We start from the raw sequence: 56,851 nt of genomic DNA on the forward strand, positions 1-56,851 counted from the left end.
GTTGCTGACCGTCTCCAGGTCCGCGGCGCCCTGATCATGCAGGGCATCGATCAGCGCGACGGGAATTCCGCAGAGCCCAAAGCCGCCCACTGCCAGCGAAGCGCCGTCGGCGATGTCCGCCACCGCTTCGGCGGCTGTGCCTACCACCTTGTCAATCATGACTGTGTCCGTTCGTTAATCGTCCTTGACCAACCTGCCGCCGGCCTGAGCCGCCGCTTCTCACCGGAGTGTTCCGCTTATCCTAGAGCCCCAGCTCGCGGGCGATGAGCATCAGCTGGACCTCCGTGGTCCCCTCGCCCACCTCCAGGATTTTGGAGTCGCGGTAATGCCGGGCCACGCGGTACTCGTTGATGAAGCCGTAGCCGCCGAAGATCTGGGTGGCGTCGCGGGCGTTGTCCATGGCTGCTTCCCCGGCCACCAGCTTGGCCATGGCGGCCTGGGTCTTGAACGGCTTGCCGGCCAACATCCGCGCCGCGGCATCATAATAGGCCAGGCGGGCGGTGTGGGCACGGGTCTGCATGCGGGCGATTCGGAAGGAAATGGCCTGGTTGGTGCCGATTGGGGCACCGAATTGTTCCCGTTCCTTGGCGTAGCGCAGAGCTTCCTCCACGCAGCCCTGCGCCGCTCCGGTGGCCAGTGCGGCAATGGCGATGCGTCCTTCATCCAGAATCTGCAGGAAGTTGGCATAGCCGCGGCCTTCGGCGCCCAGCAGGTTGGCCTCCGGAACGCGGACGTTGTCCAGGGTCAGCGGATGCGTGTCCGAGGCGTTCCAGCCCACCTTGTTGTACGCCTTTTCCGCGGTGAACCCCGGGGTTTCGGCGGGCACCAAGATGGTGGAGATCTGCTTTTTGACCTTGGTTCCGCCCTGCCCGTCAGGCACCTCGGAGGTGCCGGTGACCGCGGTGACGGTGACCAGGCGGGTGATGTCGGTGCCGGAGTTGGTGATGAACTGCTTGGTTCCGTTGATCACCCACTGCCCGTTCTCGCGGTATGCCTTAGTGCGGGTGCCGCCGGCGTCGGATCCGGCCTCGGACTCGGTCAGTCCGAAGCCCGCGAGCGCCTCGCCGGAGGCCAGCATCGGCAGCCACTGCTGCTTCTGCTCCTCGGTGCCGAACTTGTAGATGGGCATGGCACCCAGGGACACGCCGGCCTCGAGCGTGATGGCCACCGACTGGTCCACCCGGGCCAGCTGCTCCAGCGCCAGCGCCAGGGCAAAGTAGTCTCCGCCCATGCCGCCGAACTCTTCCGGGAACGGCAGCCCGAACAGGCCCATCTCGCCCATCTGCGCCACCACCTTGTACGGGAAGCTGTGCTCCTCGTCATGCTGGGCGGACACCGGTGCCACCACGTTGTCCGCGAAATCGCGCACCATGTCCACCAGGTCCTGGTGGTCCTCGCTCAGTTCAAAGTCCGGCATGTCCTGCTCCTTCAAGCGGTTCGGTTGTTCCGGCGGCGGGCTCCGCTGCCGGACGTGGTTGGGGTGCTGCGGGTGCTTCGGTTTCGGGATCCGGCGTCACCACGGCCAGCACCTGGTCCGCCTTCACCAGGTCACCGGGGCGCAGGTTCAGGGAGACAATGCCGTCCGCCGGAGCAACCAGCTGGTGCTCCATCTTCATGGCCTCCACGCTCAGCAGCGGCGCTCCGGCGGTGACCCGGTCGCCGTCGGCCACTGCCACGGCCACCACGGTGCCGGGCATCGGCGAGCGCAGCACCGGATCGGTGGCTCCCTCCGCCCGACCGGCAGCGGCACGCTCGGCGGCGAGCAGCTCGGTCCGGGTCCGCAGACGCAGGGGCGCGGCGTAACCTGCACCTGCAGTCCACAGAGTGGGTGCGGCAGTTCCCTCCCCCGGCACTGAAGCCAAAGTGAGCGGATGCACGACGCCGTCCAGCGTCACCAGGGCGCGGTTCCCCTCGCGCAGCAGCGAGGCCTGCCACTCGGACCCGCCATTGACGGTGACTGCGGCGCCGGAGACGGTGCCGCGGAGGACGACGACGTCGTCCGGCAGCTGGGAATCGGCTGCGGCGAACACGAAGGTCAGCGGCGCCCGTGCCCCCAGCCGCCAGCCGTCGGCCCGGCCCCAGGGGGACGGTCCGGCTGCCAGGTCAGCCGCTGTTGCCAGGGCAGCGGCCGCCAGTTCCGGCTCACCGGGACGGCGGAAGGCCAGGTCCGGCAGCTTGCGTTCAATCAGCGTGGTGTCCAGGCGTCCGGCGCGCACCTCGGGATCGTTGATCAGCAGGCGCAGATACTCGATGTTGGTGCCGATGCCCAGGATGACGGTGTCCGCCAGCGCCGCATCCAGCCGGCTCAGCGCGGTGTCCCGGTCAGGACCCCAGGCGATGATTTTCGCCAGCATCGGATCGTAGCTGGAGGAAACCGGCAGGCCCGGCAGCAGGGAGGAGTCCACCCGGATGCCTTCCCCCGCCGGCTCCTGCAGGAAATGCACGGTTCCGGTGGTGGGCAGGAAGCCGGAGGCAGGGTTTTCCGCATAGACGCGCGCCTCAACGGCGTGTCCGTTCAGGCGGACATCGCCCTGGTCCAGCTGCAGCTTTTCGCCGGCGGCAATGCGTACCTGTTCCTCCACCAGGTCCAGGCCGGTGACCATTTCGGTGACCGGATGCTCCACCTGCAGACGGGTGTTCATCTCCATGAAGAAGAATTCGCCCGGTGCGGCGTCGGAGACCAGGAACTCCACGGTGCCGGCGCCGGTGTAGTCCACGGAACGGGCCGCATCGCACGCGGCCTGGCCGATCCGTTCCCGGGTCACCTCGTCCAGCAGCACGGACGGGGCTTCCTCGATGACTTTCTGGTGCCGGCGCTGCAGGGAGCACTCCCGCTCCCCCAGATGAATGACGTTGCCGTGGGTGTCCGCCAGGACCTGGACCTCGATGTGCCGGGGCACCGCGATGAGCCGCTCCAGGAAAAGGGTGTCATCGCCGAAGGCGGACGCCGCGACCCGGCGTGCGGTGGGCAGGATCTCCGGCAGCTGGCCCGCGCGTTCCACCACGTGCATGCCCTTGCCGCCGCCGCCGGCCGACGGCTTGATCAGCAGCGGATACCCCACCTCCGCCGCGGCAGCAATGAGCTGCTCATCGCTGAGCCCGGGTTCGGCGATGCCGGGAACCACGGGCACGCCGTGCGAGGAGACGTGGTTCTTGGACCGGATCTTGTCCCCCATCAGGTCCAGTGCGCGTACTCCGGGGCCGATGAACACAATCCCGGCAGCTTCCAGCGCCCGGGCGAAATCGGCGTTTTCGCTGAGGAAGCCGTAGCCGGGGTGGACGGCCTGGGCGCCGACGCTCGCGCAGGCGGCCAGGACGGCGTCCACGTTGAGGTAGCTTTCCCGGGGTGCGGCCGGACCCAGCCGCACCGCAACGTCGGCCTCACGCACGTGCCGGGCGCCCGCGTCGTCGTCGCTGTACACGGCGGCGGAACGGATGCCCAGCCGCCGCAGCGTGGCGATGATGCGGCAGGCAATCTCGCCGCGGTTGGCCACCAGGACGGTGTCAAAGAGCTTCTCGGTCATTTCTGCCTCACATCCGGAACAGGCCGAAGGAGGTCTCCGGCAGCGGGGCGTTGGCGCAGACGTCCAGGGCCAGGCCCAGGACGGTGCGCGTGTCCGCCGGGTCGATGACGCCGTCGTCCCACAGCCGCGCCGTGGAGTAGTACGGGCTGCCCTGGGCTTCATAGGTCTCGCGGATGGGTGCCTTGAATGCTTCTTCGTCCTCCGCGGCCCATTCCTCGCCGCGGGCTTCGAACTGATCGCGCTTGACGGTGGCCAGGACGGAGGAGGCCTGGGCGCCGCCCATTACGGAAATCCGGGCCGCCGGCCACATCCAGAGGAAGCGCGGGCTGTAGGCGCGGCCGCACATGGAATAGTTCCCGGCGCCGAAGGAGCCGCCCACAATGACCGTGAGCTTGGGAACCCGGCAGGTGGCGACGGCGGTGACCATCTTGGCGCCGTTCTTGGCGATGCCGCCGGCCTCGTAGTCCCGGCCAACCATGAAGCCGGAAATGTTCTGCAGGAAGATCAGCGGAATGCCGCGCTGGTCGCACAGTTCAATGAAGTGCGCGCCCTTGAGCGCTGATTCGGAGAACAGGACGCCGTTGTTGGCCACGATGCCCACGCGGTGCCCATGGAGCCTGGCGAATCCGGTGACCAGGGTGGCACCGTATTCCTTCTTGAATTCGGAGAATTCACTGCCGTCCACCAGCCGGGCAATGAGCTCCCGAACGTCGTAGGGGGTCTGGAGGTCCGCGGGCACGGCCCCGTAGATTTCGGCTTCGGAGTGCGACGGCGGCCGGGTCGGCAGAATCTCCCAGGCCGGGGGATGCACGGGCAGGGTTTCCACGATGGTGCGCACGATCTCCAGGGCGTGGGCGTCATTGTCCGCCAGATGGTCGGTGACGCCGCTGATGCGCGAGTGCAAATCCCCGCCGCCGAGTTCTTCGGCCGTGACAATCTCGCCGATGGCGGCCTTCACCAGCGGCGGTCCGCCCAGGAAGATGGTCCCCTGGTTGCGCACGATGACGGTTTCATCGCTCATGGCCGGCACGTAGGCGCCGCCGGCGGTGCAGGATCCCAGCACGGCGGAAATCTGCGGGATCTTCCGTGCGGACATCTGGGCCTGGTTGTAGAAGATCCGGCCAAAGTGGTCCCGGTCCGGAAAAACATCATCCTGCTTGGGCAGGAACGCGCCGCCGGAATCCACCAGGTAAATGCACGGCAGACGGTTTTCCAACGCAATTTCCTGGGCGCGCAGGTGCTTCTTCACGGTCATCGGATAATAGGTGCCGCCCTTGACGGTGGCGTCGTTGGACAGCACCATCACGTGCCGGCCCTGCACCAGGCCGATGCCGGCGATCAGGCCGGCGCCGGGGCACTCGTCGTCGTACATGCCGTCCGCGGCCAGCGGGGAGATCTCCAGGAACGGGCTGCCCGGGTCCAGCAGCCGGTCCACGCGCTCGCGCGGCAGCAGTTTTCCGCGGGCCGCGTGGCGTTCCCGGGAACGCTCCGGTCCCCCGAGCGCGGCCTGCTCCAGCCGCTTGCGCAGGTCCTGCACCAATTCAGCCTGCGCGACGGCGTTGCGGGCGTAATCCGGTGAGGCGGGGTCGAGCCGGGTTGCAAGGGTCTCCATTGACGTCTCTCTGCTCAGTGCGGACAGCTGCTCGGCACATTTGCCGGAAGCTCCAGCGCCGGTTAATGACGGCTAACTCAAATCAGGTTATTGGTTATTAACCCAGCTGTCCACCACAATGGAAACAGTTCCTCAACCGAAGCGGCCGGAAAGGCGGGCATGGACGCAGTTCCAGAAGAAGCGCTTCCCGCGGCCCCGGCTAACGGGACGAGCCGGCCGAACCGGGAAACGCCCGCAGCGCCCGCCAGTCCCGCCGGGCGCTCCGCCGGCGCCCCCACCGGGCGCACCCTGGCCAAGGCCTCCCGCCGGACGGCCATACTCAACGCCGCCGCAGCACTCTTCGCCGAACGCGGCTACAACGGCGTGTCCATTGAAGAGCTCGGGGCAGCCGCCGGCGTCAGCGGCCCTGCCGTGTACCGCCACTTCAGCGGCAAGCCCGGGGTACTGACGGCCCTGTTGGTTGGCGTGAGCGAGGACCTGCTCGACGGCGGAAAAGCCGTAGCCGCCGAGTCTTGCACCCCCGAGGAATCGCTGCGCAGGCTGGTGGAATTCCAGGTGGACTTCGCCCTGCGCCAGGCGAACGTGATCCGGGTCCAGGACCGGGATTTGAACAGCCTGCCGGCGCCGGACAAACGCACCGTACGGCAGCTCCAGCGCCAGTACGTGGAAGTATGGGTTGATGCCCTCTCCGCTTTGCATCCCGGTTCGGCTCCGCCCCTGCTGCGGGACCGCGCCCAGGCCGTCTTCGGATTGATCAATTCGACCTCGCATACGCTGAACGGAAAAATGTTGGCCCGGGACACGGCACGGCTGCGGTCGCTGCTCGAAACCATGGCATGGGCCGCCCTGAATGCCTAGTACCCTGAATCAAACCCCTCGAGCAGAAAGACCTGCTGTGATTGAGCTTCGTGCCGTAGTTCCCGCCGACCTGGATGAATTCTTTTCCCATCAGTTGGATCCAAGCGCCAACCATATGGTTGGCTTTGCCGCCAAGAATCCCTCTGACCGCGGTGTCTTCGATCACCATTGGCAGAACATCCTCAACGATCCCACCGTCACTGTCCGCACCATTGTGGCCGACGGTGACGTGGTTGGCGGCATCATGGCCTACCGTGAAGGCGGCATCCCGGAGATCAGCTACTGGATCGACACCGAGCGGTGGGGCCAGGGCATCACCACGGCCGCCGTTGGCCAGTTCCTGCAGGAGTTCGACGAGCGCCCCATCCGCGCCCGGGCCGTCGCGGACAACGCCGGTTCCATCGCCATCCTGGAGAAGTACGGCTTCAAGGTGGTGGGTGAGGCGCAGGGCTTCGCCAACGCCCGCGGCGCCGTTGTGCGGGAACTTGAACTTGAACTGAACTAATCCGGCGCTTCCCTGCGCCGAGTGTCGAGATACGGCCGCTTACCCGCATCCAGTGTCGAGACGATGCCGCTTGGTGGCGGGGATAGCGGCATCACTGCGTCATTCGACGGCGGTGACGGGCACCAACCCGACACCGCACCTCCGACACTGCACCTCAACGTGAGCTGAACTGGTTCGGCACGCACAGAACCCGCCGTCCCGAAGTTGGGGCGGCGGGTTCTGTCGTCAGGAACTGCTACATCAGGGTCAGGGCCATGGCGGGATCCGCCAGCACCGTCCCCACGTCGTTGAGGAAACGTGCACCCTGCTCGCCGTCGACCAGCCGGTGGTCGAAGGACAGGCTGAGGGTCATGACCGACCGCACCGCGAGCGCCCCTTCATGGACCCACGGCTGTTCCCGCACCGCGCCGAGTGCCAGGATGCCGGCCTCTCCCGGATTGAGGATGGGCGTTCCGGCATCGATGCCGAACACCCCCACGTTGGAGATTGAGAAGGTTCCGCCGGACAGGTCCGCCGGGGTGGTCTTGCCGGCACGGGCGGTCTGCGCCAGATTGCCCACGGCGTCGGCCAGGGCACGCAGGCCCAGGGACTGCGCGTCCTTCACATTGGGAACCATGAGGCCCCGCGGTGTCGCTGCGGCAATGCCCAGGTTCACATAGCGGTACTGCACGATTTCCCGTGCGGCCTCGTCCCAGCGCGAATTCAGCGACGGATGCCGTCCCAGCGCCAGGCAGACAGCCTTGGCGGCCAGCGTCAGCGGCGTCAGCTTCACGCCGTCGTACGCCTTGTGGCCGCGAAGGCGCGCCAGCAGTTCCATCGAAGCCGTGACGTCCACAGTCAGGAAAACGGTCACGTGCGGTGCCGTGAAGGCACTGGCAACCATGGCCGCGGCGGTGTGCTTGCGCATTCCGGCGATCGGGATCCGTTCCTCCCGGACACCCGGGGAAACGGCGGGCGACGGCGGCGGCGAGGACGGGGTGCCGGCCTCCGGCGGCTGCTGCACAGCTGCCTCGCCCGTGCCATCTGCCAGGTTTTCGGCGGCCCGGGACACATCGGAACGGACAATCAGGCCGTCCGGTCCCGTTCCGTCCAGGTTTGCCAAATCCACCCCGAGATCCCGGGCGAGCTTGCGCACCGGCGGAGACGAACGGGGGCGCTCCCGCCGCGGCGCAGCGGCTTCCTGCGGAAGGACCGGTTCGACGGGCCGAACCGGCGCTGCGGGGGCAGGCGGCGCCGGGGCAGCCGGTTCCACCGCCGTGGCGGCAGCCTGCGGTGACACCCCGGTCAGCCAACGGCGCCGCGCCGGCCGGCCGGTCTTCTCGGGAACTGCCCCGTAGCCGACAAGGTTGGGGGTGCGCTTCAGCGGTTCCGAACCGGACAGATCTGCCCGCACAACGCCCTCGGCCAGTCCTCCCTCATCCCCGCCGCCGATGTCGAAGGACACGATGGGAGCGCCGACTTCCACCACGGATCCGGCCTGCTCATGCAGCAGCGCCACGGTTCCTGCGTAGGGTGAGGGCAGTTCCACCACGGCCTTGGCCGTTTCCACGTCGGCAATGACCTGGTTCAGGGTGACCTTGTCCCCTACTGCCACATGCCAGCTGACGATCTCGGACTCGGTGAGTCCTTCGCCCAGGTCCGGGAGGCGGAATTCCTTGATCACAGACCGGCTCCTTCCAGGATGGCGCGCGCTTCGCCGGCGGCATCCCGGGCACTGAGCGAGTTGGGGCGGCGCAGGGCCCGGTCCACGCCGTCGAGGATCCGGTCCAGATCCGGCAGGTGGTGGTGCTCGAGCTTGGAAGACGGGTACGGAACATCAAAGCCGGTGACCCGAACGGGTGCATGCTCGAGGAAGTCGAAGCAACGCTCGGTGATGCTGGCGGAGATTTCGGCGCCCACGCCGCCGGATTTTCCGGCCTCATGGGTGATGACGAGCCGGCCCGTCTTCCGGACGGAGGCTTCCACCGTGGCGAAATCCACCGGTGACAGGGACCGCAGGTCAATGACTTCCACGGAAACGCCCTCATCCGAGGCGGCCACGGCCGCGTCAACGGCGGTCATGACCAGCGGACCGTAGGTCACAAGGGTCACGTCGGTGCCTTCGGTGACCACGCGTGCGGAGCCCAGCGGCAGCGCGCCGTCAAGGTCCTCATTAACTTCGCCCTTGACGTGATAGCGGCGCTTGGGCTCAAAGAACAGCACCGGGTCGTTGCTGCTGATGGCCTGCTGGATCATGGTGTACGCATCCTGCGGGTTGGATACGCTGACCACGCGCAGTCCGGAGGTGTGGGTGAAATATGCTTCCGGAGACTCCGAGTGGTGCTCAGGTGAACCGATGCCGCCGCCGAAGGGCACGCGGATGGTCAGCGGCATGTTGACGGCACCGCGGGTGCGGTAGTGCATCTTGGCCACCTGGCAGACAATCTGGTCAAAGGCCGGGTAGATGAACCCGTCGAACTGGATTTCCACCACCGGACGGTAACCGCGGAAGGCCAGCCCGACTGCGGTGCCCATGATGCCGGATTCGGCCAGCGGGGTATCGATGACCCGGTGTCCGCCGAAATCCTTCTTCAGCCCGTCGGTGATGCGGAAGACGCCGCCGAGGGTGCCGATGTCCTCCCCCATCAGGACGACCTTGGGGTCGGCGTCCATGGCGGCGCGGAGCCCGGCGTTGATGGCACGGCCAAAAGTCATGGTGCTCATGCGCGCTCTCCCTTCGTGTGGGCCGCAGCCTGGTCAGTGCCGCCGTCGTCTTCCGTGCCGTACACGGCGAGGTAGCGGGCGTATTCCTCCTGCTGGTTCTCCAGCCAGGAGTTGGGTTCGGCGTAGACGTGCGCAAAGAGTTCCATTGCCACGGGCGGTGCCATGCCGATGCAGGCCTGGCGCAGTTCAGCGGCCACAGCGTTGGCGTGGGCGGCCACCGATTCCGCAAACCCATCGGTGAACAGCCCCTCGGACCGCAGCAGGGCTTCCACCCGGCTGATCGGATCCTTGGCCCGCCATTCCTCCAGTTCCGCGGCGTCGCGGTAGCGGGTGGGATCATCCGCGGTGGTGTGCGGACCCATCCGGTAGGTCACGGCCTCGATGAAGCTGGGCCCTCCCCCGCTGCGTGCCCGTTCCAGGGCCTCGCGGGTGACGGCCATGACGGCGAGGACGTCGTTGCCGTCCACCCGGACGGAGGGAATGCCGAAGCCCGGGGCGCGGTTGGCGATGGGCACCTGTGCCTGCAGGCCCACCGGCTCTGAAATGGCCCACTGGTTGTTGGAGCAGAAGAAGACAACGGGCGCATGGAAGCTGGCCGCGAAGACCATCGCCTCATTCACGTCGCCCTGGCTGGTGGCACCGTCGCCGAAGTAGGTGATGACGGCGTCGTCCGTTCCGTCGGCAACCACACCCATGCCGTAACCTGCCGCGTGCAGCGCCTGGGCGCCGATGATGACTTGGGTGGGGGCCATGTTGACGGTGAACGGATCCCAGCCGGCGGCGGCGTTGCCCCGCCACATGCGCATCAGGGACTCCGGGTCCACGCCGCGGCACCAGGCAACCCCGTTTTCACGGTAGCTGCCGAACACGAAGTCGCTGGCCCGCAGGGTGCGGGCGGAGCCGATCTGGGCGGCTTCCTGGCCCAGGAGCGGCGGCCAGAGGCCCAGCTCACCCTGGCGCTGCAGTGCGGTGGCCTCGGTGTCGATCCGGCGGATGACCACCATGTCTTCGTAGAGGGCACGCAGCTGGTCTGCATCAACATCGGAGACCCAGTGGTCGTAGTCGGAGGATGCCCGGGAACCGTCGGGACGGATCAGCTGGACGTAGGGGCCGGCAGCGGTAGCGCCGTCATGGGAAATTCGAACAGGAGTATGCAGAGACACGTCGGTACGCATCCTTCCGTGTTGGGCCCCAGGGGTGGCGGGACCGAACCGATGCCCGGGCGACGTTGCCCGGATAACTGTGACACTACTCACACTTATCAGGCGGCACAACCGTTTCCGGATTCGCTGCGCATTATGCTCTACGGGTCGCCTTTCGGCCGTGCTAATCTTTCGCACTATGCCTCTGGACAGTACCGACACCCGCCTGCTCCTTGCCATGGCCCGGGATCCGCGGCGCACGGTCGTAGCTCTGGCCACCGCCCTGGGAATCTCCCGCAACACGGTCCAGGCCAGGTTGGCGCAGCTGGAAAAGAAGGCAGTGTTCTTGTCCTTCGAACGCAGGATCAGCCCGGCCGCGCTGGGTTATCCGCTGATGGCTTTTGTCCATGTGCACGTGCAGCAGCAACAGCTGGCCGCCATCACCGCCCAGCTGGCCGGCATCCCGGAAGTAGTGGAGGCCCACGGCCTGACCGGCGACGCGGACATCCTCCTGCGCGTGGCCGCCGTTGACGCCGAGGACCTGTTTCGGATCAACAAGGCTATTCTCGCGGTGCCCGGCGTCGAACGCTGCGATACCAATCTGGCCATGGGCGAGCTCATTCCGTTCCGGGTCACTCCCCTGCTCGAACGCGGCGACGCCGAAGACTGACTCCCAGGACGCCGCCTCGCCGGCGCCAAAGGCTTCCGCCCCGCCCGCAAAAGCCCCGCCAACGCAAACACCCGGCCCCCTGCCGAAGCGGGGAACCGGGTGTTGGTCCGGGAAGATGCGCGGAAGGCTAGTGGTCCACAGCCTTTTCCGCGCCGACACCGGTCAGGGACCGGACTTCCATCTCCGCCTGCTTCTGCGGGGACTCGTCGTCCTTGCCCAGGACGGTGCCGAGCCAGCCCAGCAGGAAGGCCAGCGGGATGGAGACCAGGCCCGGGTTGTTCAGCGGGAAGACCGAGATGTCGATCCCCGAGACCATGGACGTCTCGGCCCCGGAGAACACCGGCGAGAGGATGATCAGCAGAATCGCCGAGATCAGGCCGCCGTACATGCTCCAGATGGCGCCCTGGGTGTTGAAGCGGCGCCAGTACAGCGAGTACAGGATGGTGGGCAGGTTGGCACTGGCGGCAACCGCGAAGGCCAGGGCCACCAGGAAGGCCACGTTCTGACCCTGCGCACCGATGCCGCCGAGAATGGAAATCACGCCGATTACCAGCACCGTGCGGCGGGCGACCTTGACCTCGCCGTCGGGGTCCACCTTGCCCTTGCGGATCACGTTGGCATAGATGTCATGCGCAAAGGATGCCGCAGCCGTGATGGTCAGACCGGCCACCACAGCCAGGATGGTTGCGAATGCCACCGCGGATATCAGGCCCAGCAGCACCGGCCCGCCCAGCGCAAAGGCCAGCAGCGGAGCTGCCGAGTTCACGCCGCCGGGGGCGGATGTGATGGTCTCCGCGGGGATCAGCGCGGCAGCGCCGTAGCCCAGAACCAGGGTGAAGAGGTAGAAGATGCCGATCAGCCAGATGGCCCAGACCACGGAGCGGCGGGCTTCCTTGGCCGTAGGCACCGTGTAGAAGCGCATCAGCACGTGCGGCAGGGCTGCGGTGCCCAGCACCAGGGCCATGCCCAGGGATACGAAGTCCAGGCGGGTGGTTCCGGTCTTGCCGTAGGCCAGGCCGGGGTTCAGGATATCCGGGTTGCCGGAGGTTTCCACCGCCGCACCGAGCAGTTCGGAGAGGTTGAAGCCGTTCTGGGCCAGGACCCAGACGGTCATGACTCCGGCACCGGCAATGAGCAGGCAGGCCTTGATGATCTGCACCCAGGTGGTGCCCTTCATGCCGCCGATCAGTACGTAAATGATCATCAGGGCGCCGACGACGGTGATCACCAGGGATTGGCCGATCTTCGAGTCGATGCCCATCAGCAGGGAGACGAGTCCGCCGGCTCCGGCCATCTGGGCCAGCAGGTAGAAAAAGCAGACGGCCAGGGTGGTGATGGCCGCGGCGATGCGGACCGGGCGCTGCTTCAGGCGGAAGGACAGCACATCGGCCATGGTGAACTTGCCCGTGTTGCGCAGCATTTCCGCCACCAGCAGCAGTGCCACCAGCCAGGCCACGAGGAAGCCGATGGAGTACAGGAAGCCGTCATATCCGTTGATGGCGATGGCGCCCACGATGCCCAGGAACGACGCCGCCGAGAGGTAGTCACCGGCAATGGCCGTTCCGTTCTGCGGTCCGGTGAAGGACCGGCCGGCGGCGTAGTAGTCAGCCGCGGTCTTATTGTTGCGGCTGGCCCGCAGCACAACGATCAGCGTCACGGCCACGAAGAGGCCGAAAATGAGCATGTTCAGCCAGCCGGTTTCCCGGACGGCGTCGGCGGAAACGGGGGTATCCGCCGATGTGAGGTTCGCCGTAATGTTCAGGGGATTCATTTGGCCTCCTCCGGACGCCGGACGCCCTTGGCTTCAAGTTTTTCGCGCAGGTCCGCGGCAATGGGATCCATCCGGCGGTTGGCGTAGCTGACGTACCCCATGGTGATGGCGAAGGTGGTGACAAACTGCAGCAACCCCAGGATGAGGCCAACGTTGATGTTCCCCCAGACCGGGGTGGACATGAACTCGTGGGCGTAGTCGGCCAGCAGGACGTACGCGAAGTACCAGAGCAGGAAAAGTACTGCCATCGGGAAAATGAAGCTGCGCTGCCGCTTTCGCAGCTCCTGCAGCTCGGGAGATTTCTGGACCTGCGTGAAATCGACCGCCGCCGCGTGGGCGCCTGATCGCGGGACTTGTTTTCTTGCCATCGCTCCTCCTTGAGTTGGGCACATCGGCCGCGGGCTCTCCCGAACCGGCAGCGATCAGCAGCGGGTCCGGGCATTATGCACAAATAGTGATCCCCATCACTGTCCCCTGCCAGGCACCGCCGAACCAGTTTCACCGCCCGTGCCTCGATGAGCGGTCATTCCCCTGCGGTGAACGGTCCCGCCCCCCCCGTTCGCCGGGCCTGCCTGCGCAGTGTCGGAACGGGTGCTGCCCCGGCGGCGGCTAGGGTGGGGGCATGTTCAGCCCCGCCGTCGATGTTGCCGTGGTGTGCTCTGTCGCGCTCCTGACCGTGGCGGTCATCGGTTTCCTGGGCTACCGGCTCAGCAGGTCCCAGCGGGACCTCGGCTCGGATTCGGAGCGCGCCGCCTACGCCGCACTGCATACGGCCACCCTTGCGTCCCGGCACCTGCGCACCGGGCTGACCGTTTCGGGTGCGGGCAAGGCATCCCGCCATCTGCGCGCACTGCTGGGCTGCGACACCCTGGTGCTGGCGGACGCGGCAGCCGTCCTGGCCTGGGAAGGTTCGCTCCCGGACACAGCAGCGTCCCGGGCCAGGCTGCTGGCGGCTGCGCGCACGGTGCTCAACAGCGGCCGGACCCGGGTTTTCCGCGGTGCCTCACTGCGGTCCCTGGGGTTCGACGACGACGGCGGCCGGCACCTGCTGGTGTGCCCGCTGCAGGTGAACCGCAAAACGGTGGGGACGCTCGCCGTCTTTACTCCCTCCGTCAGTGCCGGTCTGGTGCGTGCCGTCAACGACGTTGCCGGCTGGGTGTCCGGCCAGATGGAACTGGCAGAGCTGGACACCTCGCGGACGCTGTTGATGGAGGCTGAGGTCCGTGCACTGCGGGCCCAAATCAGCCCGCACTTCATCTACAACTCGCTCAACGCGATCGCCTCCTACATCACCACGGATCCGGTGCGGGCCCGCGAGCTGGTGGTGGAATTCGCCGATTTCACCCGCTATTCCTTCCGCCGCAGCGGCAACTTCACCACCGTGGCCGAGGAGCTGGAAGCGATCAACCGCTATCTGCTGCTGGAACGGGCACGCTTTGGGGACCGCCTCAAGATCAGCCTGCAGATCGGCCCGGAAGTCCTGGGAACCGTCATCCCGTTCCTGTCCCTGCAGCCGCTGGTGGAAAACTCGGTGCGTCACGGCCTGGAAGCGGACGACGGCGAGGGCCACATCACAATCACGGCCGCCGACGCAGGTTCTTCCGCGGTGATCACCATCGAGGACAACGGGGTGGGGATGGATCCCGATTACCTCCGGTCGGTTTTGGCCGGACACGCCGACGGCGATCACGTGGGCCTGCGGAACGTGGATGTCCGGCTGCGCCAGGTCTACGGCGAGGACCACGGCCTGGTGATTGACACCGCTCCGGGAGCCGGAACCCTCATCACCATGCGCATACCCAAGTCGCAGCCGGGCCACCGGGCCTGAGTCTTGTAGCGTGTTGCACATGTCCGTACCCGGAAAATCCGTTCCCCGGCACCTGAGCGTGGTGGTGGCTGATGACGAGCTGCCCGCCGTCAATGAGCTGGCGTTCCTGCTCGGCCGGGATGCCCGGATCGGCGAGATCCACCGGGCCTCCAGCGGGGCGCAGGCGCTGGCACTGGTGCGCGACCACCCGGTGGATGCCGTCTTCCTGGACATCCATATGCCGGGGATGTCCGGCTTGGAGCTCGCTGGTGCCCTGGGCAGTGGAGACCGTCCCCCGGTCCTGGTGTTCGTGACTGCGGACGAGGAGCAGGCACTGGCGGCGTTCGACCTTGCCGCCGTGGACTACCTGCTCAAACCGGTCCGGCCGGAGCGCCTGGCTGAATCCGTGCGGCGGATCTGCGATCAGGCGGCGGAGGCGGCGACCGGGGATGACGACGTCGTTACTGTGGTCCAGGGCGGCACCACGCGCATCATCCGCCGCGAGGATATCCGCTACGTGCAGGCACAGGGCGACTATGCCCGCCTGCACACGCAGGACGCTTCCTACCTGATCCGTGTGCCGCTGGCCGAGCTGGAAGAGCAGTGGGCTGAAGCGGGTTTTATCCGCATCCACCGCTCCTACCTGGTGTCCCGGGCCCATATCCGTCAGGTGCGGATGGTGGGCGGCCGCGCAAGCATCAGCGTCGGTGCGGCGGAACTGCCGGTCAGCAGGCGCCACCTGCCCCGGGTCCGGAGCACCCTTTCAGCCAGCCGGGTCCGGACCCGCACATGAGCAGCGATGCTCCCGCGGGGGCCGGGCAGCCGCGGCGCGTGCGGGTCACCGCCCCGCGCAGCGTGCCCGTACCTTCCGCCCCCTACACGGTGTCGCGGGAACTTGATGAACAGACCGAAGTGGGTGAACTGTTCATCGGTTCGCTGATCCGCTCCCAGCTGCGGCTGGCCCTGGTGGTTGCCGGCGGTTTCCTGCTGATTCTGCTGGGCGTGCCGGTACTCCTGGCATTCCTGCCGGTGATCGCCGATCTGACGCTGTTCAGCATTCCGATGCCCTGGTTCCTGCTGGGCGCCGGGGTATATCCGCTGGTGATCGTCTGCGGGGCGCTGTATATCCGCAGCGCTGCCCGCAATGAACAGCGGTTCCTGGACCTGGTCGATGATGCCTGAGCAGACCGGGGTGCACAGATGAATCCGGCCGCCGGCTTCGCCGCCCTTGCAGCGGTCAGTGCGGCCACGTTGCTGATCGGTGTGTACGGGCTGCGCATTTCCCGGACCACCGGGGACTTCTATGTGGCGTCCCGGACGGTCCGGCCCTGGTGGAACGCCTCGGCCATCGGCGGAGAATACCTGTCCGCCGCGAGCTTCCTGGGAGTGGCCGGACTGATTCTGGTGTCCGGTGTCGATGCCCTGTGGTTTCCGATCGGCTACACGGCCGGTTATTTGATGCTCCTGCTCTTCGTGGCTGCTCCGCTGCGCCGGTCCGGGGCGTACACCATTCCGGATTTTGCCCAGGCCCGGCTGGAGTCACTGCTGGCCCGCCGGGTCACGAGCCTGCTGGTTATCGCCGTCGGCTGGCTGTACATAGTGCCGCAGCTGCACGGCGCCGCGCTGACCATCCGCACCACCACCGGACTTCCCGGCTGGACCGGTTCCGTGGCGGTGGTGGTGATTGTCTGCCTCAGCGTCATGACCGGAGGCATGCGCTCCATCACTTTTGTGCAGGCGTTCCAGTACTGGCTGAAACTGGCGGCCATCGCCGTGCCCGTGCTGTTTGTCCTTTTCCGGATCTCCGACGCCGGGCTGCCCTGGAGCAGCGGCGGATCAGCGCTTGCCGCGGCCCTGGATCCCCAGGCTCACGCTTCCCTGTACCGGAACATTTCGCTGACCATTGCGCTGCTGTTCGGCACCCTGGGCCTGCCCCATGTACTCGTGCGCTTCTACACGAACCCGGACGGAGCCTCGGCCCGGCGGACCACCCTGATTGTGCTCGGTCTGCTCTCCCTGTTTTACATTTTTCCCACTATTTACGGGGTGCTGGGGCGTATTTACACACCGGAGCTGGCGGCGGGAGGCGCGGATACCACCGTATTGCTGCTGCCGGGACGGGTGTTCGACGGCGCTGCCGGGGACCTGCTTTCGGCGCTCGTGACGGCCGGTGCTTTTGCCGCGTTCCTGTCCACCACCTGCGGCCTGGTGGTGTCCCTGGCCGGCGTGCTGAGCCAGGAATTGTTCCGCGGCAGTGTCCGGGGGTTCCGGTTCTGTGCCGTGCTGGCCGCCGTCGTGCCGCTGGGGCTGGCGCTGCTGACCAGCTCGCAGGCCCTGGCCGGAAGCGTGGGCATGGTGTTTGCCTTTACGGCCTCCACTCTGTGCCCGCTGCTGTTGCTGGGAATCTGGTGGCGGGGGCTGACTTCTCCGGGCGCGGTGGCCGGGATGGTGACCGGGGCTGTGCTGTGCGGAGGCTCAATGGTGGCCGGCGGCACGCTGGCGGCGGCCGGACGGGCGATTCCCGTGTGGCTGGAACAGCCGGCCGCGTGGACCGTGCCGGCTGCGTTTGCGGTGACCGTGGGGCTTTCCCTGCTGCGGCCCGGCCTCGCTCCGGCCGGAGCTGCCAAGACCCTGGCCCGGCTGCACACGCCCGAACGGCGGCGCTAAAGGCCGGCCTTAATCGACCGAAGCCATCACTTCCACCACGCGGTCCAGGAACGCGTCCACCTGTGTTTCCTCGTATCCCTCCTGGCCCTTGGCCTCCCGGAAGACGGCCCGGCGAACCGCATCCACGCTCAGCGGCTGGTCATTTTCAAAGTAGCCCAGCAGCTCGGTACACAGCGCATCAACATCATCAACGTTGTAGCTGGGCACGTTGCGCTTGCCGGGACGGCGGAACCGCTCCCCGGGCTTGCGGTGCAAACGGCCGCGGAGAACCGAGGAGATTCGCCCGATCTGCAGCAACCATGATTCCTCGCCCTTGACCTGGACCAGCTGGTCCCGCTCACGCTGGGTGAATTCATCTTCAAGCCGGTCCAGCGCTGCGTCCACGGCCTGGGGCTCGTATCCGCCCTTGGCCGGATCGAACGCTACGGACCGGATGTCCCGGCTGGAAATGATCTCGGCATCCGCGCCCCCCGCGTCGTAGCCGCTCCGGGCCCGGGTCAGGAATTCATCAACCTGCCGGGTGTTGTACCCGTACTCCCTGCGCCCCACGCGCTCAAAAGGGGCATCGGCCTGCCGGGCTTCGTCCATGTTCTGCTGTTCCTCCGAAGGTCATGCCGCTTGCCGAGACTGATGAAAAACCTGTGGTCATCTTACGTTGGTGCCCGTCCGGTTCCGGCTAGGCGCCGGGGACCAGCAGAACCGAGATCATGAAGACCACGGGAGAGGCAAAGACTATCGAGTCCAGCCTGTCCATGATGCCGCCGTGGCCGGGCAGCAGGTTGGACATATCCTTGACGCCAAGCTCGCGCTTGATCATGGATTCGGAGAAGTCTCCGGCAGTGGCTGCGGAGACCGTGGCAACAGCCAGGACAAGACCAAACCACCACGGCTGGTCCAGGAAGACCAAGGACGCAACAATGCCGACAACCGTGGCTCCCGCCGCCGAACCCGCAAATCCCTCCCAGGATTTCTTGGGGCTGATCTTGGGTGCCATTGGATGTTTGCCGAAGAGTGCGCCCACCAGATAACCGAAGGTGTCATTTGAAACCACCAGAAGCAGCAGGACGGCCACGCGGACCTGGCCGCCCGGCTCCCCCAGCAGGAGCATGGCAAAGCTGAGCAGGAAGGGAACCCACAGCACCACAAAGATGCCGGCCATGATGCTGCGCACGGCGTCCTCCGCCGAGTCGATGGTTCTCCACAGGAGGACCGCCACCACCGTCGCCACCAGTGCGAAAGCCAGCGACTCGCTGCCGCCGAAATACGCGGCCAGCGGCAGGGCCACGGTTCCCGCCAGCACCGGCGCCATCGGCACCTTGATGCCGCGCACCGCCAATGCGCGGCTGACTTCCCAGACGCCGACGCCGGCAAACACCGTGGCAATGGCCACGATGGCGAACGGGAAGAACAGCAGTCCTGCCAGGAGCGCACCGAGCAGGATGACCCCGACGGCGATGGCGGCCGGCAGGTTGCGGCCTGCTTTGGAGGGTTTGGCCGGGGGCTTCGGCGGTTTCGCAGCTGCCCCCGTCAGCGCGGTTGCACGCTTGGAGGCCTTCGCCCGTTTGGGAGATCCGGTTCCGTCGGTAGCACTCATGTCCATGGCCTTTGCTGCCGGGTAAGTCTCAAGGGACGCACCGCCAGCCCTGTTTGGAGGCTGGTCGTTGCTCATCAGACCTCGAGCAGCTCGGCTTCCTTGCGCTTGAGCAGATCATCGATGGAGTCGGTGTGGGCCTTGGTCAGGGCATCCAGGTCCTTTTCGGCCCGGTTGCCGTCGTCCTCACCAATCTCGCCGTCCTTGACCAGGCGGTCCAGGGCATCCTTGGCCTTGCGGCGGATGTTGCGGACCGAGACCTTGGCGTCTTCGCCCTTGGTCTTGACGATCTTGACGTACTCCTTGCGGCGGTCCTGCGTCAGCTCGGGCATGACAACCCGGATGACCTTGCCGTCGTTGGAGGGGTTTGCTCCCACCTCGGAGTCGCTCAGCGCACGCTCAATGGCGCGAAGGGCTGAAACGTCGTACGGGGTGATCAGCAGGGTGCGGGCATCCGGCGTCGCAAAGGAAGCCAGCTGCTGCAGCTGCGTGGGAGAACCGTAGTAGTCCACCAGGACCTTGGAGAACAAAGCGGGCGTGGCACGGCCGGTGCGGATCGTTGAAAAATCCTCCTTGGCTACCTCCACCGCCTTGTCCATTTTGTCGGTGGCCTCTTTCAAGGTTTCGTCGATCATGGTGTCTCCTAACATCCAAAAAGTGTCCACGCGCTGGTGGCCGGGCTCTCTATTCATCCTAAGCCAAAAGGGTCAGGGTTCCCTGCACCGAGCCTGCGAGGCGGAGGGGAGACCCTCTGGCGCAAAAGGGTCTTAGGTTCCCTGCACCGAGCCTGCGAGGCGGAGGGGGCGGGGCCTGCGGGACCTGGACCGGCGGCAACGATGTCCCCTCGGCCGCGGGCGGCCTCCGGAACAATAAAGCCGCCTTCCTCCAGGCCCCTTCGGCCGCGCCGCTCCCGGTCCCCTAACGACACGCCAAGCAGCTCCGGAACGGGCTTAGGTCCGCGCGCCGCTCCAGGTCCCCCAGGGACACTCAGGACCCTGAGGGACCGGCGTCGGTCCGCTAGTTCGAAACGATGGTGCCGATCTTCTCGCCGCGGATGGCGCGGGTGACGTTGCCTTCGCCCTCCATGCCGAAGACAACCATGTTCAGGTCATTGTCCTTGCACATGGTCATGGCCGTCTGGTCCATCACGCGGATGTCCTGGCGCAGAGCGTCGTCGTAGGTCAGGGTCTCGAGGCGCGTGGCGCTGGGATCCTTGTTGGGGTCGGCGGTGTAGACGCCGTCGACGCCGCTCTTGGCCATGAGGACCTCGTCTGCGTGCACTTCCAGGGCACGCTGGGCAGCAACGGTGTCCGTGGAGAAGTACGGCAGGCCGGCGCCGGCGCCGAAGATCACGACGCGGCCCTTCTCGAGGTGCCGGATGGCGCGCCGCGGGATGTAGGCCTCAGCCACCTGGCCCATGGTGATGGCGCTCTGGACGCGGGTTTCAACGCCTGCCTGCTCCAGGAAGTCCTGCAGTGCCAGGCAATTCATGACGGTGCCGAGCATGCCCATGTAATCTGCGCGGGAGCGGTCCATGCCGCTCTGCGAAAGTTCAGCGCCGCGGAAGAAGTTTCCGCCGCCCACAACAATGGCCACTTCCACTTCACCGACCGTTGCGGCAATCTGCTTGGCTACGGCACGCACAGTGTCAGGGTCGACGCCGAGCTTTCCGCCGCCGAAAACCTCTCCGGAGAGCTTGAGCAGAACGCGGCGTCGCGTCAAATCGGTGTCTTTCAGGACGTGGGCCATGGTGCCTCCCGGGGCATAGGAAAAGATGTTCTCAGAGGTGAAATAGCGGTTTTGGGCAAACAAAAGGGGCGGCCACCTTGGTGGCTGCCCCTCGTGTTCATGATGACGTATCCGCCGGATCCAGAGCCTTGGAGGCTAGGCGCCTACGCGGAAACGGGCGAAACCGGACGGTGTGGTTCCGGCCTCTTCGAGAACCTTCGCCACAGTCTTCTTGGCGTCCTTGGCGAACGGCTGGTCCAGCAGGACGATTTCCTTGAAGAAACCGGTCAGGCGGCCTTCGACGATCTTGTTCAGCGCGGCTTCGGGCTTGCCCTCGGCGCGTGCCGTCTCGTCAGCGATGCGGCGCTCGTTCTCTACGGTTTCGGCGGGAACTTCGTCGCGCGTCAGGTAGGTGGGAGCGTAAGCAGCGGTGTGCACGGCAATGTCGTGTGCAGCGGTCTTGGCTTCTTCGCTGTCGCCGTCAACGGCAAACAGAACGCCAACCTGGGCCGGCAGGTCCTTGGAGGTCTTGTGCAGGTAGGCGTCGACGGTCTTGCCTTCGATGCGCGCTACGCGGCGGACAACAACCTTCTCGCCGAGGATTGCACCTTCTTCGATGACAACCTCGGACAGCGGCTTGCCGTCTACGTTGTAGGCCAGCAGTGTTTCAGCGTCGGCAGCAGCAGACTCAACAGCAGCGGCCAGGACCTTGTCAGCCAGTTCAATGAACTTGGCGGACTTGGCAACGAAGTCGGTTTCGCAGTTGAGCTCGACCATAACGCCCACGGTGCCGTCGATGACCTTGGCAGCAACCAGGCCCTCGGCAGTGGAACGGCCTTCGCGCTTGGTGGCGCCCTTCAGGCCCTTGATGCGGATGAGCTCCATGGCCTTCTCGGCGTCGCCGTTGGCCTCGTCGAGAGCCTTCTTCACATCCATCATGCCGGCGCCGGTGCGCTCGCGCAGAGCCTTGATATCAGCAGCGGTGTAATTCGCCATTTGGACTCCAGTCCTCCCGTTATAAGTTTTGGTGAGATTCCGCCAGAGCGGCTGGCCGGAAAATCCGGCCAGCCGCGCCAGCAGATACCCCGAATCACCGCTGACAGGCAGCGGTGATCCAAGGAACTTCTATTTACTTCTCTGTTGCGTCCGCGGCGGGGGCAGCAGCTTCCGCCGGAGCTTCAGCTTCTGCAGCCGGAGCTGCTTCAGCGGCAGCATCTGCAGCCGGAGCTTCTTCAGCGGCGGGGGCAGCTGCGCCTTCGAGGAGTTCGCGCTCCCACTCAGCCAGCGGCTCAGCAGCAGCTTCCGTGTTGCCGGACTTGTTGTGGCGGGCGATCAGGCCCTCAGCAACGGCGTCGGCAATAACGCGGGTCAGCAGGTTGACGGAGCGGATGGCGTCGTCGTTGCCCGGGATCGGGAAGTCAACGTCATCGGGATCGCAGTTGCTGTCCAGGATGGCAACAACGGGGATGTTCAGCTTCTTGGCCTCGTCAATGGCGAGGTGTTCCTTCTGGGTATCAACGATCCAGACCACGGACGGAGCCTTGGTCAGGTTGCGGATGCCGCCGAGGTTGGTCTGCAGCTTGGTGAGCTCGCGCTTCAGCAGCAGCAGTTCCTTCTTGGTGTGGCCGGAACCGGCAACATCGTCGAAGTCGATTTCTTCGAGTTCCTTCAGACGCTGGATGCGCTTGGCAACGGTCTGGAAGTTGGTGAGCATACCGCCGAGCCAGCGCTGGTTCACGTAAGGCTGGCCAACACGGGTGGCCTGCTCGGCGATGGCTTCCTGAGCCTGCTTCTTCGTACCAACGAAGAGAACGGTTCCGCCGTGGGCAACGGTGGCCTTGACGAACTCGTAGGCACGGTCGATGTAGGACAGCGACTGCTGCAGGTCGATGATGTAGATGCCGTTGCGCTCGGTGAAGATGAAGCGCTTCATCTTCGGGTTCCAGCGACGGGTCTGGTGTCCAAAGTGGACGCCGCTGTCGAGCAGCTGGCGCATTGTAACGACGGGCATGTCGTCACTCCTTCCGGCAGCAGTAGGCGTGCCGAAGCACATGGATCCTGCTGCCAATTGACGGTTGATAGCTGTACGCCCGGGCGGGCGAAGCTCCTGGCGCCCATCAGCTGAATCAGCATGTCTTTCCTGCCGGCTTACCGGACCGATGGAAAGGCACCCGCGGCTTCCCGAGAGAAGGACACGGATAATTGGGGCACGCGTAGTCAGTTTCCGGTGCCGAAAACCGCCTGCGCTTCGGTGAAACGCGTGTCGGCTTTCCCCCTGCGGGCAGGGAACATGGCACAGCAAACTGCTTCGTCAACTATACACCAGCCTCCGCGGGCTTTTGTCCTCCCCCAGGACGCCGAGGGCGACGGCGGGGCAGAGTTTTCCACAGGCCGCACGGAACGGCCGACGACGGCGGACCGGTGGCACACGATGAGCCATGGACATTTTCCGGAGCCCGCCCCGAACCTCGGGAATATTCTCATCCTGCCGTCACCCGGGCGGGGGAGGCCGGTTGTCTGTTCTTCGCTCGGCAGGGCTCCCAGCCGCCCTGGCCGCTGTGCTCTTCGCGGCGCTGCCTATCGCAGTGCTCACCGCACTGCCCGCCAGCAGGACCGCTCCGGCTTCCGGCGCTTTGGGGCCGCCCCGGCTTGCCGCGCAGCCCGCGTCCGCCTACGAACCGGTGTGGAGCTGGCCCATCTCTCCCGTGCCGGAGGTGGCGCGACCGTTCAAGGCCCCGCCGCAGCGATGGCTAAGCGGTCACCGTGGAGTTGACCTTGCCGCACAGCCGGGGATGCCCGTCCTCAGCCCTGACGAAGGAACAGTGGTGTTTGCCGGGTGGGTGGTCAACCGTCCGGTCATTACGGTTGATCTGGGCGAGGGGCTGCTCGCGAGTTTTGAACCGGTCGACGCGGCAAAGTCCCCGGGCGACCGGGTGGCCGAAGGTGAAGCCATCGGCGTTGTTTCCGCACCGACGGCTGCGTCCCACTGCCCGGACTCCTGCCTCCACTGGGGCGTCCGGCTCCACGGCGAGTACGTCAATCCGCTGAAGTTTGTGACGGACCGCAGGCCGTCCATCCTGTTGCCCCTGCGCGATTAGCAGCGGAAGCGGTTAGCAGCGGATAAAGCCCGCTCGAAGCGGTTAAAGAAATGCGGCCAGTCCCCGCAGGGACTGGCCGCACCGGCAGAACCGGTTAGACGAAGGCAGCTACGCCCGTGATGGCGCGGCCGGTCACGAGTGTGTTGATCTCGTACGTGCCCTCATAGGAGTAGATCGCCTCGGCGTCGGCGAAGATCTTGGCCATGCCGTAGTCGGTGACAATGCCGTTGCCACCCAGGATGCTGCGGCCCAGGGCCACCGACTCGCGCATGCGGGCGGTGGTGAAAGCCTTGGCCAGTGCGGACTGTTCGTCCTTGGCGCGGCCGAGGTCCTCGAGCTGGGCCAGGCGGACCATCATGCCCAGCGAGGCGACGGTGTTGCCCAGGATCTTGACGAGCTGCTCCTGCACGAGCTGGAAGGAAGCCAGCGGCTTGCCGAACTGCTGGCGCTCCACGGCGTACTTGCGGGCCACATCGAAGGCGGCCATCTGCTGGCCCACTGCCTGCCAGGCAACAGCGAGGCGCGTGACCTTCAGGACCTTGTTGGTGTCCCGGAAGCTGTTGGCGCCCTTGAGGTGGAAGTCATCGCTGACCACCACGTTGTCCAAGACAATATCCGCGTTCTGTACCGTGCGCAGCGCGATCTTGTTTTCGATCTTGGTGGCGCTGTAGCCCTCGGTCTTGGTGTCCACAAGGAAACCCTTGACCTGGTTGTCTGCAAGGTCGCGGGCGTAGATGACTACCCAGTCGGAGAACGTGGCGTTGCCGATCCAGCGCTTTTCACCGTTGAGGATCCAGTTGTCCCCCTCGCGGCGGGCGGTGGTGCGGGTGCCGCCGGCGACGTCGGATCCACCCAGCGGTTCGGTCAGGCCGAACGCGCCAATCTTCTTCATGGAGTAGATGTCCGGCAGCCATGCGGCCTTCTGCTCTTCCGAGGCCAGTGCCTCGATGGATCCGGTGAACAGACCGTCGTGCACGCCCAGGAAGGTTGCAAAGGAGGTGTCCGCACGGGTGAACTCGGCGTGGCAGAGACCGGCAAAAAGGTTGGAGTGGCCCTGGCGGTAGACCGGGCTCATGACGTCCAGTTCGGCGATCTTCGGGATCATGTGGTGCGGGAATTCCCCGGCGTTCCACCAATCAGCGGCATGCGGGGTGACTTCGGCCTTCAGCCAGGCACGGACTTCGTGGAGACGGTCCCGTTCCTTGTCGGAGAGCAGATCCTCAAATGCGTAGAAGTCGCCGTCCGCGTACGGGAGGTTATTGGCGTCGATGGTTGCCATGGAGAAATATCCTTCGCTGCTGATCATCAGTGATCCGGGGCCGTAAGGCCGGGTTCCCCCATGTTACCCACGAGTAACATGATGTACAACACGCTGCCGTTAGACCCTCCGGATGCAAAAAAGCCGCGGCGCGAAGAATTCGTGCCGCGGCTTTCACCTGCGTAGGGCTGGTGGGGCTTGAACCCACGACCCACGGATTATGAGTCCGCTGCTCTGACCAGCTGAGCTACAGCCCCCGGGATCCCCTCGGGGCGCATGTGCCCCAAAGGGGCAATAGAGCCATCCTAGTGGCACCTCCGTCCGTCCCACCAATCCGGGGTTCCCCCGGCAGGGAACTAGATGCTTCCCTGCACCACCGGGCGTCCGTAGTAGAGATCCTCAAACGTATCCAGTGTGGCGTCCAAGCTGTGTCGGTCCACCATGGACCGGCTGTGTGCACCCATTGCTGTCCGCTCTGCCGGCTCCAGTTCCAGGATGGAGGTCAGCCGTTCGCTGAGCTCATCGCTGTTGCCGGGCTGGAACAGGTATCCGTTCCGGCCCGCATCCACCAGGTGCGGCAGGGCCATGGCATCGGCCAGCAGTACCGGGGTGGAAGCGGACATGGCTTCCAGCGTCACCAGCGACTGCAGCTCGGCGGTGCCGGGCATGACAAAGACATCCGCCCGCTGATAGGCCCGCCGCAGCTCCTCGTCGGAGACCAGTCCGCGGAAGACGACGCGGCCTTCCAGCCCCAGCTGTTTCACCTGCGCCTGCAGACTGGCCTTGACTTCGCCTCCGCCGATGATTTCGGCGTGCACCTGCAGATGCGCCGGAACCTTGGCCACTGCGTCGATCAGCACGTCCACGTGCTTTTCTTCGGCCAGCCGGCCCACAAACAGGACCGTGGGATGTTCGTGCGGCTCAATCGTCTCGCCCGGCTGCAGTTCGTAGACCGACGCGTCGATGCCGTTGGAGAGGGGCAGCACGTCCGGCAGGAAGGCATGGGCATGCATGGCCTTCGCAGCCAGCGGCGTGGGAGTTGTGACGGCAGCGGCCCGGCCCATGATCTTGCCCATGTCCTTCCACGAGTTCTTGGCGACAATGTCCTTCAGCCACCGCGGGAACGGCAGGAACGGGTCAAGGTTGGCGGGCATGAAGTGGTTGGTGGCGATGACGCGGATACCGCGCTTTTCCGCCTCGTAGAGGGTGTACTCCCCCACCATGTAGTGGCACTGGATGTGCACGACGTCGGGCTGGACCCGGTCGAAGAGGAGGCTGATTTCCTTCTTGATTTCCCACGGCAGGCAGATGCGCCAGTACTCATGGGTGGGGACGCCGTGGGATCGGAGCCGGTGCACGGGCCAGTCGCCGTCCAGGTCCGAGCGGCTTCCGCCGTCGACGTCGTTGGGGGCCAGCACATGGACATCGTGGCCGCGCCCGTTCAGCCCACGGGCGAGGCGGTAGCCAAACTGGGCGGCACCGTTCAGGTGCGGCGGATAGGTGTCGCACGCTATGAGGATGGTCAGCGGTTTGTCGGCCGATGTGTCGTCGGTCACTGGGAGTCCCTCTTTTGGTCTTTCGGAGTTTTTGCGGCGCCCTGCTTTTGCCGGCGCCGTGCCTCTGCCCTGCGTTGGATCACGTCGGGGTGATAGCGGGAGAGGGCAACGACCCCCACGATAGCAATCAAAGCTGCGACTCCCATGGCAACGGCAGCCACGGCAGGCACATCCGGCACCAGTTCGTTCAGGACGCCGATTCCGATGGCAATGCCCACCATGGGATCGATGACGGTCAGGCCTGCGATAACGAGGTCCGGCGGTCCGCTGGAATAGGCGCTCTGGACGAACCAGGCCCCGAGACCGCCGGCAACCGCGATGCCGAGGAGGGTGTACCAGGGCACGTTGAGCAGGAACCGGCCGTTGGGGTTGAGCAGGTCGCCTGCAATCACTTTGGTCAGCACTGCAACGAACCCAAAGAGGACTCCCGCCCCCACGATGAACCCGATCGCGCCGATGCCCCGGCCAAAGAGAGCGTTGATGGTGCCGAAAAACACCACGACCACCGCGAGGATCAGCACGATGGTCAGCTCCTGCGCGGGCCGGACCTCCTGTTCGTCCCGTGTCACGCCGACGGCGAGGGAGACAAACAGGGCACTTCCCACCACACACGCCACAATCGACGCCACGGTGATGCGGTTCATCCGCAGCCCCTGGTCACGCGAGTTGACCACAGTGGTGATCACCAGGGCGATGGATCCGATCGGCTGGACTACTGTCAGCGGTGCCAGTGTCAGCGCCGTGACGTTCAGTGCGGTGCCGACCCCCAGCAGAAACAGTCCCAGCAGCCATCTCGGATTGCGCAGCAGCCGCAGGAACCGGGACGAGTTCAGCTCCAGCCCGCCGGTGTTGGCGCTGACCGCACTTCCCTGGCGCTGGGCGCCAAAGGCCAAAAACACGGCGCTTGCCAGAGCACAGGCAATGGCTATTCCGACCATCAGCCGACCGCGCTGCGTTCCCGGGAGAACTTGGCCCGGGAAGCCTGCAGGTAGCCTGCCGCTGCGAGGATATGGCCGGCGCAGCCCAGAGCCAGCACGGCGGTCCCGGCGGCGGACAGCCAGCCGAAATCGAACCCGGGCACCCGCTGGAGCAGGAGCAGCGGGGCTCCCAGCAGCAGCAGTGCGGTGCGGATCTTGCCGATGTTGCTGACCGGAAGATCGGGGCTGCCGCGGAACAGCAGCAGCGAGGTGAGGATGAGGACGGCGTCAGGAATCACGATGCAGAGGACCAGCCATGCCGGGGCAATCCCCTCCACCACAAACGTGGCTGCGACGATGATCAGGGCCAGGCGGTCCGCCACGGCATCAAGCCATTTGCCCGCCTTGGACACCTGTCCCAGCCGGCGGGCCAGATAGCCGTCCACCCAGTCGGTGGAACCCACCGCCACCAGCGTCAGAAACGCCGGGCCGTAGGCTTCACGGACCGTCAGCCAAACGAACAGCGGCACTCCGAGAAAACGAAGGGCCGTGACCAAGTTGGGAACGGTCCGGAAGGTGTCCAGTTCCGTTGTTACACGGTCCGGACGCGTTCCTGCACCGATCAACCTGATCACGGCCCACTCCCCTTGTCAGCGATGATGGGACTTATTTTTTGGCGAGCCTGCGCATCATGATGACCATGGCCAGCAGGGAAGCGGCAAGCACGGTCAGCGGCTGCCAGCGTTCCTTGATCAACGCCATGATGTCCTCGCTGCCGGAGGCTCCGCCGGAGGATCCGTCCTTGCGGTGCTGGGCCGCACGGCGGGCCTTGAGTTCCTTGATCTGTTCCTTGACGTCGGCTTTCTCACCGAGGCCGTCACGGACAGCTGCCATGTGCTCGCGGCGCTGGCGGGTGCGGGTACGCAGTTCCTCGGGAGTGGGCGGCTTGGGGCCGTCCTCTTCCTGGTCCTTCTTCTTTTTGTCCTTGTCCTTGTCCTTGGGTTCCTTCGGCTTCTTCTCCAGGGTGGCGGGATCGAAGCTGCGGCCCTCCTTGAGGACCCCAAGGTCATAGCGCAGCCCGTGGATTGCTTCTTCGGGCAGCAGCGGCAGGGTCTTCTTGAACCGGCTGTAGCCGATGAATCCCCCCACAGCAGCAATGATCAGGAACAACAGGGCCACCAGCAGGGCGGCAAGCCAGCCGGGCATGACCGTGCCCAGTCCGAGGATGGCCGCGACAATCAAGGCGATGGCCAGGGCGGCGATAAAGAGCAGCGCCACCACCATGAACGCGGCGGCAATGCCGGCCTTCATGCCCTTCTGCTTCATTTCGGCCGTAGCCAGGCCAAGTTCGTCATTCAGTTGGCGGGGGGTCAGCCGGGCCATCACCTTTGCCAACCCGACCAGTGAGGAATTCCCCGTGGCCCTTCGTGTGCTAGCGGAGCGATTCATGCGCCCTGCCTCCGTCTCCTGATTAATCTTCGCCGTTGCCATTATCCAAAATTACCATTCTCCTCAGCTTTCACACTGTGAACAGGGCGGCAGCCGCCTAGGTGGTTTCCAGCCCTTCGCGGTCTTCAAGCTCACGGCCGGAGAATTCGGGCAGCTTTGTCTTGACGAACCAGAAGGAAAGAACGGCGAAGATGGTGAAGATCGCGTACATGATCCAGACCCCGAAGTTATCGCTCACCCAGGGGAAGGACAGGGTCACGATGAAGTTGAAAATCCAGTTGACCATGGCGCCCAGGCCCAGGGCGAGGGACCGGATGTTATTGGGGAACACTTCGCCCAAGGTGACCCACATAACCGGTCCCCAGGTGGCGGCGAAGAAAATCACGAAGAGGTTTGCGCCGACCAGCGCAACCGGACCCCACATGCCGGGCAGCTCCACGTTGTCACCCATGCCCTCTGCCTGAGAGAAGGAAAGGGTGGCCATCAGCAGGCCTACGAACATTCCCGCAGAACCAATCATCAGCAGCTTGCGGCGGCCGATCTTGTCCACGAAGGCAATGGCCACGACGGTCATGACCACGTTGATGATCGAGGTGATCACCGAGGTCGTGAAGGAATCGCTCTCGCTGAAGCCCACGGACCGCCACAGGGTGGTGGAGTAGTAGAAGATGGCGTTGATGCCCACGAGCTGCTGGAACGCGGCGATGGCCATGCCCACCCAGAGAATGGGCTGGAGGCCCAGCTTCGGGCCGCGCAGATCGCGGAAGGTGGGCTGCTTGTTGTTGAAGCTGTCCCTGATCTGGCGGATTTTCAGGTCTGTGTCCGTCACGCCGGAAACCGAGCGGAGCACTTTGGCTGCGTCTTCATCCCGGTTATTGCGGACGAGGTACTGCGGAGATTCAGGAATGGTCAGTGCCAGGATGCCGTAAACGATGGCGGGAATTACGCCAACCAGCAGCATCCAGCGCCAGGCGGCAAGCCCCCACCACAGCTGTCCCATGGCACTGCCGGCGGAATCCGCGAGGAAAGCGTCAGAGAGCAGCGCTGCGAAGATGCCCAGGGTGATGGCGAGCTGCTGGACCGAGCCAAGTGCGCCGCGCCATTTGCTCGGCGCAACCTCGGCGATGTAGCCCGGTGCGATGACGGAGGCGGTACCAATGGCCAGACCGCCCACCAGGCGCCACCACATCAGGTCCCATTCGCTGAAGGCATAGGCGGAACCGATGGAGTTGGCGGCAAACAGGACTGCGGCACCAACCATCACCTTCTTCCGGCCCAGCCGGTCTGCAAGCTGACCGGCGAACCAGGCTCCGACGGCGCAGCCCAAAAGTGTGATGGCGACCGTGAACCCCAGGACCCCGGGACTGAGCGTAAATTCTTCGCCAATGGCATCAACGGCACCGTTGATGACCGCGGTGTCGAACCCGAACAGCAGACCGCCCACGGCTGCCGCCACGGTGACGGCAATCACCTTGAAGGGATGGGCCACCTTCTCTGATTCGCCCGGATTAGGCTTTGGCTGGCTTGCGCCCATGGAAGGTTCCTCTGTCTCTCGTGTGGTTGTGAATAAAATTTCCGACCCAAACCTAGCAATCCTACGCATAACCCTAGGCATGTTGGGCTGGCCTGGGAACACACATGGGCCAACGGAACCCTGTCAGTGCGGCGAGAGCTTGGAGTCGTCGATGTCCTTCCCGGAGAACTCGGGAAGCTTCTGCCGGACAAACCAGAAAGAGATGAAGGCAAAGAAAGTAAAGGCCGAATAGGCCGCGGCGGGCCCTAGGTTGGAATTCACCCACGGAAACGCCAGCGTAATGGCGAAGTTGAATATCCAGTTCACCATGGCGCCGATGCTCAGCCCGATCGAGCGGATGGTTGTGGGGAACATCTCCCCCAGCGTCACCCACATCACCGGCCCCCAGGACGCGCCGTAGAAAATCACGAACAGATTTGCACCGACCAGCGCCACGGCACCCCAGGGTGCCGGAAGCGAAACGTTGTCTCCGGTGCCGGTGGCCTGGAAAAAGGACACGGCGGTGGCCAGCAAACCAACCGTCATGCCAATGGAACCGGTGAGCAGCAGCTTTCGACGCCCGATCCGGTCGATAAAGGCAATGGCAACAAGGGTGGTGAGAACGTTGATAACGGCGGTAATGACCGACGTCGTAAAGGAATCCGAGGCGCTGAAGCCAACGGATTCCCAGAGCGTTGTGGAGTAATAGAAAATGACGTTGATGCCCACGAGCTGCTGAAGCGCCGCAATAGCCATACCTATCCACACAATTGGCTGCAGACCCAGCGCAGGGCCCCGCAGGGACCGGTAGCTCCCGGCGGATTCCGAAAAACTCTGCTGGATTTCGGTCATCTTTGAATCCGTGTCCTCCACTCCGCTGATGGTGGACAGAATGGCGGCTGCCTTGGCCCGCTGGTTCTTGCGGACCAGGTAGTACGGCGATTCCGGGATGACCAGTGCCAGGATTCCATACACGACGGCCGGAACCACTCCCAGCAGCAGCATCCACCGCCAGGCTTCCAGTCCCAGCCAGTGCACGGCGAGGGCGCCGCCGTCGTCCGCCAGGACGGCATCCGAGAGGAGCGCGCCGAAAATGCCCAGCGTAATGGCCAGCTGCTGCACCGAGCCCAGGGCGCCGCGCCAGCGGGAGGGCGCTATTTCGCCGATGTAAGCCGGAGCAATCACCGAGGCCGCACCGATGGCCAAACCGCCCACAAAGCGCCAGATGATCAGCTCGCCGTCGCTCTGGGCCAGCGCGGATCCCAGCGAGTTGGCGGCAAAAACGATGCCGGAGATCACCATCACTGCACGCCGGCCCCAGCGGTCCGCGAGACTGCCCGCAAACCAGGCGCCCACCGCAGAGCCGAGCAGGGCTACGGCGACCGTGAACCCGAGGAGCCCGGACCCCAGTCCGAAGGTGTCGCCGATCGCGTTCACCGCACCGTTGATGGCGGCACTGTCGAAGCCGAAGAGGAGTCCGCCTACAGCTGCGGCTCCGGTGGCCAGCAGGACACGGCCGGTGTGAATGCTTTCGGGACCGCCGTCTTCCGCCCGTGTCTGATTGCTCGCCATGGCCGCTCCTCGGATTCGAGGCCCCAGGCCGGCGTAGCCCGCCGGAGAATATCCATGGTGCCGCGTTGCCTAAAACTCTACGGCTGCGGGGTGGACCCGCAGCAGGGCAGGACCCGAAATCGGGGCCGAAAAGCACTTCACCACGCCGCCGGCTTGCAGGCCGGTCCGCGCGGAAGACAGTCTTCACGGGCGGAGACCGGCGGATAGCGGCCCCCGCGCACAAAAAACGGCCCCCTGGAAGGCATGTTCTGCCTTTCAGGGGGCCTCTTGCTCCTCCGACTGGACTTGAACCAGTAACCCTTCGATTAACAGTCGAATGCTCTGCCAATTGAGCTACGGAGGAAAGCGCGAGTACTACTATACAGGGTTTTGGGGATGCCTATACACATTGTGATGTGTTCTGCCTCTCACCTTCCGAGACTCCGGCCCGGCCAGCGGAGCTCGGGAACGCTCACCTTTATCAAAATTCCTATAGGAACCACAACCCGCAACGGGTTTTCCGGTGCAGGCAGCAGCATTACCCTTGACCCCGCCGCGAAACGTTCTTACCGTTGCCCGCCCGGCGCTTTCTTGATTCTCCCCATAACGGCGCCGGATCACTGCCATTTATTTGGCCGCTCTGCACTCAAAGGAGAGTCATGAAGGTTCCGCGTTTATTAACCGCTCTAGCTGTAACCTCGGCGCTGCTGCTGCCGGCGGTTCCGGCGCTTGCCGTGCAGCCGGAGGAAAAACGTCCTCCGGGCCAGTCCAAACAGGACACGCTGCGCCGGGCAGCCCCGAAGGACTTCAAGATTGGTTCCGCCGTTGCGGGCGGAGGCCATCATGAGGCCCAGGACTACCCCGATCCTTTTACGTTCGACAAGGAATACCGCAGGCAACTGGCCGCCGAGTTCAATTCGGTCTCACCGGAGAACCAGTCAAAGTGGGAATTCATCCATCCGGAAAAGGACGTCTACCGCTTCACGGAAATGGATGCCATTGTCCGGTCCGCCCAAAAAAACAAGCAGGTGGTGCGCGGCCACACCCTCTTTTGGCACAGCCAGAATCCTCAATGGCTGGAGCAGGGAAACTTTTCGAAGGAAGAACTGCGCGGAATCCTCAAGGACCACGTCCAGACTGTCGTGGGCAGGTACGCCGGCAAAATCCAGCAGTGGGACGTAGCCAACGAAATCTTCAACGACGATGGAACACTGCGCGTCACCGAGAACATTTGGCTTCGTGAACTGGGCCCGGACATCATTGCCGACGTCTTCCGCTGGGCACATGAGGCCGACCCCGCGGCCAAGCTGTTCTTCAATGATTTCGGCGTTGAGGACATCAATGCCAAGAGCGACGCATACCTCGAACTCATCCCCCGGCTTCAGGCACAGGGCGTGCAGGTTGACGGTTTTGCCATCCAGGGCCATCTGAGCACCCGTTACGGTTTCCCCTCAGAGCTGCAGGCCAACCTGCAGCGCTTTGACGACCTGGGGCTGGAAACCGCAATTACGGAAATAGACGTCCGCATGGATATTGCAGCCGGCACCGAGCCGACGGCTGAGCAGTTGGAGCAGCAGGCGGACTATTACCAGCGTGCCCTTGAGGCCTGCCTGTCAGTGACAGACTGCAATTCATTCACCATTTGGGGCTTCACGGACAAGTACTCGTGGGTTCCGGTCTTCTTTGCCGGAGAGGGTGAAGCGACGGTCATGGAGGAGGACTTCACTCGCAAGCCTGCGTACTACGCCTTGCGGGACACACTGAAGCGTCCGGCACCGGACCCGGACGACGGCGGCCCGTGGCAGCCGGCCCCGGATCCTGCCTTCATCCCCGGGGGTGCCGACAACCCGACAGCGACGCCGATCGCAGCATCCCGCGGCACCGGCAATTCCGTGGCGCTGACCCTCGATGACGGCCCCAAGCCAGGGGAAACCGACGATGTCCTGGATTTCCTCAAAGACAAGGGCATCTCCGCCACCTTCTGCGTCATCGGACAGAACATCCAAGCCCCCGGCGGAGCCGAGCTGCTGAAGCGCATGGTCGATGAGGGCCACACGCTGTGCAACCACGGCACCACGTATGCGGACATGGGCTCGTGGACGGAGGAACAGATTGAAGCTGATCTCTTGGAAAACCTCCGCATCATCCGTGAAGCCGCAGGCACGCCTGACCTGCAGGTCCCTTATTTCCGGGCGCCGAACGGAAGCTGGGGAGTCACGGGCGAAGTAGCTGCAGCGCTGGGTATGCAGCCGCTGGGGCTCGGCAACGTCATCTTCGACTGGGACGGCAATGACCTCAGCGAAGCCACCCTCACGGCAAACCTCCGTGCCGCGTTCACCCCCGGCGCGGTGGTGCTGGCGCACGTCGGTGGCGGGGACCGGACCAACACAGTGAAGGCTGTTACTACGGTCGTCACCGAGAAGCTCGCCGAAGGCTGGACATTTGACCTTCCGCAGGGCGGCGCTGCGGCGGAACCTTCCGGCGGTGTGTCTTCGGATTTCGAGACCGGAACCGATGGCTGGACCGCGCGCGGGGACTCAGTCGCGGTCAGCCTCAGCTCCGACGCCCGCACCGGTTCCGGCAGCCTGCTGGTGAGTAACCGGACCCAGGACTGGCACGGCGCCGCACGTGACATCACGGGCGCCCTGCCGGTCGGCTCGGCCGTAAAGATGTCCGTCTGGGCCAAGCTTGCTCCCGGCCAGCAGCCGGCTGCACTGAAAATGTCCATTCAGCGTGACAACGGCGGCGGGAGTGCCTATGAAGGCGTTGCCGGTGCCGGAGCTTCGGTCACCTCCGACGGCTGGACCGAACTTGCCGGGACGTACACCCTCGGTGCCGCTGCGGACAAAGCACAGGTGTACATCGAAGGTGCTGCCGGCGTGGATTTCCTGCTCGATGATTTCAGCCTCGCCGCGATTGTTGAGCCTCCCATTCAGACCGATATACCCGGGTTGAAAGACGTTCTTGGCCTGCAGGGCATCGAGCATGTGGGGGCAGCGATCGATGCACGCGAGACAGCGGGCAGCGCAGCGAACCTCCTGCGGAAACACTTCAACGCCTTTACTCCCGAGAACGCCGGCAAGCCCGAGAGCGTGCAGCCCGTGGAGGGAGAGTTCACCTTTACCCAGCTGGACCAACTGCTGGATTTCGCGGACGCCAACAATGTCAAGGTGTACGGACATGTGCTGGTCTGGCATTCCCAGACACCTGAGTGGTTCTTCAAGGACGGGACCCGTGACCTGACCAGCAGCCGGTCCGACCGGGCACTGCTGAGGGCACGCATGGAGGCGCACATCAAGGGCATCGCAGATCACATCAATGCCCGCTACCCGGATGGAGACAGCCCCATCTGGGCCTGGGACGTTGTCAACGAGACCATTGCGGACGGTGACACGGCCAACCCGCACGACATGCGGGACAGCCGCTGGTTCCAGGTCCTCGGTGAGCGTTTTGTCGATGATGCCTTCCGTCTCGCGGACAAGTACTTCCCTGAGGCAAAGCTCTTCATCAACGACTACAACACCGAGATGCCCCAGAAGCGGGCCGACTATCTCGAGCTGATTCGTGCTCTGGAAGCCCGGGGCGTACCGATCGACGGCGTGGGCCACCAGGCGCACGTCGACGTCGCACGTCCGGTTCAGTGGCTCGAGGACTCGATCAAGGCCGTGGAGAAGGTCAATCCCGACCTGATGCAGGCGATCACTGAGCTCGATGTGAACGCGTCCACCGAGAATCAGGGCGCGGATGTGGACGGTGCCCCGGTGGATCCGTACCAGCCGGCATTCGAGAACGACGAGGACGCCGCCGCGGAAGTCGGATACTACTACCGCGACTTGTTCGCCATGCTGCGCAAGCACAGTTCGGCTATTGATTCGGTGACGGTCTGGGGCATCAGCAACGCCCGCACCTGGCTGCGGACCTGGCCGATGGCCCGGCCCTGGGAGCAGCCGCTTCCGTTCGACGATGATCTGCAGGCTGCGCCGGCATACTGGGGAATCGTGGATCCCGCGAAACTGCCCGCCCGGCCCGCCGACGTGCTGGCACCCCGGATTGCCGATCAGCCGGACGTGGTGGCCTATTCGAAGCGCGCCGGACGGGTGAAGGTGGCTTACCCGTTGCCCTCGGCGATCGACACACTGGACGGCAAAGTGCCGGTGGACTGTTCCCCGCGCCGCGGCAGCACCTTTGCCGTGGGGACCACTACGGTCACCTGCACGGCCACGGATGCCGCCGGCAACACGAGGACCAGCAGCTTCGACGTGGTGGTGAAGAAGCACCGGCACCACGGAAGGCACTGACCGCCGCATCACCCACATGAAAAAATGAGGCCCGAACCGGTATTCCCGGTTCGGGCCTCATTCATTTGCTCCTCCGACTGGACTTGAACCAGTAACCCTTCGATTAACAGTCGAATGCTCTGCCAATTGAGCTACGGAGGAAAGCGCGTCTCCTACTCTACAGAGGTTTTGCGGGGAAGCGAAATCGGTACGGAGAACGGACGGTTACTGGTCTCCGCGCAGGGCACGGCGCTGCATTTCCAGCTCCATCAGCTCGCGGTTCAGCTGCTGGAACAGGGCCGGATCCGCGGACGGATCCAGCCGCTGCAGCTGGCCCAGCTTCTCTGCCTTCAGATGCGTGACCTGAAGTTCAAAGAGCCGGTTGAGGATATCCCGGCAGTACCGCTGGAGGGCATCGTTGTCCCGTGCATGCAGCGGAGTCACGGCGAGCTCGCTGACGAAGTCCCGCAGAGAGTCCGGCAGTTCCTGGCGGACCTGTTCCACCCACTGCGCCGGCGCGGTGCCGGCATGGCCGGCGGCAATGATGGCGTTGTGCACCGCCAGGTAGGCCGGAACCGAGAACCGGGCAGCCTTGAACCGCTCCCACTGTCCCTCGTCCAGCAGGCCCGGCTGCTGCAGTGCAACCTCAAGCGCCTGGCGTTCCATTCGCGCGGCGGGGTCCCGGGGATCGGGGCGGAGGAACGCGGGTTCTTCCAGCACGGGTTCCGGCACCGGCTGGACGTAGCCGCCGCGGTTTTCCTGCTGGTAGCCGCGGTTTTCCTGCTGGTAGCCGCGGTTTTCCTGCTGGGAACTGCTCTGCCGCCCCTGCTGCGAGCCCCGGACGTCACGGGATTCGCGCTGGGAGCCGCGGGCGTCGTCGTGCCCCTGGAAGGACGGTGCGGACTTTCCGGGCGTGCCGCCCTCCCGCAGCCGCTTGGCGGCCGCGGCAACGGCGCGGGTGACGTCGTCGACGTCGGTCCCCAGCCATCCGGCGAGCTCGCGGGCATACGCCGGGCGCATGGCGGGATCGCGGATTTCGGCCACCACAGGGGCGGCAGCGCGCAAAGCCTGCACCCGGCCTTCAACGGTGTTGAGGTCGAACTTACGCAGGGTGGAGCGGATGGAGAACTCGAACAGCGGACGGCGCGAGCGGATCAGCTCGGCGACGGCGGTGTCCCCGTGTTTCTGCCGGATGTCACACGGGTCCATGCCCTCCGGGTCCACGGCCACATAGGTCTGGGCCGTGAAGCGCTGGTCCAGGTCGAAGGCTTTCAGCGCAGCCTTCTGTCCCGCCGCGTCACCGTCAAAGGTAAAGATCACCTCTCCCCCGGAACCGTCGTCGGACAGCAGCCGGCGCGCAATCTTGACGTGGTCCTCGCCAAAGGCGGTGCCGCAGGTGGCGACGGCGGTGGTAATCCCCGCGAGGTGGCAGGCCATAACGTCCGTATAACCTTCGACGACGACGATCTGCCGGTCCTTGGCGATGGACCGCTTGGCCAGGTCGATGCCGTAGAGGACCTGCGATTTCTTGTAGAGCGCGGTCTCCGGGGTGTTCAGGTATTTGGGTCCCTGGTCATCCTCGTAAAGCTTTCGGGCGCCGAACCCGATCACGGCTCCGGTCAGGTCGCGGATGGGCCAGATCAGCCGGCCGCGGAACCGGTCGTAGAAGCGGGAGGCGTCGGACCCGGTGGAAAACATGCCGGTGCCGGCCAGTTCCTCACGGGTGAACCCCTTGTCGGTGAGGTGCTTGAGCAATGAGTCCCAGCCCTGCGGTGCATAGCCCACACCGAAGTGGGCTGCCGCGGCGGGGTCGAAGCCGCGCTCCTGCAAGAAGTCCCGGGCCGCCTGGGCGCCGGGAGTGCGCAGCTGTGCGGCGAAGAATTCCGCGGCGATCTTATGGGCATCCAGCAGCCGCTGGCGTTTGCCGATGTCTTCGCGGCGCGGGCCGGTTCCGCCGTCTTCATAGTGCAGCTCATAGCCGAGCCGGGCGGCGAGCTTCTCCACCGTCTCCGAGAACGTTCCGTGGTCCATCTTCTGGACAAAGGAAATGACGTCGCCGCTCTCACCGCAGCCAAAGCAGTGGTAGGTGCCTACCTGCGGCCGGACGTGGAAGGACGGCGAGCGCTCGTCGTGGAAGGGGCACAGCCCCTTGTAGGAGCCGATGCCGGCGGACTTGAGGGTTACGTAGCCGTCAATCACGGCCTTGATGTCGGTGCGGGAGCGTACTTCGTCAATATCTTCGCGTTTAATCAGGCCGGCCATAACCCCAGTCTATTCTTCCTGCCCTAACGCCGCGGTGAAGCACGGGAGAGGATGCTCAGGCAGCGGTTTGCCGGCGCTCCCGCACAAAGAGGATCCCGCCCGGCCACCGGCCGCACGGGATCCTCTCTGACTGCTACTGCGGATTACTGCTGATGGCTGTTGTCATCCTCCGCACTGTTTGCCCGGCGGCGGCTGGCCGCCATCGCGAGGCCACCGACCAGGAGCAGCCCGGCTCCGGCGGCGAGGAAGCCGACGGTTCCGTTGGCGCCGGTGGAGGGCAGATCCGGACGGGCCGGCTTGACCGGTGCCGGGGTGGGCTTCGGCGTCGGAGCAATCACCTGACTGTAGGTGTTGGTCACAACAGCCGAGGCGGTGGCGCCGGCCGGCACGATGACCGGCCCCGGCACCTCGGACTCCACGGTGACAGCGGAGGTGGCCCCGGTGCCCGGCTCAGTGACAGTGCACTCGGTACCCGCGGCAAGTCCACCAAATTCAGTGGTTACCTCCCCCGTGGTGCCGGCCGGGATAGTGACCGTTTCATTCACAGCGGACCCGTCCGGGCCGCACCGGACTTCCAGGACAACGTCACCCTGGTTACCTGCTGCCGCCCCGGTGATGACCTTGGTAACCGCCAGCGTACCGGGAGCAAAGGTGTACGTGTTGGTGACCACGGCGGTCACGGTGTCGCTGGCCGGCACGATGACCGGCTCCGGGAGCACGGGTTCCACCAGCACGGTGGAGGTGGCTCCGGTGCTGGACTCCGTCACTGTGCATTCAGTGCCCGCCGTCAGGCCCTCGTATTCGGTGGTCACCTCCCCCGTGGTGCCCGCCGGGATGGTGACCGTTTCATCCAAAGCGGACCCGTCCGCGCCGCACCGGACTTCCAGGACAACTTCGCCCTGGTTACCCGCTGCCGTCCCGGTGATGACCTTGCTGACCACCAGCGCGCCGGGGTTGAACCCGTACGTGTTGGTGACCGTCAGTTCCGCGCCGCCCGCAGCCGGGATAGTGACCGGATCGCTGATCACCGTGTCCACGGAGACCGTAGCGGTCGCGCCGCTTTCGGTTTCAGTGACCGTGCATTCCGTGCCCGCAGGCAGGTCCTCGAAATTCCGGGTTACCGTTTCGGCGGTCCCGGCAGGAATGGTCACGGTTTCATCCAGGACCGACCCATCCGGTCCGCAGGTCACCTGCAGCACTACCTCGCCCTGTGCTCCTGCCGCGTCACCGGCAAATTCCTTGGTGACCGCCAGTGTTCCGGGGGTAAAGGTGTACGTATTGGTCACCGTGGCGGTGTCCCTGCCGCCGGGGCTGATGGTGACCGGTGTTGGGATCTCACTGCTGACCTGTACGAACTCCGTGGCCCCGGTGACCGGTTCAGTTACGGCGCAGGAGGCGCCCGAGGGAATGTTCAGGAACTCCGCACCCACCTCCCCTGTTTCTCCGGCCGGGATCTGGGAGGTTTCCTCGAACACCGTTTGTCCGCCCAGGGTACAAAGGACGTCCACTTCCACCGCATCCTGGTTTCCGGCGGCCTCACCGGTAATCACCTTGGTGACGATGAGGGAGCCGGGGTTCTCCGTGTACGTGTCCGTCACGGTGGCCGTGGCAGTGACGCCTGCGGCGATGGTTACGGAATCAGGCAGATCCACCACCACGCCTATTTCGGTGCTCTCGCCGGTGACGGGTTCAGTGACGGCGCAGCTGGCGCCTTCCGGAATGCCGGTGAGTGTGCCTGCCGGAACGGTTCCGGTTGCACCGGCAGTGACGGTGAATTCACCCTCTGCGACAACTGCACTCTCCAGAGTGCAGGTGACCTGCAGAGTGACGACTCCTTGCCGGCCCGCAGCCGCTCCCGCAATGGACTTGTTCACGACCAGTGCTCCGGGGTTGACCGTGTACGTGTCCGTGACCGTGACCTCGACGCCGTCACCGGCGGGAATGGTTACCGCCCCGCCCGCCGGGTCAGTCACGGTAACGACGGACACCGCGGTGGTCGTACCGTCCGCCGTCTCTGTGACCGTGCAGGTGGTCCCGGCGGGAAGGCCCGTAAATTCTTCAGTGGTGGGGTCAACGGTTCCGGCCGGGATGGTAATGGTTTGGTTCAGGCCCGAGCTGCAGGTCACCTGCAAAGTGACGACGCCCTGCCGCCCGGCTCCTTCACCGGCGATGTCCTTGCGGACCGCCAGTGTCCCGGGGTTGAAGGTGTAGGTATTGGTCAGTGCCGCTGTGACACTTCCTGCGGCCGGAACCGTGACGGTCCCGCCCCCGGACACCTCGACAGCCACGGACGTGGTTTCACCGGTGGTTGTTTCGGTCACAACGCAGCTGGTTCCGGCATCGAGGTTGGGGAATTCCGTCGACTCAGGAGTGAGGGTTCCCGCCGGAATGGTGACAGTGGTGTCCAGCACCGTGGCGCCGTCCAGGGTGCAGACCACGGAGATCACCACCTCACCTTGCGCGCCTGCCGCTTCTCCAAGGTTGGTCTTGCTGACCACCAAGGTTCCCGGAGTGAAGGTGTAGGTGTCCGTGACCGTCGCCGTCGCCGTGGTACCCGAGGCGATGGTGACGGCACCGGGCAGGATGGTACTGACCTGGACACTGGCATTGGCGCCGTTGGTGGGCTCGGTGATGGTGCAGGTGGTGCCCGCCGGAATATTGGTGAAGGTCTCCGACGGCGTCCCGGTGGTTCCGGCGGTGATATTGAAGGTGAACTGGTATCCCGGTCCACAATCGATACTGATGACCACCGCGTCTTGGCTGCCCGCGGCGGGGCCTTCTATGGACTTGGTGACGGCCAGGGATCCAACCTCAAAGAAGCTGGCCGTGGCGCTGGCTGCGGAGCTTAGTTCCCGGGTGTCCGCCAGGATCAATTTCTGGGCAGCGTCCACCCCGGGGGTGGCGCCGTCATAGAGGTAGACACTGCCGGTGGGAACTGTCACCGTTGCCCGGGCAGTGAAGGTGGTGGGCCCGAGGCCTCCGCCCTCGCTCCGCACCCAGACCTGGGTGCCGCTGGTCACGGGGTTGGTGATTGGCACGGTGCCTGCGGCGTCGGCGAAGAGGCCGAAGCCGGCGCCGGCCGTCAAGGTGATTTCATCCGACTCGGACGTCACGGTGTACGGTCCGGCCAGACCCGTCACCGGCGCTTCCGCACTGGCAGGCGTTATCGAAATATCGGGAGCGTCCGGTTCCTCCAGCGGCCCGGCCGCGATGGTGGAGTTCACGATCGATTCGACCGTGGAGTAGAGGGAGTTTCTCGGGTTGACCACGTAGCCGTCGGTGAAGAACCAGATGGCGGCCTGCACGGCCGCTGCCTTCGTATTGTTGTCCGTGCCCGCCGGCAGGTTGGTGCTCGGATAGTAAGTATTCAGGATCCGGTTCACATATCCGATATTGGGGACGTTGGACTCATCCCAGGTTCCGTTTTCATACCCGTATCCGACGCGGGTTTCCGTTCGCAAATCGATGCAGTACATCTGGGCCGTAGTGGTCCCGCCCACTTCCTGGGTATTGATGACCCCCGCGAAACCCACGTTCTCTGTTTCGTAACCGGCCGGAATGGAGGTGGGATATGCGTTGATGGGCCAAGTGGTCCCGAGCGGCGGCAGCGCCCCGGGAACATTCCGCCGTCCTTCGCCCAGGGACGTGATCACAATGTCGGTGCCGGCGTCCGTGACCGGAGCCGGCCCGCGCGTCGGTTCCGGATCGATGGCGGCGTTGGCCGGGCCTGCCATCGGGACGAAGAACATCAGGGAGAGCAGGGCGGCCAGCAGGATGCCCCACCGGCTGCGGGGTCGGGCGGCCTGCGGTAGCGACCCGCGGCGGCGACGGTGATTGACGTGTGGCTGGTCGCTCATGAAGAGTCCCCCGTGAGAGTTGTCCGGTAGAGGTGCTCCTGCGGCCAGTGGTAACCGAAGGGGTGGATGTTACACCTCAGAGCCGAAACACTAACGAGACACGCCGGGCTCCGCCAGAGTTAGCGGGCCTTTTTCATCCGGACAACCAGATGTTTTTACCAGAGCGCGGGAACCGGGCCCACCAGGCGCTCGTGCAGTGCCACTGCCGAGCCGTCCGTAAGCGAGGCCACCTGGTCCACGACCACGCGAAGCCGGGCGCCGTCATCGGCGGCTTCGCGCCAGTCCGCGGCAAACATGGGTTCCAGGTGCCGGTCCCCCGTGGCGGCCAGCTGGGCTACCAGGGCGGTGAGGATTTCGCGCTGGCGCTCATACAGCGGCTGCCGCTGGTCGGTGGTCATCACGAACGTGGTGGCCAGTCCCTTCATCACGGCGATCTCCAGCTTGGTCTCTTCCGGAACCACCATTTCCGCGTTGTAGCGGGTCAGCGGATCAGTGCCGTAAATGCCGCGGGTGGCTTCCAGGGCGCTGTTGCAGAACCGGCCGATCAGCTGGCTGGTCATGTCCTTGAGTGCGGCCATGGACCTGCGGCTGCCGTCTGATTCGCGGACCCACACCGGATCGGTTTCCAGCCGCTTGAGTGCGTCCTCGATCGCTGCGCCGTCGGTGCCGGGCAGGTACCACTGCTGGGTGTAACCCACCACGCGGGCACGCTGGTCCGGATTGTCCAGCCACTTGAGCTGGACGTGGCCGGCCACAATGGCGTCTTCGACGTCGTGCACGGAGTACGAAATGTCATCAGCCAGGTCCATGACCTGCGCCTCGAGGCAGGAGCGGCCGGCCGGGGCGCCGTCACGCAGCCAGGTGAAGACCGGCAGATCGTCTTCATACACGCCGAACTTGGTGGTGCGGTGTCCGTTGACCAGTGGAGCGTCGGCGATGGACCACGGGTACTTGCAGGCGGCGTCCAGCGAGGCCCGGGTCAGATTCAGGCCGGCGGGGCTGCCGTCCGGGGCGATGATCTTGGGTTCCAGCCGGGTGAGCAGGCGCAGGGTCTGCGCGTTGCCCTCGAAACCCCCGATGGCGTGGGCTATGTCGTTCAGTGCCGTTTCCCCGTTGTGTCCGAACGGCGGGTGTCCCAGATCGTGGGCGAGGCAGGCGGCGTCGACGACGTCGGGATCGCAGCCCAGCGCGTTGCCCAGTTCGCGGCCCACCTGGGCCACCTCCAGGGAGTGGGTCAGCCGGGTGCGGACAAAGTCGTCCGTGTCCGGTGCAACCACCTGGGTTTTGGCGCCCAGGCGGCGCAGCGCGGAGGAATGCAGCACCCGGGCGCGGTCGCGGCCGAACTGGGTGCGGTTGGTGTTCTTGGCAGGCTCGGTGACCCAGCGTGCAAGGTCAACATCGGTATAGCCTGCGGTTTGGAAAGCCTGCGGAAAGGTCATGGGTGTTTAGCCGCCTGAAACGTTGAGTTCGGCTGCCGAGATAATGGACTTCTGCGCGGCGTTGAGTTCCCGCGATTCCAGCCAGTTTTCCGGCAGTGCTGTCTTCTTGGGTGAGCCGGCGCGGCCGCGGGGCCCTTCGGCGTCGGCGCCCGGGTACGGGGCGTCCGGGTCCAGCTGGTCGAGCAGCTCGCGCAGGACCTCCAGCGTAGGCACGGTGGCCAGCTGTGCACGGAGGTCTCCGCCCACCACGTAGCCCTTGAAGTACCAGGCCATGTGCTTGCGGATGTCCCGCAGCGCCATCATTTCCCCGCCGAAGGTTTCCACCAGCAGTTCGGCGTGCCGGTACACGCTGTCCGAAACTTCCTTCAGTCCCGGCCGGTGACGGGTGTCGCTGCCTTCGAAGGCTGCCTGCAGGTCACCGAAGAGCCACGGCCGGCCCTGGCAGCCGCGGCCGATGACGACGCCGTCGACGCCGGTCTGGCGGACCATGGCGATGGCGTCTTCGGCGGACCAGATGTCTCCGTTGCCCAGCACCGGCACGTCCGGCAGGGCTTCGCGCAGTTCGGCGATGGCTGACCAGTCGGCCTTGCCGGAGTAGAACTGGGACGCGGTGCGGCCGTGCAGGGCGACGGCGGCAACCCCGGAGTCGCGGGCGATGCGGCCGGCTTCGAGGAAAGTGAGGTGGTCCTCGTCAATGCCCTTGCGCATCTTGACGGTCAGCGGGATGTTGCCGCGGGAGGCTTCCTTCACGGCGGTCTGCACGATGGCGGTGAACAGGTCCAGCTTCCAGGGCAGGGCGGATCCGCCGCCCTTGCGGGTGACCTTGGGCACGGGGCAGCCGAAGTTCAGGTCAATGTGGTCGGCGCGGTCTTCCTCCACGAGGATGCGCACGGCTGCACCGACGGTGACGGGGTCCACCCCGTAGAGCTGGACGGAGCGGACTTTTTCGTCCTCATCGTGCTCAATAATGCGCAGCGATTCCGGCGAGCGCTCCACCAGGGCACGCGAGGTGACCATTTCCGAGACATACAGGCCGCCGCCGTATTCGCGGCAGAGCCGCCGGAAGGCCTTGTTGGTAATGCCGGCCATGGGCGCCAGGATCACCGGCGTGTCCACGGTGATGGGTCCCAGCTGCAGCGGTGGCAGCTCGAGCTTGAGTTCTGGAGATGAAACAGTCACGCCTTCATTCTCCCAAACCCGTGCAAATCGTGCCGCGGCTGTGGATTTCGTGTCCGCAGGGTCCCCGCGAAGCAGGTGTTAGACTGACTGGTCAGATTATGTACTGACTGGTCAGTTTTGCTGGCCCGTCTCACCGCCGGGACTCTCCCGGATTCCCTGAAAGGCAATTGTGCAACCGGTGATCACTGCGGAGGGCCTCAGCCTGTCCGCCGCCCGGGGCCCCGTCTATGGCCCGCTGAGTTTCAATGTGGACGGCCCCCTCAACGTTCTGTACGGCCCTGCGGGCAGCGGCCGCACCAGCCTCCTGCTGACACTTGCCGGCCGCATGAAGGCCCAGGACGGAACGCTGGAAGTCCTGGGCCATGCCCTCCCCCGCCATGCCCGCGAAGTCCAGAAACACACGGCCATTGCCGGCTTCGAGGATATTGATGTCCTGGAGCCCGGGGTCACAGTGGGTCAGGCTGTGCGGGAACGCGAAGCCTGGCTGGCCCCCTGGTGGAGCATGCTCGGCAAGCCCACGGACCGCCAGGTCACCCGTGCCTGCGCTTCGGTTTTCGGAACCACCGAAATCCCCGCCGCCTCCACTGTGATCTGGAACCTCGGTGAGGCCGAGCACTTCCTGCTTCGCCTTTCCCTGGCGATGCTCGGCTCGCCGAGCATCCTTTTTGTCGACGACATTGAGCAGGTCCACAGCGCAGAAGCCCGCCGGCTGGTCTGGGAGCGCCTCGCTGCCATCGCCGCAGCGGGCACCACCGTCGTCGTCGGCGCCGCTTCCCTTGAAACCGGCCTGTGGGAGGGCCTTGATCCCCAGCCGTCCGCTCTGCTGCTTTCCCAGGAGGCCAACTAATGTTCGCCCTGTTTTCCCCCGGCACGGAATTGGCGCGGTTCCGCCGCGGCACCCTGCCGAAGATCGCCGTCGTCGTCATGCTCTTCATTCCCCTGATCTACGGCGCCCTGTACCTGTGGGCCTTCGACTCTCCGGACAAGAACGTGGACAGTCTCTCCGTTGCCCTGGTGAACGAGGACGCGGGCACCACCAGGGACGGCGACGCCCTGAACGCCGGCGAGGAGCTGGAGACCAAGCTCCTGGAAGGAGCGGACCTCGACTGGCATCCCACGGATGCCGACGACGCAGCGAAGGGTGTGGAGGACGGAACCTATTACCTTTCCCTCACCATTCCGCAGGATTTCTCGGCCAACGCCGTCTCCGTGGGCACGGAGAACCCCGTGCCCGCCCGGCTGAGCGCCACGTACAACGATTCCAACAACTTCCTCGCCGGCGTGCTGGGCAAGCAGGCCATGGCACAGGTCAAAGAAGCAGTCTCCTCCCAGCTGGGCGAGCAGGTTGCCTCCACGCTGCTGGTGGGACTGAACGACGCCGGTTCCGGCCTCCGCGACGCCGCCGACGGCGCTGGTGAACTCAGCACGGGCATCGACTCCGCCGTTTCCGGGGCAGGCGAACTTGTGGCCGGGCTGGACAGCCTCGCCACCGGCACCGTCACCCTTCAGGACGGAGCACTGCGGCTCTCCACCGGCGCCAACCAGCTCAGCTCCGGCCTGACCGAACTCTCAGCGGGAACATCCTCGCTGGCCTCGGGCAGCAATGATCTTTCCGCCGGTGCACAGTCCCTGGCTGCCGGAACGTCCACCCTGTCCGACGGCGCCGGCAGCGTAGCTTCCGGTGCAGCGGCCCTGAACACCAACCTCGGCACGCTCTCGGAGCGGCTGACCGCGGCTGTTCCCCAGTCGGAGTCCCTGGCCGCCGGTGCGTCCTCGGTCTCCACCGGACTGGACCAGGTGGTTGCCGGACTCCAGGCAGCAGATCCGGCCAACCCGCTCCTTGCCCAGCTGCAGCCGCTGGCCGCAGGCGCGCAGCAGGTGTCCGCCGGAAATGCGGGCCTGCAGGCAGGTATTTCCGAGGCAGCAGCAGGAGCCGGACAGCTCGCTGCCGGCAGCTCCAGCCTCGCCGGCGGTGCCGGTGAAGTAGCAGCCGGCGCGCAGTCGGCTGCGGCCGGGGCCGCCCAGCTTTCCGCCGGTGCCGCCAACCTCGCCTCCGGGGCCGCCCAGGTGGATGCCGGAGCCCACAGCGCCGAAAGCGGTGCCGGCGAACTCGCCGCCGGAGCCAACACGCTCAGCGGCGGCACCAACGACCTCGCCGCCGGAGCGGGCGAACTGCTCACCGGCGGAAACGCCCTGTCCGCGGGAGCTGCCCAGCTCTCCACGGGCAGCCACACGCTGGCCGATGCCCTCGCCGAAGGCGCCCAGGCGCTGCCGCAGGATTCCGATGAGCTGATCGACACCAAGGCCTCCGTTGCGGCAGCCCCGGTGGAACTGGACGCGGACTACTCCACCAAGGCGGACAGCTTCGGTGAAGGGTTTGCTCCCTTCTTCCTGGCGCTTGCCACCTTTGTGGGTGCGCTGATCACCTGGCTGCTGCTGCGGGCACTGCCCACCAGGGCCCTGGCCGCCGGTGTTTCCGGTTTCCGTGCCCTGGCCACCGGACTGGTTCCGGCGCTGGCCATCGGCCTGGGCCAGGTGGTCATCATGATGGCGGTCCTGGTGTGGGGACTGGATATCCACCCCGCCTATCTGATTGCCACCGGTGCGTTCCTGTACCTGACCACAGCCGCGTTCCTGGCCCTGCAGCAGATGCTGATCATTGTGCTGGGCACCGCGGCCGGCCGGGTGGCGTCACTGGTGCTGCTGATGCTCCAGCTGAGCTCCTCCGGCGGCACCTATCCGGTGGAAACCACGCCCGGGTTCTTCCAGGCGCTGCATCCGTTCATGCCTGCCACTTATGTGGTCAACGGGCTGCGTGCCCTGATCACCGGCGGCGTGGACGCCCGGATGTGGATCGCCGTCGCGTTCCTGGGCATCCTGGCTGCTGTATGCATCGCCATCAGCTCGCTGGTTGCCGGCAAGCAGCGGATGTGGACGATCAAGCGGCTGCACCCGGAACTGCACCTCTAGGATCGGCGAGCCGACTCCACAGAACGACGGCGCCGCCCCCTCTCACGGGAGCGGCGCCGTCGTCGTATGGCGGGGTAAACCGGGCGGACCGCCCCGGCTGCTGCGGCTGCCCGGGTCCTCCCCGTCCCGCCCGGACCTCTAAGATCGAAGCAAGGCCGTTACGACTTTAAGGAACTTTCATGCCACGCCAGTCAGGTACTAAGCGTGCAATCCTCGACGCCGCGCTGGAGTTGGCTGCCGACCACGGCATCAGCGGAACCACCATGGAGAATGTGGCGGAACGGGCCGGTGTCGCCAAGGGCAGCGTCTACTACAACTTCGCGTCCAAGGACCGTCTTTTCGAGGAGCTCCTGCTTGAGGGCGTCGGTGTCTTAGCGGAAACCGTGCGCACCGCCCGGGCGTCGCTGACCGGCTGGCCCGCCCTGCAGGCCATGGTCCGGGGTCTGCTGGAAACGGTGGCCGACAACCGTTCCCTGGCCAGGCTGCTCGCCGCGGAAATCTTCCGGACCGACCGCACCTGGCAGCATTCCCTGGAACTGCTCCGCCGGGAGGTGCTGGCCGAGTTTGTCACCGCCATCCGAGAAACCTCACCGCCGGCGGAAATGGAGGACCGGCTCGATCTGGTGGCCGGCGGCGTGTTCGGCGCAGCCCTGATCGGCGGCCTCGACTGGCTGGTATTCAGCCCGGAGCGGCCCCTGGACGAGGTGGCCGAGTCGGTGCTGTACGGACTGTCCGGCGGGCTGACCCGCTAGGGCTTCCTGTCTGACCTCCACCGCCGCCCCTAGCCGGAACAGGCAGATCCGGCCCTGTTACGGCCGGTTCCGCAGTGAGTGGCGGGTCGGCGGGCCGGTGGGGGCGATTCCGGCGTCGGACGGTTGCCCGGCGTAACCCGGGGCACCGGCTGAACCCGCAGCAGCAGGCTCGGCGCCGGCGGCTGGAGCCTTGATGCCTACCGCCTTGACCACCAGGACGGCGATGGCCGTGGTGACCGGGATGGCGAGCACCAGGCCCACGGAGCCGACGAGCGTGCGGATCACTTCCTCGGCCAGTTCGCCGCTGGTGATGCTGTCCAGGAGCGCCCGGTCATAGAGCGAAACGAGGATCAGCACCGGAAGCGCCGCCCCGGCATAGGCAAAGGCAATGGTGTAGACGGTGGAGGCAATGTGGTCCCGGCCCACCCGCATGGCGCCGGAAAACAGCCGCTTGGCGCTCGCCCCCGGTGCCAGCTCATACATTTCCCACACGGCGGAGGACTGGGTGATGGTGACGTCATTCAGGACACCAAGTCCGGAAATGATCAGTCCGCACAGGATGATGCCGGACACCGAAATGTTGTCCGAGGAGTTGATGAGCGCGTAGGCGTTATCGTCGTCGACCCCCACCAGGTGGGCGGCATCGGTGGCCCACGCAGCCAGGCAGGCCGTGATGGACAGGCCGAACAGCGTCCCCAGCAGCGCCGTCGAGGTCCGGGCCGTCAGGCCGTGCGCAAAGTACAGGACCCCGAACATGATCACGCTCGAACCGATCAGCCCCAGCAGCAGCGGCGGCTTGCCCTCCACCAGGCCCGGCAGGATGAATCCGGCCAGCACGGCGTAGGCGCCGGCGAGTCCGATCAGGGCTCGCAACCCCCTCCAGCGCGCGACGGCGATCACCACGCCCGCGTACAGCACGGTCAGCGCGGCCATGGGAATGGACCGGACAAAGTCCACGAAGACATACGGCGGTGCGCCGCCGCCCTGGGCCATGATGGCTTCCAGGTTCAGGTAGCGGATGGTGTCTCCGGCTTCAATCGCTCCGCCTTTGGCGACCTCGGGCGGAACTTCCACCTGGATGGTGACGCCGCCGGAGCTGGGCACCGTGTAGGCCACCAGGCACTGCTGGGCGGTACCCCCGGCATCGACCAGTGCCTGCGAGGACGGACAGTCCTCCTCGCTGACAAGCTGGACCTTGCCGGTGTCGAAGGTGACTCCGTCGGCGGTGGCGTAGGGATCGGACACCGTGACCCCGGTGCGGTCCCCGGAGGGCCAGAGCAACACCATGCCGATGACGGCGAGCAGCCCCAGCGGAACCAGGATCCAGGTCAGCAGGAGGTTCGCCCGGCGCCGGACAGCCAGCGCTGCCGGGGAGGGCGGTTCATCGGAATGCGGGGCATGGCTGTGTCCCATGGGAAGTGTCCTTCGGCTTTGGCGGGGAGTTGAAGCGGAGGCTGTGCAGGGTTGCAGCCCTGGGGAACGGGTGCAGGAAACACGGATCGGCATCATTGTCCCAAGTCCGCACGATTTCTCCCAGTCAACTGATCCGGGCGGGCCGGTGTCGCCAAGGGCAGCGTCTATTACAACTTCGCATCCAAGGACCGGTTGTTCGAGGAACTGCTGCTGGAGGGCGTCGGGGTGTTGGCGGAAACGGTGCGCAGCGCCCGGGCGTCACTGACCGGCTGGCCCGCCCTGCAGGCCATGGTTCGGGGCCTGCTGGAGACAGTGGCGGACAACCGTTCCCTGGCCCGGCTGCTCGCCGCGGAAATCTTCCGGACCGACCGCACCTGGCAGCATTCCCTGGAACTGCTCCGCCGGGAGGTGCTGGCCGAGTTTGTCACCGCCATCCGGGAAACCGCTCCCCCGGCGGAGATGGAGGGCAGGCTGGAGCTGGTGGCCGGCGGCGTGTTCGGTGCAGCTCTGACCGGCGGACTTGAATGGCTGGTATTCAGCCCGGAGCGGTCCCTGGACGAGGTGGCCGAGTCGGTGCTGTACGGACTGTCCGGCCGGCTCGCCTCCTAGCTTCTTCTCTGTCCGTCCAGCAACAGCTCTGCCCATCCAACGACGGCGGGGGCCGGCTCCCGTAGGAACCGGCCCCCGCCGTCGTCGTCTAAGCCGTCGCAGCAGAGCCGCGCGAAGCCGCAGTACCGGTTAGGTACTGACAACCTCGGTGGCCGGGCCGACTTCGCGTGCCGCGCCCTTTTCCAGCAGCGCCTGGATGATCCGGGCCACGGGAACCATGGACTCGTCCACCTCCAGCTGCACGGGGTACTGGTACGTCAGCATGGCCAGCATGGATTCCAGCGCCGCTTCCTGCTCCGAGCGTTCCAGCTTGGTGTCATAACCAAGGAAAACGTCGGCCGGCTCGTCCGTCCGGTTGTGCGTGTAGCTCACGGCGAAGGCCGCGATCTTGCCGCCCTTGTCCTTGGGCGCATCGCGCAGCACCACAGCGCCGGCGGCACCGGTGGCATCATTGAGCAGCATCTGCTGGGCCCGGCCCAGCGTCATGTCCGCCCGGTCCCAGCCGTGCACATTGTTGTAGAACTCGGCCACGGTCTGGGTCAGCTCCACCGATCCGGTGGCGGCTTCCTCCAGCTGGGGGCCGGAGTCGTCGGCAAAGACGGGCAGGCGGATCCGGCCCGGCTCCACCACAACCATGCGGGAGCGCTGGATCCGTGAGAACCCGGCAGCCTTGGCAAATGCGGCGCCGGAGGACCCCGGCTCCACCTTTGCCCGCATGGCGGTGACGCCCGACGGCGCCGCTTCAGCTTCGCGGCGCAGCATGGCCAGCAGCATGGAGCCCAGGCCGGCGCGCCGGTTCTCCCGGGCCACCTCCACATAGACCCAGAGGCGGTCCGGATGCAGCGAGGTTTCGTAGACCACGCCGGCTGCCACCGGAACACCGTCGTCTTCGGCCACGATGCAGCGGCTCCAGGGTTCGTTGGAGGACGGGCGGAACACGGCCCGGAACTGTCCGGACTGCACCGTTTCCGGATCTCCCCAGAGCTGGTTCAGCTTAAGATCGTCGTCTTCGCGCCATTCGCGGAACGTCAGTGCCATTACGCGCCGATCAGCCTTTCCGCGAGGTAGCCCTCAACCTTGTCCAGGCTCACCCGCTCCTGGGCCATCGTGTCGCGTTCGCGCACGGTGACGGCCTGATCTTCGAGCGTGTCGAAGTCCACGGTGATGCAGAACGGGGTGCCGATTTCATCCTGGCGGCGGTACCGGCGGCCAATGGCGCCGGCGTCGTCGAAGTCGATGTTCCAGTTCCGGCGCAGCTGCGCGGCGAGGTCCTTGGCCTTGGGGGAAAGGTCCTCGTTGCGGCTCAGCGGCAGCACGGCAGCCTTGACCGGGGCCAGGCGCGGATCCAGTTTCAGGACGGTGCGCTTGTCCACGCCGCCCTTGGCATTGGGGGCCTCGTCCTCGGTGTAGGCGTCCACCAGGAAGGCCATGAAGGAACGAGTCAGGCCGGCCGCGGGTTCAATCACGTACGGGGTGAAGCGCTCGTTGGTGGCCTGGTTGAAGTAGCTCAGGTCGGTGCCGGAGTGCTTGGAGTGCGTGCCAAGGTCAAAGTCGGTGCGGTTGGCAATGCCTTCCAGCTCGCCCCACTCGGAACCGGCGAAGCCGAAGCGGTATTCGACGTCGGTGGTGCCCTTGGAGTAGTGGCTGAGCTTTTCCAGCGGGTGTTCGAACAGACGCAGGTTATCGGGATTGATGCCCAGCTGGGTGTACCAGTTGAAGCGGTTTTCGATCCAGTACTTGTGCCATTCCTCGTCAGTGCCCGGCTCGACGAAGAACTCCATTTCCATCTGCTCGAATTCACGGGTGCGGAAGATGAAGTTGCCCGGCGTGATTTCGTTGCGGAAGCTCTTGCCGATCTGGCCGATGCCGAACGGCGGCTTCTTGCGCGAGGTGGTGAGCACGTTGTTGAAGTTCACGAAGATGCCCTGCGCGGTTTCCGGGCGCAGGTAGTGCATGCCCTCTTCGCTGGCGACCGGGCCGAGGTAGGTCTTGAGCAGGCCGGAGAATTCCTGCGGCTCGGTCCACTGACCCTTGGTGCCGCAGTTGGCGCAGGTGATGTCAGCCAGGCCGTTTTCCGGTGCGTGGCCCTTCTTTTCCTCGTACGCCTCTTCGAGGTGGTCTGCACGGTAGCGCTTGTGGCAGCTCAGGCACTCGACCAGCGGGTCGGAGAACACCTCAACGTGGCCGGAGGCCTCCCAGACCTGGCGCGGGAGGATCACAGCGGAATCCAGGCCGACGACGTCGTCGCGCCCCCGGACCATGTGCTGCCACCACTGCTTCTTGATGTTTTCCTTGAGCTCGACACCCAGGGGGCCGTAATCCCATGCGGAGCGGGACCCGCCGTAGATCTCACCCGACTGGAAGACGAACCCCCGGCGCTTGGCGAGGGAGATGATCGGATCCAGTTTGGATTTGGTCGAAGCCATTCAGTGGTACCGCCGTTCTTTCGTGTCTGCGCAGGCCGCTGGGTGCGGTCCGCAATTGGTCCCGCCCGCAGCGGCGCCGGCGGTTGCACGGCGGGGAACTGCGGAGGGGAAAAAGCTACAACTACAAGCTTAAGGTCATGGAGGCGAAACCCCGTTACCGAAATCCTTTGCGGCTGTTCCCCGGCCGGGTTGCCGGCAGGGTTACCGACGGCCGGCGCGCCGGGGCAGCACCCCGGGCATGTTCCACGGCAGGGTGGCCACGACGATGGCAGCCAGGGTCAGCAGGGTGCCCAGGACGGTTGCGGCCACCACAACACTGCCCGGCGCCGGGAGGAAAATGTCCAGCAGCAGGGACCCGACGAGCTGGCCGCCGATCATTCCCAGGCTGGTCAGGAGCACGCCCAGGCCGCGCACCAGCACGGCGCTCACACCGATGAACACGCAGCCCATCGCCCCGCCGAGGTACAGGTACCACTCCCCCGGCAGCGGCTCGCCAAAGCCGGAAACCATCACCTTGACCAGCCAGAACACCAGCAGGACCGCTGTACCGGAAATGAAGTTCACCAGGGTGGCGGTGATCGGTGTTCCGTAATGCATGCTCGTGGTGCCGTTCATGGCCTGCTGGAAACTCATCAGCATGCCGGCGGTCAGGGGAAGCAGCACAGGCAGCACCAGGTCTGCGGCCGAGGAGGTTCCGCTGAACTTGGGACTGACGGCCCAGACGACGGCGGCAATAGTCAGCACAGCGCCCACCACCCGCATCACGGTCAGCGCCTTCTTGCCCGCCGGGCCGATGCCGAGCCGGTCCACCACCAGCCCGGTCATGGTCTGGCCGGCGACGGCGGCCACCGTGAACACGGCTACGCCCAGTACGGCGACGGTCAGGGTCTGGGAGAGGACAAAGTAGGCACCAATGGCACCGGCCAGCACGTAGTAGCGCGGAAACCTGCGTTCGCGCAGCGCCGGCAGCAGCTGCGCGGCCCCCGCTCTGCCGCGCGGCAGAATCACGGAAATCAGGATCATGATGACCAGCCCCACGGAGAAACTGACCAGCGCTGCGGCGAGCCCGTCGTCGAGCCTCTCCCCGAGCGCACCGTTGATGCGGGCTTGGACGGGAATGGCCATCCCCGCTGCAACAGCAGCGGGTAGACCGATAATCGGTGTGATTCGCAGGGCATTTGGCACGGACTTACCCTACGGCAGCGCCGGGGCCGGGCAGGAATCGGCGCAGTTGAATGTCGGGCAGAATGGACATATGAGTAATTTCGACCCCCAAGACCTCCCCATCCGCGACGAAATGATCCGCCTGGGCCAGCTGCTGAAGCTTGCCAGCCTGGCTGAAGACGGCATCCAGGCCAAACAGCTCATCGAAGACGGCCTGGTGAAGGTCAACGGCGAGATCGAAGAACGCCGCGGACGCCAGCTGCATCCCGGTGACGTGGTGACCGTCAACGGCGAAGCCCTCCGGATCGTTCAGGAAGACTAACCGGCCCCGGGGCCCATCCGCCGGACGGGTCCCGCTGCTCAGTCCTGACCGGCGGCTCAGGCCTTCAGCACCAGGTGGGTGAGGAACTCCTTCACATGGCCCAGCTCCTGCATGTTAATGCCGTGCCCCATGTTGGAGTACAGGATCTTGGTCAGCGCCGTGTGCTCGTTCAGCCATGCGTGGGTGAATTCAATGCGCGGCGCGTCAATCACCGGATCGGCCTGATCCCGGCCCCAGAAGAAGGGCACGCCGCCGGGGCGCAGTTCATCGTCATGGAAGAACGCATTCCCCTCGTCCGGAACCACAAAGCCGGAGAGCCCGACGACGGCGGCAAAGTCCGCGGGCCGGTGCCGAAGGAGCGTGCTGGCCACGGCCATGCCCATTGAGAAGCCGAGCAGGGATACGCTGCTGTGCGCGTCCTTGACCCCGTCCAGCCAGCCGGCAACGTCGGACACGGATTCCACCACGCGCTCCACGGAGAAATCCGCGTCATTCATCAGCGGGAACCAGGTGTAGCCGGGGCCCAGGGCCTGGGGTGCACGGACGGAGGCGATGGTGAATTCGGAGGGCAGGTGATCCGCCAATCCCATCAGGTCTTCCTCGTTGGCGAGGTAGCCGTGGAACAGGACCAGCAGCGGAGTTCCGGCACGCTCGGCTTCCGGCTTGGACCAAAGGACAGTGGGGTTCCAGGGAGCAGTTTTAGGCATAATGTTCATTCTGGCACGGCCGGTTGTCCAACCTACGGTCGCGTAGCCGGGCCCCTCCTTGGCAGGATGGTTTGGTGACTTCTCCTTCCATCCCCGAAAGCAGTTCCATCCCCTCGTCATCCGCAGCCGCAGCAGCTTCCACCTCCGCCGCTGCAGCATCGGGTTCCGCAGCTCCGTCACCTGCTGCCGGCGGGGATCCCCGGCTCCACCCCTGGACCCGTTATGTGGCCATCGGAGACTCCTTTACCGAGGGAATCGGCGACCCCAGCCCGGAGAGCACCGGCGGACACCGCGGCTGGGCGGACCGGGTGGCCGAAGAACTGGCACGCAGCCGGGAGGACTTCGCCTACGCCAACCTGGCCATCCGGGGGCGGCTGCTGGACCAGATCATTGATGAACAGCTGGAACCGGCCCTGGAACTGCATCCGGATCTGATTACCATCTGTGCCGGAGGCAACGACGTCATCCGTCCCGGCGGCGATCCCGACAGGCTGGCCGAAAAGATGGACGCGGCGATCGAAGCGCTGACCTCGGGCGGCGCCACCGTGGTGCTCTTCACCGGGCCGGACCTCGGCACCACGCCGGTGATCGGCAGCGTCCGCGGACGCGTCGCGATTTACAACGAGAACCTCCGCACCGTTGCTGCCCGGCACCACGCCGTCATCGCAGACACCTGGGCCCTGCGTGAACTGAGCAACCGGGAAATGTGGGCGCCGGACCGGCTGCACTTCTCTCCGCTGGGCCACCACACCATTGCAGCCATGGTGCTGGATACCCTTGGCGTACCCCACACCCTGCAGCCGCTGGAGCCCAAACCCATCCCGGCCCGGAACTGGCGGACAGCCCGCACCGAGGATCTGACGTGGGCACGCGAGTACTTCGTGCCGTGGGTGGTGCGCCGGATGCGCCACCGGTCTTCCGGAGACGGCATTGCTGCCAAGCGTCCCGACGCCGGACCCATCTTCGGCGGACCGGGCATGCCGCCGGGTTCGGCGGACTAAGCCGAAGCGGGCGGCACCGGCGGACGGCGTCGGCGGCCCGCCTGCAGGCCGCCCCAAAACGCGAGGAGCACGGCACCGGCGAGCACGAGCAGGGCACCCGCCTGCATGCTGCGGCTGATCAGGATCGCAGGGCCCGGAGACCCTCCGTCAGGCGTATATGCCACCCAGGCGTAGTTCACCATTCCGGCCCCGGGCCCCTGTGCCAGAAGTACGATGCCGGCGGCCAGCAGCAGGGCGCCGCCCGCAGGCATCCAGAGCCTGCGCAGGCGGAACCTGCCGGAGGACGCAGCGGACGGCCGGGGGCTCTCATCGGATGCCATGCGCAACGCTAACACCGCAGTGTCCGGCAATCCGCCGGCAATCCGGACCAATCTGCCGGAGCACTCAGCCGGAAGATCCGCGTTCGGCCAGCGCGATCAGGTTCGCCAGATGGTCGGCCCAGTCTTCCGTGTGGGCGCGGGCCACATCGGCGCCGTCCGCCAGGCCGCCCAGTCCGCTTTCGGTGACCACGACGTCGGTGTAGTCCGTTTCCGGATCGGGCCCCGGCACGGCT

At 65.6% G+C, this 56,851-nt stretch carries 47 protein-coding genes, 3 tRNA genes and 1 pseudogene (2 of these 51 running past the window's edge); 15 read left to right on the forward strand and 36 right to left on the reverse strand.

What is annotated here, in order from left to right; all coding sequences use genetic code 11:
* From AC4D2Q_RS06895 to AC4D2Q_RS06910, 4 genes are all read right to left on the reverse strand, one after another.
* Positions 1-159, reverse strand: the beginning of a protein-coding gene (locus AC4D2Q_RS06895; RefSeq protein ID WP_490945791.1) for a CoA transferase subunit A. It extends 615 nt beyond the left edge of the window; 159 of the gene's 774 nt are visible here — the first part of the coding sequence; the start codon lies at positions 157-159; the stop codon falls past the left edge of the window.
* Between the two features lie 82 nt (positions 160-241).
* Positions 242-1,417, reverse strand: a complete 1,176-nt coding sequence (locus AC4D2Q_RS06900; RefSeq protein ID WP_490927303.1) for an acyl-CoA dehydrogenase family protein — start codon at positions 1,415-1,417, stop codon at positions 242-244.
* On the reverse strand, positions 1,404-3,524 hold the full coding sequence (locus tag AC4D2Q_RS06905; RefSeq protein WP_490945792.1) for an acetyl/propionyl/methylcrotonyl-CoA carboxylase subunit alpha: 2,121 nt from the start codon (positions 3,522-3,524) through the stop codon (positions 1,404-1,406). The genes AC4D2Q_RS06900 and AC4D2Q_RS06905 overlap by 14 nt, the downstream gene beginning before the upstream one ends.
* A 7-nt stretch (positions 3,525-3,531) precedes the next feature.
* Positions 3,532-5,136 carry a carboxyl transferase domain-containing protein gene (locus AC4D2Q_RS06910; RefSeq protein ID WP_490945793.1) on the reverse strand — a complete coding sequence of 535 codons (1,605 nt, stop codon included), beginning with the start codon at positions 5,134-5,136 and terminating at the stop codon, positions 3,532-3,534.
* A 159-nt stretch (positions 5,137-5,295) separates the two neighbouring features.
* On the opposite strand from AC4D2Q_RS06910, the gene AC4D2Q_RS06915 reads away from it, so the two are divergent.
* Together AC4D2Q_RS06915 and AC4D2Q_RS06920 are read left to right on the forward strand one after the other, a co-directional pair.
* On the forward strand, positions 5,296-5,994 hold the full coding sequence (locus tag AC4D2Q_RS06915; protein ID WP_490945794.1) for a TetR/AcrR family transcriptional regulator: 699 nt from the start codon (positions 5,296-5,298) through the stop codon (positions 5,992-5,994).
* 37 nt (positions 5,995-6,031) lie between these two features.
* The gene (locus tag AC4D2Q_RS06920) at positions 6,032-6,499 is read left to right on the forward strand and encodes a GNAT family N-acetyltransferase (RefSeq protein WP_490927299.1); all 468 of its coding nucleotides are present in this window, start codon (positions 6,032-6,034) and stop codon (positions 6,497-6,499) included.
* A 235-nt stretch (positions 6,500-6,734) separates the two neighbouring features.
* Here AC4D2Q_RS06920 and AC4D2Q_RS06925 read toward each other — a convergent pair whose 3' ends face one another.
* The 3 genes from AC4D2Q_RS06925 to pdhA are packed head-to-tail and all read right to left on the reverse strand — an operon-like array spanning position 6,735 to position 10,377.
* Positions 6,735-8,162, reverse strand: coding sequence for a dihydrolipoamide acetyltransferase family protein (locus tag AC4D2Q_RS06925; RefSeq protein ID WP_490945795.1), 1,428 nt, complete (start codon positions 8,160-8,162; stop codon positions 6,735-6,737).
* Positions 8,159-9,202, reverse strand: coding sequence for an alpha-ketoacid dehydrogenase subunit beta (locus AC4D2Q_RS06930; RefSeq protein ID WP_490945796.1), 1,044 nt, complete (start codon positions 9,200-9,202; stop codon positions 8,159-8,161). Before AC4D2Q_RS06930 ends, AC4D2Q_RS06925 begins: the two co-directional genes overlap by 4 nt.
* Complete coding sequence (gene pdhA, locus AC4D2Q_RS06935; RefSeq protein WP_490945797.1) at positions 9,199-10,377, reverse strand: pyruvate dehydrogenase (acetyl-transferring) E1 component subunit alpha; 1,179 nt, start codon at positions 10,375-10,377, stop codon at positions 9,199-9,201. Before pdhA ends, AC4D2Q_RS06930 begins: the two co-directional genes overlap by 4 nt.
* A gap of 166 nt (positions 10,378-10,543) precedes the next feature.
* Here pdhA and AC4D2Q_RS06940 point away from each other — a divergent pair, with 166 nt between their 5' ends.
* On the forward strand, positions 10,544-11,014 hold the full coding sequence (locus AC4D2Q_RS06940) for an Lrp/AsnC family transcriptional regulator (protein WP_490927295.1): 471 nt from the start codon (positions 10,544-10,546) through the stop codon (positions 11,012-11,014).
* 127 nt (positions 11,015-11,141) lie between these two features.
* Here AC4D2Q_RS06940 and AC4D2Q_RS06945 read toward each other — a convergent pair whose 3' ends face one another.
* Positions 11,142-12,698, reverse strand: a complete 1,557-nt coding sequence (locus AC4D2Q_RS06945; RefSeq protein WP_490927443.1) for a solute symporter family protein — start codon at positions 12,696-12,698, stop codon at positions 11,142-11,144.
* Between the two features lie 83 nt (positions 12,699-12,781).
* Positions 12,782-13,153 carry a DUF485 domain-containing protein gene (locus AC4D2Q_RS06950; RefSeq protein ID WP_400926067.1) on the reverse strand — a complete coding sequence of 124 codons (372 nt, stop codon included), beginning with the start codon at positions 13,151-13,153 and terminating at the stop codon, positions 12,782-12,784.
* Positions 13,154-13,407: 254 nt separating this feature from the next.
* Here AC4D2Q_RS06950 and AC4D2Q_RS06955 point away from each other — a divergent pair, with 254 nt between their 5' ends.
* From AC4D2Q_RS06955 to AC4D2Q_RS06970, 4 genes are read left to right on the forward strand one after another with little or no spacing between them, the layout of a single operon-like run.
* Positions 13,408-14,613, forward strand: coding sequence for a sensor histidine kinase (locus AC4D2Q_RS06955; RefSeq protein ID WP_490945798.1), 1,206 nt, complete (start codon positions 13,408-13,410; stop codon positions 14,611-14,613).
* 19 nt (positions 14,614-14,632) lie between these two features.
* Positions 14,633-15,385, forward strand: a complete 753-nt coding sequence (locus AC4D2Q_RS06960; protein WP_490945799.1) for a LytR/AlgR family response regulator transcription factor — start codon at positions 14,633-14,635, stop codon at positions 15,383-15,385.
* The gene (locus AC4D2Q_RS06965) at positions 15,382-15,774 is read left to right on the forward strand and encodes a DUF485 domain-containing protein (RefSeq protein ID WP_490945800.1); all 393 of its coding nucleotides are present in this window, start codon (positions 15,382-15,384) and stop codon (positions 15,772-15,774) included. Before AC4D2Q_RS06960 ends, AC4D2Q_RS06965 begins: the two co-directional genes overlap by 4 nt.
* Before the next feature lie 18 nt (positions 15,775-15,792).
* A complete protein-coding gene (locus AC4D2Q_RS06970) occupies positions 15,793-17,259 on the forward strand; it encodes a sodium/solute symporter (RefSeq protein WP_490945801.1) in 1,467 nt (488 codons plus the stop codon).
* 9 nt (positions 17,260-17,268) lie between these two features.
* Here AC4D2Q_RS06970 and AC4D2Q_RS06975 read toward each other — a convergent pair whose 3' ends face one another.
* The 6 genes from AC4D2Q_RS06975 to rpsB form a co-directional block, all read right to left on the reverse strand.
* Complete coding sequence (locus AC4D2Q_RS06975; protein ID WP_490945802.1) at positions 17,269-17,847, reverse strand: DivIVA domain-containing protein; 579 nt, start codon at positions 17,845-17,847, stop codon at positions 17,269-17,271.
* An 88-nt stretch (positions 17,848-17,935) separates the two neighbouring features.
* On the reverse strand, positions 17,936-18,853 hold the full coding sequence (locus AC4D2Q_RS06980) for a phosphatidate cytidylyltransferase (protein ID WP_490945803.1): 918 nt from the start codon (positions 18,851-18,853) through the stop codon (positions 17,936-17,938).
* Positions 18,854-18,927: 74 nt separating this feature from the next.
* Positions 18,928-19,485, reverse strand: coding sequence for a ribosome recycling factor (gene frr / locus AC4D2Q_RS06985; protein WP_490927287.1), 558 nt, complete (start codon positions 19,483-19,485; stop codon positions 18,928-18,930).
* Positions 19,486-19,867: 382 nt separating this feature from the next.
* Positions 19,868-20,599 (reverse strand): UMP kinase, encoded by a 732-nt coding sequence (gene pyrH / locus AC4D2Q_RS06990; RefSeq protein ID WP_400926088.1) that lies wholly within the window; start codon positions 20,597-20,599, stop codon positions 19,868-19,870.
* Between the two features lie 135 nt (positions 20,600-20,734).
* Positions 20,735-21,574 (reverse strand): translation elongation factor Ts, encoded by an 840-nt coding sequence (gene tsf / locus AC4D2Q_RS06995; protein WP_490927286.1) that lies wholly within the window; start codon positions 21,572-21,574, stop codon positions 20,735-20,737.
* Positions 21,575-21,707: 133 nt separating this feature from the next.
* Complete coding sequence (gene rpsB, locus AC4D2Q_RS07000) at positions 21,708-22,589, reverse strand: 30S ribosomal protein S2 (RefSeq protein ID WP_490927285.1); 882 nt, start codon at positions 22,587-22,589, stop codon at positions 21,708-21,710.
* A gap of 502 nt (positions 22,590-23,091) precedes the next feature.
* Between rpsB and AC4D2Q_RS07005 the strand changes: the two genes are divergently transcribed.
* A complete protein-coding gene (locus AC4D2Q_RS07005) occupies positions 23,092-23,676 on the forward strand; it encodes a M23 family metallopeptidase (protein WP_490945804.1) in 585 nt (194 codons plus the stop codon).
* A 94-nt stretch (positions 23,677-23,770) separates the two neighbouring features.
* Here AC4D2Q_RS07005 and AC4D2Q_RS07010 read toward each other — a convergent pair whose 3' ends face one another.
* The 9 genes from AC4D2Q_RS07010 to AC4D2Q_RS07050 all read right to left on the reverse strand — a co-directional run bounded on the left by AC4D2Q_RS07010 (position 23,771) and on the right by AC4D2Q_RS07050 (position 32,284).
* Positions 23,771-24,982 carry an acyl-CoA dehydrogenase family protein gene (locus AC4D2Q_RS07010; protein WP_490945805.1) on the reverse strand — a complete coding sequence of 404 codons (1,212 nt, stop codon included), beginning with the start codon at positions 24,980-24,982 and terminating at the stop codon, positions 23,771-23,773.
* A gap of 135 nt (positions 24,983-25,117) precedes the next feature.
* Positions 25,118-25,191 (reverse strand) — tRNA-Ile (locus AC4D2Q_RS07015).
* A gap of 99 nt (positions 25,192-25,290) precedes the next feature.
* A complete protein-coding gene (locus tag AC4D2Q_RS07020; protein ID WP_490945806.1) occupies positions 25,291-26,490 on the reverse strand; it encodes a glycosyltransferase in 1,200 nt (399 codons plus the stop codon).
* Positions 26,487-27,428 carry a DMT family transporter gene (locus tag AC4D2Q_RS07025; protein ID WP_490927281.1) on the reverse strand — a complete coding sequence of 314 codons (942 nt, stop codon included), beginning with the start codon at positions 27,426-27,428 and terminating at the stop codon, positions 26,487-26,489. The genes AC4D2Q_RS07020 and AC4D2Q_RS07025 overlap by 4 nt, the downstream gene beginning before the upstream one ends.
* On the reverse strand, positions 27,428-28,042 hold the full coding sequence (locus AC4D2Q_RS07030; protein WP_490945807.1) for a CDP-alcohol phosphatidyltransferase family protein: 615 nt from the start codon (positions 28,040-28,042) through the stop codon (positions 27,428-27,430). Before AC4D2Q_RS07030 ends, AC4D2Q_RS07025 begins: the two co-directional genes overlap by 1 nt.
* A 31-nt stretch (positions 28,043-28,073) precedes the next feature.
* A complete protein-coding gene (locus AC4D2Q_RS07035) occupies positions 28,074-28,856 on the reverse strand; it encodes a phage holin family protein (protein WP_490945808.1) in 783 nt (260 codons plus the stop codon).
* 97 nt (positions 28,857-28,953) lie between these two features.
* A complete protein-coding gene (locus AC4D2Q_RS07040; protein WP_490945809.1) occupies positions 28,954-30,390 on the reverse strand; it encodes a sugar porter family MFS transporter in 1,437 nt (478 codons plus the stop codon).
* 123 nt (positions 30,391-30,513) lie between these two features.
* On the reverse strand, positions 30,514-31,941 hold the full coding sequence (locus tag AC4D2Q_RS07045) for a sugar porter family MFS transporter (protein ID WP_490945810.1): 1,428 nt from the start codon (positions 31,939-31,941) through the stop codon (positions 30,514-30,516).
* 270 nt (positions 31,942-32,211) lie between these two features.
* Positions 32,212-32,284: transfer RNA gene (locus AC4D2Q_RS07050), tRNA-Asn, on the reverse strand.
* A 295-nt stretch (positions 32,285-32,579) separates the two neighbouring features.
* On the opposite strand from AC4D2Q_RS07050, the gene AC4D2Q_RS07055 reads away from it, so the two are divergent.
* Positions 32,580-36,218 carry an endo-1,4-beta-xylanase gene (locus AC4D2Q_RS07055; RefSeq protein WP_490945811.1) on the forward strand — a complete coding sequence of 1,213 codons (3,639 nt, stop codon included), beginning with the start codon at positions 32,580-32,582 and terminating at the stop codon, positions 36,216-36,218.
* A 68-nt stretch (positions 36,219-36,286) separates the two neighbouring features.
* Here AC4D2Q_RS07055 and AC4D2Q_RS07060 read toward each other — a convergent pair.
* The 5 genes from AC4D2Q_RS07060 to dusB form a co-directional block, all read right to left on the reverse strand.
* Positions 36,287-36,359: transfer RNA gene (locus AC4D2Q_RS07060), tRNA-Asn, on the reverse strand.
* Positions 36,360-36,422: 63 nt separating this feature from the next.
* A complete protein-coding gene (gene dnaG / locus AC4D2Q_RS07065; RefSeq protein WP_490945812.1) occupies positions 36,423-38,459 on the reverse strand; it encodes a DNA primase in 2,037 nt (678 codons plus the stop codon).
* Between the two features lie 143 nt (positions 38,460-38,602).
* Complete coding sequence (locus AC4D2Q_RS07070; protein WP_490945813.1) at positions 38,603-42,316, reverse strand: thioester domain-containing protein; 3,714 nt, start codon at positions 42,314-42,316, stop codon at positions 38,603-38,605.
* Positions 42,317-42,471: 155 nt separating this feature from the next.
* Complete coding sequence (locus tag AC4D2Q_RS07075; RefSeq protein ID WP_490945814.1) at positions 42,472-43,755, reverse strand: deoxyguanosinetriphosphate triphosphohydrolase; 1,284 nt, start codon at positions 43,753-43,755, stop codon at positions 42,472-42,474.
* Positions 43,756-43,761: 6 nt separating this feature from the next.
* On the reverse strand, positions 43,762-44,934 hold the full coding sequence (gene dusB, locus AC4D2Q_RS07080) for a tRNA dihydrouridine synthase DusB (RefSeq protein ID WP_490945815.1): 1,173 nt from the start codon (positions 44,932-44,934) through the stop codon (positions 43,762-43,764).
* A 178-nt stretch (positions 44,935-45,112) separates the two neighbouring features.
* Here dusB and AC4D2Q_RS07085 point away from each other — a divergent pair, with 178 nt between their 5' ends.
* From AC4D2Q_RS07085 to AC4D2Q_RS07095, 3 genes are all read left to right on the forward strand, one after another.
* Positions 45,113-45,781 (forward strand): ATP-binding cassette domain-containing protein, encoded by a 669-nt coding sequence (locus tag AC4D2Q_RS07085; RefSeq protein WP_490945816.1) that lies wholly within the window; start codon positions 45,113-45,115, stop codon positions 45,779-45,781.
* A complete protein-coding gene (locus AC4D2Q_RS07090; protein ID WP_490945817.1) occupies positions 45,781-47,904 on the forward strand; it encodes a YhgE/Pip family protein in 2,124 nt (707 codons plus the stop codon). The genes AC4D2Q_RS07085 and AC4D2Q_RS07090 overlap by 1 nt, the downstream gene beginning before the upstream one ends.
* 179 nt (positions 47,905-48,083) lie before the next feature.
* The gene (locus tag AC4D2Q_RS07095; protein ID WP_490945818.1) at positions 48,084-48,656 is read left to right on the forward strand and encodes a TetR/AcrR family transcriptional regulator; all 573 of its coding nucleotides are present in this window, start codon (positions 48,084-48,086) and stop codon (positions 48,654-48,656) included.
* 57 nt (positions 48,657-48,713) lie between these two features.
* Here AC4D2Q_RS07095 and AC4D2Q_RS07100 read toward each other — a convergent pair whose 3' ends face one another.
* A complete protein-coding gene (locus tag AC4D2Q_RS07100; protein WP_490945819.1) occupies positions 48,714-50,069 on the reverse strand; it encodes a YibE/F family protein in 1,356 nt (451 codons plus the stop codon).
* 144 nt (positions 50,070-50,213) lie between these two features.
* Between AC4D2Q_RS07100 and AC4D2Q_RS07105 the strand changes: the two are divergent.
* A pseudogene (locus AC4D2Q_RS07105) lies at positions 50,214-50,678 on the forward strand (TetR/AcrR family transcriptional regulator); the annotation flags it as partial.
* A 129-nt stretch (positions 50,679-50,807) separates the two neighbouring features.
* On the opposite strand, the gene AC4D2Q_RS07110 reads toward AC4D2Q_RS07105, so the two are convergent.
* The 3 genes from AC4D2Q_RS07110 to AC4D2Q_RS07120 form a co-directional block, all read right to left on the reverse strand.
* Positions 50,808-51,716, reverse strand: a complete 909-nt coding sequence (locus AC4D2Q_RS07110) for a GNAT family N-acetyltransferase (protein ID WP_490927266.1) — start codon at positions 51,714-51,716, stop codon at positions 50,808-50,810.
* Positions 51,716-53,104: a glycine--tRNA ligase gene (locus AC4D2Q_RS07115; protein ID WP_400926146.1), complete on the reverse strand. Its 1,389-nt coding sequence runs from the start codon at positions 53,102-53,104 to the stop codon at positions 51,716-51,718. The genes AC4D2Q_RS07110 and AC4D2Q_RS07115 overlap by 1 nt, the downstream gene beginning before the upstream one ends.
* A 201-nt stretch (positions 53,105-53,305) precedes the next feature.
* Positions 53,306-54,289 (reverse strand): DMT family transporter, encoded by a 984-nt coding sequence (locus tag AC4D2Q_RS07120; protein ID WP_490945820.1) that lies wholly within the window; start codon positions 54,287-54,289, stop codon positions 53,306-53,308.
* Positions 54,290-54,359: 70 nt separating this feature from the next.
* Between AC4D2Q_RS07120 and AC4D2Q_RS07125 the strand changes: the two genes are divergently transcribed.
* Positions 54,360-54,590, forward strand: a complete 231-nt coding sequence (locus AC4D2Q_RS07125) for an RNA-binding S4 domain-containing protein (RefSeq protein ID WP_490927263.1) — start codon at positions 54,360-54,362, stop codon at positions 54,588-54,590.
* Positions 54,591-54,646: 56 nt separating this feature from the next.
* Here the strand turns inward: AC4D2Q_RS07125 and AC4D2Q_RS07130 are convergent, their stop codons facing one another.
* Positions 54,647-55,297, reverse strand: a complete 651-nt coding sequence (locus AC4D2Q_RS07130) for an alpha/beta hydrolase (protein ID WP_490945821.1) — start codon at positions 55,295-55,297, stop codon at positions 54,647-54,649.
* A gap of 224 nt (positions 55,298-55,521) precedes the next feature.
* Between AC4D2Q_RS07130 and AC4D2Q_RS07135 the strand changes: the two genes are divergently transcribed.
* Positions 55,522-56,298: an SGNH/GDSL hydrolase family protein gene (locus AC4D2Q_RS07135; RefSeq protein ID WP_490946211.1), complete on the forward strand. Its 777-nt coding sequence runs from the start codon at positions 55,522-55,524 to the stop codon at positions 56,296-56,298.
* Here the strand turns inward: AC4D2Q_RS07135 and AC4D2Q_RS07140 are convergent.
* Positions 56,295-56,618, reverse strand: a complete 324-nt coding sequence (locus AC4D2Q_RS07140; RefSeq protein ID WP_490945822.1) for a hypothetical protein — start codon at positions 56,616-56,618, stop codon at positions 56,295-56,297. The two genes, AC4D2Q_RS07135 and AC4D2Q_RS07140, sit on opposite strands and share 4 nt — an antisense overlap.
* A gap of 64 nt (positions 56,619-56,682) precedes the next feature.
* On the reverse strand, positions 56,683-56,851 hold the final stretch of the coding sequence (locus tag AC4D2Q_RS07145; protein ID WP_490945823.1) for an SRPBCC family protein. Its footprint extends 266 nt past the window's final position; only the last 169 of its 435 coding nucleotides appear in the window; its start codon lies beyond the right edge, outside the window — the gene reads right to left on this strand; the stop codon is at positions 56,683-56,685.

This window comes from Arthrobacter sp. TJ-178, from assembly GCF_058269275.1.

What these genes read in the sequence shown, in the direction of transcription:
- AC4D2Q_RS07025 (WP_490927281.1), bottom strand. Translation starts at nt 27,428, where the DNA reads ATGGTCGGAATAGCCATTGCCTGTGCTCTGGCAAGCGCCGTGTTTTTG.
- frr (WP_490927287.1), bottom strand. Translation starts at nt 19,485, where the DNA reads ATGATCGACGAAACCTTGAAAGAGGCCACCGACAAAATGGACAAGGCG.
- AC4D2Q_RS06955 (WP_490945798.1), top strand. Translation starts at nt 13,408, where the DNA reads ATGTTCAGCCCCGCCGTCGATGTTGCCGTGGTGTGCTCTGTCGCGCTC.
- AC4D2Q_RS07130 (WP_490945821.1), bottom strand. Translation starts at nt 55,297, where the DNA reads ATGCCTAAAACTGCTCCCTGGAACCCCACTGTCCTTTGGTCCAAGCCG.
- AC4D2Q_RS07090 (WP_490945817.1), top strand. Translation starts at nt 45,781, where the DNA reads ATGTTCGCCCTGTTTTCCCCCGGCACGGAATTGGCGCGGTTCCGCCGC.
- rpsB (WP_490927285.1), bottom strand. Translation starts at nt 22,589, where the DNA reads ATGCCCGTCGTTACAATGCGCCAGCTGCTCGACAGCGGCGTCCACTTT.
- AC4D2Q_RS07110 (WP_490927266.1), bottom strand. Translation starts at nt 51,716, where the DNA reads ATGGCACTGACGTTCCGCGAATGGCGCGAAGACGACGATCTTAAGCTG.
- AC4D2Q_RS07070 (WP_490945813.1), bottom strand. Translation starts at nt 42,316, where the DNA reads ATGAGCGACCAGCCACACGTCAATCACCGTCGCCGCCGCGGGTCGCTA.
- AC4D2Q_RS06945 (WP_490927443.1), bottom strand. Translation starts at nt 12,698, where the DNA reads ATGCTCATTTTCGGCCTCTTCGTGGCCGTGACGCTGATCGTTGTGCTG.
- AC4D2Q_RS07040 (WP_490945809.1), bottom strand. Translation starts at nt 30,390, where the DNA reads ATGGGCGCAAGCCAGCCAAAGCCTAATCCGGGCGAATCAGAGAAGGTG.
- AC4D2Q_RS06980 (WP_490945803.1), bottom strand. Translation starts at nt 18,853, where the DNA reads ATGAGTGCTACCGACGGAACCGGATCTCCCAAACGGGCGAAGGCCTCC.
- AC4D2Q_RS06975 (WP_490945802.1), bottom strand. Translation starts at nt 17,847, where the DNA reads ATGGACGAAGCCCGGCAGGCCGATGCCCCTTTTGAGCGCGTGGGGCGC.
- pdhA (WP_490945797.1), bottom strand. Translation starts at nt 10,377, where the DNA reads ATGCGTACCGACGTGTCTCTGCATACTCCTGTTCGAATTTCCCATGAC.
- AC4D2Q_RS07125 (WP_490927263.1), top strand. Translation starts at nt 54,360, where the DNA reads ATGAGTAATTTCGACCCCCAAGACCTCCCCATCCGCGACGAAATGATC.
- AC4D2Q_RS06930 (WP_490945796.1), bottom strand. Translation starts at nt 9,202, where the DNA reads ATGAGCACCATGACTTTTGGCCGTGCCATCAACGCCGGGCTCCGCGCC.
- AC4D2Q_RS06970 (WP_490945801.1), top strand. Translation starts at nt 15,793, where the DNA reads ATGAATCCGGCCGCCGGCTTCGCCGCCCTTGCAGCGGTCAGTGCGGCC.
- AC4D2Q_RS06915 (WP_490945794.1), top strand. Translation starts at nt 5,296, where the DNA reads ATGGACGCAGTTCCAGAAGAAGCGCTTCCCGCGGCCCCGGCTAACGGG.
- AC4D2Q_RS06960 (WP_490945799.1), top strand. Translation starts at nt 14,633, where the DNA reads ATGTCCGTACCCGGAAAATCCGTTCCCCGGCACCTGAGCGTGGTGGTG.
- AC4D2Q_RS07115 (WP_400926146.1), bottom strand. Translation starts at nt 53,104, where the DNA reads ATGGCTTCGACCAAATCCAAACTGGATCCGATCATCTCCCTCGCCAAG.
- AC4D2Q_RS06910 (WP_490945793.1), bottom strand. Translation starts at nt 5,136, where the DNA reads ATGGAGACCCTTGCAACCCGGCTCGACCCCGCCTCACCGGATTACGCC.
- AC4D2Q_RS07075 (WP_490945814.1), bottom strand. Translation starts at nt 43,755, where the DNA reads ATGACCTTTCCGCAGGCTTTCCAAACCGCAGGCTATACCGATGTTGAC.
- AC4D2Q_RS07010 (WP_490945805.1), bottom strand. Translation starts at nt 24,982, where the DNA reads ATGATCAGCAGCGAAGGATATTTCTCCATGGCAACCATCGACGCCAAT.
- AC4D2Q_RS07045 (WP_490945810.1), bottom strand. Translation starts at nt 31,941, where the DNA reads ATGGCGAGCAATCAGACACGGGCGGAAGACGGCGGTCCCGAAAGCATT.
- AC4D2Q_RS06900 (WP_490927303.1), bottom strand. Translation starts at nt 1,417, where the DNA reads ATGCCGGACTTTGAACTGAGCGAGGACCACCAGGACCTGGTGGACATG.
- tsf (WP_490927286.1), bottom strand. Translation starts at nt 21,574, where the DNA reads ATGGCGAATTACACCGCTGCTGATATCAAGGCTCTGCGCGAGCGCACC.
- AC4D2Q_RS07035 (WP_490945808.1), bottom strand. Translation starts at nt 28,856, where the DNA reads ATGAATCGCTCCGCTAGCACACGAAGGGCCACGGGGAATTCCTCACTG.
- AC4D2Q_RS07100 (WP_490945819.1), bottom strand. Translation starts at nt 50,069, where the DNA reads ATGGGACACAGCCATGCCCCGCATTCCGATGAACCGCCCTCCCCGGCA.
- AC4D2Q_RS07055 (WP_490945811.1), top strand. Translation starts at nt 32,580, where the DNA reads ATGAAGGTTCCGCGTTTATTAACCGCTCTAGCTGTAACCTCGGCGCTG.
- AC4D2Q_RS07140 (WP_490945822.1), bottom strand. Translation starts at nt 56,618, where the DNA reads ATGGCATCCGATGAGAGCCCCCGGCCGTCCGCTGCGTCCTCCGGCAGG.
- AC4D2Q_RS06950 (WP_400926067.1), bottom strand. Translation starts at nt 13,153, where the DNA reads ATGGCAAGAAAACAAGTCCCGCGATCAGGCGCCCACGCGGCGGCGGTC.
- pyrH (WP_400926088.1), bottom strand. Translation starts at nt 20,599, where the DNA reads ATGGCCCACGTCCTGAAAGACACCGATTTGACGCGACGCCGCGTTCTG.
- AC4D2Q_RS07095 (WP_490945818.1), top strand. Translation starts at nt 48,084, where the DNA reads ATGCCACGCCAGTCAGGTACTAAGCGTGCAATCCTCGACGCCGCGCTG.
- dnaG (WP_490945812.1), bottom strand. Translation starts at nt 38,459, where the DNA reads ATGGCCGGCCTGATTAAACGCGAAGATATTGACGAAGTACGCTCCCGC.
- AC4D2Q_RS06905 (WP_490945792.1), bottom strand. Translation starts at nt 3,524, where the DNA reads ATGACCGAGAAGCTCTTTGACACCGTCCTGGTGGCCAACCGCGGCGAG.
- AC4D2Q_RS06965 (WP_490945800.1), top strand. Translation starts at nt 15,382, where the DNA reads ATGAGCAGCGATGCTCCCGCGGGGGCCGGGCAGCCGCGGCGCGTGCGG.
- AC4D2Q_RS06940 (WP_490927295.1), top strand. Translation starts at nt 10,544, where the DNA reads ATGCCTCTGGACAGTACCGACACCCGCCTGCTCCTTGCCATGGCCCGG.